General features: G+C 69.8%; 53 protein-coding genes and 1 tRNA gene (2 of these 54 only partly in view). 16 read left to right on the top strand and 38 right to left on the bottom strand.

The features are described from left to right. Positions 1 to 740, bottom strand: partial view of an undecaprenyl-diphosphate phosphatase gene (locus ABZU72_RS01600; RefSeq protein WP_355017160.1) — the 5' portion only. 85 nt of this gene lie to the left of the window's left edge; the window shows 740 of its 825 coding nt (coding positions 1-740); its start codon is at positions 738 to 740; the stop codon falls past the left edge of the window. Between the two features lie 121 nt (positions 741 to 861). Here ABZU72_RS01600 and ABZU72_RS01595 point away from each other — a divergent pair, with 121 nt between their 5' ends. After that, positions 862 to 1,812 (top strand): aldo/keto reductase, encoded by a 951-nt coding sequence (locus ABZU72_RS01595; RefSeq protein WP_355017159.1) that lies wholly within the window; start codon positions 862 to 864, stop codon positions 1,810 to 1,812. Between the two features lie 32 nt (positions 1,813 to 1,844). Here ABZU72_RS01595 and ABZU72_RS01590 read toward each other — a convergent pair whose 3' ends face one another. Further along, the gene (locus ABZU72_RS01590; RefSeq protein ID WP_355017158.1) at positions 1,845 to 2,975 is read right to left on the bottom strand and encodes a helix-turn-helix domain-containing protein; all 1,131 of its coding nucleotides are present in this window, start codon (positions 2,973 to 2,975) and stop codon (positions 1,845 to 1,847) included. Positions 2,976 to 3,127: 152 nt separating this feature from the next. On the opposite strand from ABZU72_RS01590, the gene ABZU72_RS01585 reads away from it, so the two are divergent. The 6 genes from ABZU72_RS01585 (at position 3,128) to ABZU72_RS01560 (ending at position 8,531) form a co-directional block, all read left to right on the top strand. Then, positions 3,128 to 4,534: an NAD(P)-binding domain-containing protein gene (locus ABZU72_RS01585; RefSeq protein WP_355017157.1), complete on the top strand. Its 1,407-nt coding sequence runs from the start codon at positions 3,128 to 3,130 to the stop codon at positions 4,532 to 4,534. Then, the gene (locus ABZU72_RS01580) at positions 4,531 to 5,364 is read left to right on the top strand and encodes an SDR family NAD(P)-dependent oxidoreductase (protein WP_355017156.1); all 834 of its coding nucleotides are present in this window, start codon (positions 4,531 to 4,533) and stop codon (positions 5,362 to 5,364) included. The genes ABZU72_RS01585 and ABZU72_RS01580 overlap by 4 nt, the downstream gene beginning before the upstream one ends. Further along, on the top strand, positions 5,361 to 6,692 hold the full coding sequence (locus ABZU72_RS01575) for an MFS transporter (RefSeq protein ID WP_355017155.1): 1,332 nt from the start codon (positions 5,361 to 5,363) through the stop codon (positions 6,690 to 6,692). The genes ABZU72_RS01580 and ABZU72_RS01575 overlap by 4 nt, the downstream gene beginning before the upstream one ends. A 66-nt stretch (positions 6,693 to 6,758) precedes the next feature. Beyond that, on the top strand, positions 6,759 to 6,977 hold the full coding sequence (locus ABZU72_RS01570) for a DUF5703 family protein (protein ID WP_355017154.1): 219 nt from the start codon (positions 6,759 to 6,761) through the stop codon (positions 6,975 to 6,977). A gap of 46 nt (positions 6,978 to 7,023) precedes the next feature. Continuing rightward, positions 7,024 to 7,581 (top strand): histidine phosphatase family protein, encoded by a 558-nt coding sequence (locus ABZU72_RS01565; RefSeq protein WP_355017153.1) that lies wholly within the window; start codon positions 7,024 to 7,026, stop codon positions 7,579 to 7,581. 107 nt (positions 7,582 to 7,688) lie between these two features. Further along, on the top strand, positions 7,689 to 8,531 hold the full coding sequence (locus ABZU72_RS01560; RefSeq protein ID WP_355017152.1) for an aminoglycoside phosphotransferase family protein: 843 nt from the start codon (positions 7,689 to 7,691) through the stop codon (positions 8,529 to 8,531). 51 nt (positions 8,532 to 8,582) lie between these two features. Here the strand turns inward: ABZU72_RS01560 and ABZU72_RS01555 are convergent, their stop codons facing one another. Next, positions 8,583 to 9,896 carry a M20/M25/M40 family metallo-hydrolase gene (locus ABZU72_RS01555; protein WP_355017151.1) on the bottom strand — a complete coding sequence of 438 codons (1,314 nt, stop codon included), beginning with the start codon at positions 9,894 to 9,896 and terminating at the stop codon, positions 8,583 to 8,585. A gap of 103 nt (positions 9,897 to 9,999) precedes the next feature. Between ABZU72_RS01555 and ABZU72_RS01550 the strand changes: the two genes are divergently transcribed. Further along, complete coding sequence (locus ABZU72_RS01550; protein ID WP_355017150.1) at positions 10,000 to 10,767, top strand: glycerophosphodiester phosphodiesterase; 768 nt, start codon at positions 10,000 to 10,002, stop codon at positions 10,765 to 10,767. A gap of 72 nt (positions 10,768 to 10,839) precedes the next feature. Further along, positions 10,840 to 10,925: transfer RNA gene (locus ABZU72_RS01545), tRNA-Leu, on the top strand. A 165-nt stretch (positions 10,926 to 11,090) separates the two neighbouring features. On the opposite strand, the gene ABZU72_RS01540 is transcribed toward ABZU72_RS01545, so the two are convergent. The 8 genes from ABZU72_RS01540 to ABZU72_RS01505 form a co-directional block, all read right to left on the bottom strand. Next, positions 11,091 to 12,389 carry a multidrug effflux MFS transporter gene (locus tag ABZU72_RS01540; protein ID WP_355017149.1) on the bottom strand — a complete coding sequence of 433 codons (1,299 nt, stop codon included), beginning with the start codon at positions 12,387 to 12,389 and terminating at the stop codon, positions 11,091 to 11,093. A gap of 192 nt (positions 12,390 to 12,581) precedes the next feature. Then, complete coding sequence (locus ABZU72_RS01535) at positions 12,582 to 12,959, bottom strand: cyclophilin-like fold protein (RefSeq protein ID WP_355017148.1); 378 nt, start codon at positions 12,957 to 12,959, stop codon at positions 12,582 to 12,584. Between the two features lie 248 nt (positions 12,960 to 13,207). Beyond that, positions 13,208 to 13,873, bottom strand: a complete 666-nt coding sequence (locus tag ABZU72_RS01530) for an SDR family NAD(P)-dependent oxidoreductase (protein ID WP_355017147.1) — start codon at positions 13,871 to 13,873, stop codon at positions 13,208 to 13,210. 35 nt (positions 13,874 to 13,908) lie between these two features. Next, the gene (locus ABZU72_RS01525) at positions 13,909 to 16,116 is read right to left on the bottom strand and encodes a xanthine dehydrogenase family protein molybdopterin-binding subunit (RefSeq protein WP_355017146.1); all 2,208 of its coding nucleotides are present in this window, start codon (positions 16,114 to 16,116) and stop codon (positions 13,909 to 13,911) included. Beyond that, the gene (locus ABZU72_RS01520) at positions 16,113 to 17,093 is read right to left on the bottom strand and encodes a xanthine dehydrogenase family protein subunit M (protein WP_355017145.1); all 981 of its coding nucleotides are present in this window, start codon (positions 17,091 to 17,093) and stop codon (positions 16,113 to 16,115) included. Before ABZU72_RS01520 ends, ABZU72_RS01525 begins: the two co-directional genes overlap by 4 nt. 4 nt (positions 17,094 to 17,097) lie before the next feature. Next, complete coding sequence (locus ABZU72_RS01515; protein WP_355017144.1) at positions 17,098 to 17,715, bottom strand: (2Fe-2S)-binding protein; 618 nt, start codon at positions 17,713 to 17,715, stop codon at positions 17,098 to 17,100. 77 nt (positions 17,716 to 17,792) lie between these two features. Next, positions 17,793 to 18,200, bottom strand: coding sequence for a cupin domain-containing protein (locus ABZU72_RS01510; protein ID WP_355017143.1), 408 nt, complete (start codon positions 18,198 to 18,200; stop codon positions 17,793 to 17,795). A 25-nt stretch (positions 18,201 to 18,225) separates the two neighbouring features. After that, entirely contained in the window at positions 18,226 to 19,254 is a 1,029-nt protein-coding gene (locus tag ABZU72_RS01505) for a zinc-dependent alcohol dehydrogenase family protein (RefSeq protein ID WP_355017142.1), read from the bottom strand. A 140-nt stretch (positions 19,255 to 19,394) separates the two neighbouring features. Here ABZU72_RS01505 and ABZU72_RS01500 point away from each other — a divergent pair, with 140 nt between their 5' ends. Further along, the gene (locus tag ABZU72_RS01500) at positions 19,395 to 20,279 is read left to right on the top strand and encodes a helix-turn-helix transcriptional regulator (RefSeq protein WP_355017141.1); all 885 of its coding nucleotides are present in this window, start codon (positions 19,395 to 19,397) and stop codon (positions 20,277 to 20,279) included. A 1,077-nt stretch (positions 20,280 to 21,356) separates the two neighbouring features. Next, positions 21,357 to 24,749, top strand: coding sequence for a glycosyl hydrolase (locus ABZU72_RS01495; RefSeq protein WP_355017140.1), 3,393 nt, complete (start codon positions 21,357 to 21,359; stop codon positions 24,747 to 24,749). On the opposite strand, the gene ABZU72_RS01490 is transcribed toward ABZU72_RS01495, so the two are convergent. After that, positions 24,718 to 25,308 (bottom strand): TetR/AcrR family transcriptional regulator, encoded by a 591-nt coding sequence (locus tag ABZU72_RS01490; RefSeq protein WP_355017139.1) that lies wholly within the window; start codon positions 25,306 to 25,308, stop codon positions 24,718 to 24,720. The two genes, ABZU72_RS01495 and ABZU72_RS01490, sit on opposite strands and share 32 nt — an antisense overlap. A gap of 162 nt (positions 25,309 to 25,470) precedes the next feature. Here ABZU72_RS01490 and ABZU72_RS01485 point away from each other — a divergent pair, with 162 nt between their 5' ends. Next, on the top strand, positions 25,471 to 27,162 hold the full coding sequence (locus tag ABZU72_RS01485; RefSeq protein WP_355017138.1) for an ABC transporter ATP-binding protein: 1,692 nt from the start codon (positions 25,471 to 25,473) through the stop codon (positions 27,160 to 27,162). Further along, positions 27,159 to 28,901 carry an ABC transporter ATP-binding protein gene (locus ABZU72_RS01480; protein WP_355017137.1) on the top strand — a complete coding sequence of 581 codons (1,743 nt, stop codon included), beginning with the start codon at positions 27,159 to 27,161 and terminating at the stop codon, positions 28,899 to 28,901. Before ABZU72_RS01485 ends, ABZU72_RS01480 begins: the two co-directional genes overlap by 4 nt. Positions 28,902 to 28,930: 29 nt before the next feature. Here ABZU72_RS01480 and ABZU72_RS01475 read toward each other — a convergent pair whose 3' ends face one another. Next, a complete protein-coding gene (locus tag ABZU72_RS01475) occupies positions 28,931 to 29,401 on the bottom strand; it encodes a helix-turn-helix domain-containing protein (RefSeq protein WP_355017136.1) in 471 nt (156 codons plus the stop codon). A 102-nt stretch (positions 29,402 to 29,503) separates the two neighbouring features. On the opposite strand from ABZU72_RS01475, the gene ABZU72_RS01470 reads away from it, so the two are divergent. Together ABZU72_RS01470 and ABZU72_RS01465 are read left to right on the top strand one after the other, a co-directional pair. Continuing rightward, entirely contained in the window at positions 29,504 to 30,319 is an 816-nt protein-coding gene (locus tag ABZU72_RS01470) for an oxidoreductase (protein ID WP_355017135.1), read from the top strand. 58 nt (positions 30,320 to 30,377) lie between these two features. After that, entirely contained in the window at positions 30,378 to 30,887 is a 510-nt protein-coding gene (locus ABZU72_RS01465) for a nuclear transport factor 2 family protein (RefSeq protein ID WP_355017134.1), read from the top strand. Between the two features lie 16 nt (positions 30,888 to 30,903). On the opposite strand, the gene ABZU72_RS01460 is transcribed toward ABZU72_RS01465, so the two are convergent. From ABZU72_RS01460 to ABZU72_RS01340, 25 genes are all read right to left on the bottom strand, one after another. Continuing rightward, positions 30,904 to 31,689 (bottom strand): DUF1295 domain-containing protein, encoded by a 786-nt coding sequence (locus ABZU72_RS01460; RefSeq protein ID WP_355017133.1) that lies wholly within the window; start codon positions 31,687 to 31,689, stop codon positions 30,904 to 30,906. Positions 31,690 to 31,771: 82 nt separating this feature from the next. Further along, on the bottom strand, positions 31,772 to 32,854 hold the full coding sequence (locus ABZU72_RS01455; protein ID WP_355017132.1) for a sulfite oxidase: 1,083 nt from the start codon (positions 32,852 to 32,854) through the stop codon (positions 31,772 to 31,774). Positions 32,855 to 32,890: 36 nt separating this feature from the next. Next, complete coding sequence (locus tag ABZU72_RS01450) at positions 32,891 to 33,751, bottom strand: enoyl-CoA hydratase/isomerase family protein (RefSeq protein ID WP_355017131.1); 861 nt, start codon at positions 33,749 to 33,751, stop codon at positions 32,891 to 32,893. Further along, the gene (locus ABZU72_RS01445; protein ID WP_355017130.1) at positions 33,748 to 35,109 is read right to left on the bottom strand and encodes a Dyp-type peroxidase; all 1,362 of its coding nucleotides are present in this window, start codon (positions 35,107 to 35,109) and stop codon (positions 33,748 to 33,750) included. Before ABZU72_RS01445 ends, ABZU72_RS01450 begins: the two co-directional genes overlap by 4 nt. A 1-nt stretch (position 35,110) precedes the next feature. Further along, the gene (locus tag ABZU72_RS01440; protein ID WP_355017129.1) at positions 35,111 to 36,259 is read right to left on the bottom strand and encodes a DUF4331 family protein; all 1,149 of its coding nucleotides are present in this window, start codon (positions 36,257 to 36,259) and stop codon (positions 35,111 to 35,113) included. Positions 36,260 to 36,286: 27 nt separating this feature from the next. Further along, positions 36,287 to 36,835: a hypothetical protein gene (locus ABZU72_RS01435; RefSeq protein WP_355017128.1), complete on the bottom strand. Its 549-nt coding sequence runs from the start codon at positions 36,833 to 36,835 to the stop codon at positions 36,287 to 36,289. Between the two features lie 112 nt (positions 36,836 to 36,947). Further along, positions 36,948 to 39,506 (bottom strand): LuxR C-terminal-related transcriptional regulator, encoded by a 2,559-nt coding sequence (locus ABZU72_RS01430; RefSeq protein ID WP_355017127.1) that lies wholly within the window; start codon positions 39,504 to 39,506, stop codon positions 36,948 to 36,950. Positions 39,507 to 39,732: 226 nt separating this feature from the next. Further along, positions 39,733 to 40,263: a hypothetical protein gene (locus tag ABZU72_RS01425; protein ID WP_355017126.1), complete on the bottom strand. Its 531-nt coding sequence runs from the start codon at positions 40,261 to 40,263 to the stop codon at positions 39,733 to 39,735. Further along, positions 40,260 to 40,484 (bottom strand): hypothetical protein, encoded by a 225-nt coding sequence (locus tag ABZU72_RS01420; RefSeq protein ID WP_355017125.1) that lies wholly within the window; start codon positions 40,482 to 40,484, stop codon positions 40,260 to 40,262. The genes ABZU72_RS01425 and ABZU72_RS01420 overlap by 4 nt, the downstream gene beginning before the upstream one ends. Beyond that, positions 40,481 to 40,762: a hypothetical protein gene (locus tag ABZU72_RS01415; RefSeq protein WP_355017124.1), complete on the bottom strand. Its 282-nt coding sequence runs from the start codon at positions 40,760 to 40,762 to the stop codon at positions 40,481 to 40,483. Before ABZU72_RS01415 ends, ABZU72_RS01420 begins: the two co-directional genes overlap by 4 nt. A gap of 120 nt (positions 40,763 to 40,882) precedes the next feature. Beyond that, the gene (locus tag ABZU72_RS01410; RefSeq protein ID WP_355017123.1) at positions 40,883 to 41,653 is read right to left on the bottom strand and encodes a hypothetical protein; all 771 of its coding nucleotides are present in this window, start codon (positions 41,651 to 41,653) and stop codon (positions 40,883 to 40,885) included. A gap of 99 nt (positions 41,654 to 41,752) precedes the next feature. Further along, positions 41,753 to 42,130, bottom strand: a complete 378-nt coding sequence (locus ABZU72_RS01405) for an SHOCT domain-containing protein (protein WP_355017122.1) — start codon at positions 42,128 to 42,130, stop codon at positions 41,753 to 41,755. Positions 42,131 to 42,329: 199 nt separating this feature from the next. Further along, positions 42,330 to 43,793: an aspartate ammonia-lyase gene (locus tag ABZU72_RS01400; protein ID WP_355017121.1), complete on the bottom strand. Its 1,464-nt coding sequence runs from the start codon at positions 43,791 to 43,793 to the stop codon at positions 42,330 to 42,332. After that, on the bottom strand, positions 43,790 to 44,794 hold the full coding sequence (locus ABZU72_RS01395; protein WP_355017120.1) for an asparaginase: 1,005 nt from the start codon (positions 44,792 to 44,794) through the stop codon (positions 43,790 to 43,792). The genes ABZU72_RS01400 and ABZU72_RS01395 overlap by 4 nt, the downstream gene beginning before the upstream one ends. Beyond that, positions 44,791 to 46,221 (bottom strand): amino acid permease, encoded by a 1,431-nt coding sequence (locus tag ABZU72_RS01390; protein ID WP_355017119.1) that lies wholly within the window; start codon positions 46,219 to 46,221, stop codon positions 44,791 to 44,793. Before ABZU72_RS01390 ends, ABZU72_RS01395 begins: the two co-directional genes overlap by 4 nt. After that, a complete protein-coding gene (locus ABZU72_RS01385; protein ID WP_355017118.1) occupies positions 46,218 to 46,940 on the bottom strand; it encodes a FadR/GntR family transcriptional regulator in 723 nt (240 codons plus the stop codon). Before ABZU72_RS01385 ends, ABZU72_RS01390 begins: the two co-directional genes overlap by 4 nt. Before the next feature lie 57 nt (positions 46,941 to 46,997). Further along, the gene (locus ABZU72_RS01380) at positions 46,998 to 48,083 is read right to left on the bottom strand and encodes an MSMEG_0565 family glycosyltransferase (RefSeq protein ID WP_355017117.1); all 1,086 of its coding nucleotides are present in this window, start codon (positions 48,081 to 48,083) and stop codon (positions 46,998 to 47,000) included. Beyond that, the gene (locus tag ABZU72_RS01375) at positions 48,080 to 48,934 is read right to left on the bottom strand and encodes a carbon-nitrogen hydrolase family protein (RefSeq protein ID WP_355017116.1); all 855 of its coding nucleotides are present in this window, start codon (positions 48,932 to 48,934) and stop codon (positions 48,080 to 48,082) included. The genes ABZU72_RS01380 and ABZU72_RS01375 overlap by 4 nt, the downstream gene beginning before the upstream one ends. 42 nt (positions 48,935 to 48,976) lie before the next feature. After that, positions 48,977 to 50,299 carry an MSMEG_0569 family flavin-dependent oxidoreductase gene (locus ABZU72_RS01370; protein WP_355017115.1) on the bottom strand — a complete coding sequence of 441 codons (1,323 nt, stop codon included), beginning with the start codon at positions 50,297 to 50,299 and terminating at the stop codon, positions 48,977 to 48,979. After that, entirely contained in the window at positions 50,296 to 50,613 is a 318-nt protein-coding gene (locus ABZU72_RS01365; RefSeq protein WP_355017114.1) for an MSMEG_0570 family nitrogen starvation response protein, read from the bottom strand. Before ABZU72_RS01365 ends, ABZU72_RS01370 begins: the two co-directional genes overlap by 4 nt. After that, positions 50,606 to 51,517, bottom strand: coding sequence for a carbon-nitrogen hydrolase family protein (locus ABZU72_RS01360; protein ID WP_355017113.1), 912 nt, complete (start codon positions 51,515 to 51,517; stop codon positions 50,606 to 50,608). Before ABZU72_RS01360 ends, ABZU72_RS01365 begins: the two co-directional genes overlap by 8 nt. Next, a complete protein-coding gene (locus tag ABZU72_RS01355; protein WP_355017112.1) occupies positions 51,514 to 52,932 on the bottom strand; it encodes an MSMEG_0567/sll0787 family protein in 1,419 nt (472 codons plus the stop codon). Before ABZU72_RS01355 ends, ABZU72_RS01360 begins: the two co-directional genes overlap by 4 nt. Next, positions 52,929 to 54,008 (bottom strand): MSMEG_0568 family radical SAM protein, encoded by a 1,080-nt coding sequence (locus ABZU72_RS01350; protein WP_355017111.1) that lies wholly within the window; start codon positions 54,006 to 54,008, stop codon positions 52,929 to 52,931. The genes ABZU72_RS01355 and ABZU72_RS01350 overlap by 4 nt, the downstream gene beginning before the upstream one ends. A gap of 10 nt (positions 54,009 to 54,018) precedes the next feature. Next, positions 54,019 to 54,555: an MSMEG_0572/Sll0783 family nitrogen starvation response protein gene (locus tag ABZU72_RS01345; protein ID WP_201451036.1), complete on the bottom strand. Its 537-nt coding sequence runs from the start codon at positions 54,553 to 54,555 to the stop codon at positions 54,019 to 54,021. Between the two features lie 88 nt (positions 54,556 to 54,643). Beyond that, the gene (locus tag ABZU72_RS01340; RefSeq protein ID WP_355017110.1) at positions 54,644 to 55,468 is read right to left on the bottom strand and encodes an amidohydrolase family protein; all 825 of its coding nucleotides are present in this window, start codon (positions 55,466 to 55,468) and stop codon (positions 54,644 to 54,646) included. A gap of 136 nt (positions 55,469 to 55,604) precedes the next feature. Between ABZU72_RS01340 and ABZU72_RS01335 the strand changes: the two genes are divergently transcribed. After that, a protein-coding gene (locus ABZU72_RS01335; RefSeq protein WP_355017109.1) for a SulP family inorganic anion transporter crosses the window boundary here: on the top strand, positions 55,605 to 55,969 show its 5' portion. Its footprint extends 1,411 nt past the window's final position; only the first 365 of its 1,776 coding nucleotides appear in the window; it begins with the start codon at positions 55,605 to 55,607; its stop codon lies off the right edge, out of view.

Raw genomic sequence — 55,969 nt, 5'->3', positions numbered from 1 at the left:
GTGTTGTGCGAGAGGTACTTCAGCAGCCACGCGATCACGGCGTAGCCGAGGACGAAGGAGACGATCGTGGCGACGATCGTCGGGCCCCAGCCGTAGAGGTTGGCACCGTGGGCGATCTCGCCCATCTCGAACAGACCAGCGCCGAAGACCGCCGGCAGCGCCAGCAGGAAGGCGTAGCGGGTCACGGTGGCCCGCTCGTAGCCGAGCGCGCGGCCCATCGAGATCGTCGCCCCCGAGCGGGAGACGCCGGGGATCAGCGCGCAGGCCTGGGCGCAGCCCATCAGGATCGCGTCACGCCAGGACAGGTCGTCGAACTGCTTGCGGTTCGCACCGAGCCGGTCGGCGATCCCGAGGACGATGCCCATGACCACGAGCATGGTGCCGACGACGTACAGGCTGCGCAGGTCGTGCTCGATGATGTCCTTCATCACGAAGCCGATCACCACGATCGGGATCGAGCCGACGATGATGAACCAGCCCATCCGGGCATCGGTGTGGCTGCGCAGCTCGGCGTTGAAGAGGCTCCGGAACCAGGTCACGATGATGTCGCGGATGTTGCGCCACATGTAGACCACCACGGCCAGCTCGGTGCCGATCTGGATCACGGCGGTGAACGCCGCGCCGGGGTCTCCCCAGCCGAGCAGCTCGGGGAAGATGCGCAGGTGCGCGCTGGATGAGATGGGCAGGAACTCGGTGAGTGCCTGAAGAATGCCCAGTGCGATCGCCTGCAGATAATCCACGGGCGGAAACTCTAAGGGGCATGTACGCCGCACCCGACCGCTGCCTCCCCGTCGGTGTGTCCGCCGTCACTGCCAGCGTGTCCGGCCGGGACCCTGCCGGGGGCACGGATAGATTGGTCTCATGCAGAGCCGACTCCTCGGAGCCACTGGGCTGCGAGTCTCGTCTCTCGCCCTGGGCACCATGACCTGGGGCAGCGTGACCGACGAGCATGAGGCCCGCGAGCAGCTGGCCGGTTTCACCGAGGCCGGCGGCACGCTGGTCGACACCGCCGCCGGCTACGGCGACGGGGCTTCGGAGGCGCTGCTCGGCTCGCTCCTGGAAGAACGTGTCGTGGCTCGTGACGACGTCGTCCTGGCGACCAAGGGCGGCATCACCTGGCGCGGCGGCAACCGAGGCGTGAACACATCTCGCGGTGGCCTGCTGACCGGCCTCGACGCCTCGCTGAAGCGGCTCGGCGTCGACCATGTCGACCTGTGGCAGGTGCACGTCTGGTCTCCCGAGGTGCCGCTCGAGGAGACCCTCACGGCGCTCGACATGGCGCTGAGCAGCGGCCGGGCCGCCTACGTCGGTGTCTCCAACTACAGCGGGTGGCAGACCGCCCAGGCCGCGACCTGGCAGCGGGCCGTCCCGGGACGGGCGACGCTCGCCTCGACGCAGGTGGAGTACTCCCTGCTGGCCCGCGACATCGAGTACGAGGTGCTGCCGGCGACCGAGGCCCTGGGGATGGGCCTGCTGGCCTGGTCGCCGCTTGCGGGTGGCGTGCTGACTGGGAAGTACCGCACCGGCATCCCGTCCCACTCCCGAGGCGCCGACCCGAACTTCTCCGCCCGGGTGGACGCCTTCGACGACGAGCGCTCCCGCGGGATCGTCACCGCCGTCGCCAAGGCCGCCGAGGGCTTGGAGTGGACGCCGCTGCAGGTCTCGCTGGCCTGGGTGCGCGATCGGCCCGGCGTCACCGCGCCGATCATGGGCGCGCGCACGGCCGCGCAGCTCAAGGAGGCCCTCCAGGTCGCCGACCTGACCCTGCCGCCCGAGATCGCACTCGCCCTCGACGACGTCTCCGCGGTCTGACCCCTGCCGCTGGTCGAGTCGGTCGAGACCGCTCAGGAATCAGCGGTCCAGGCCTGGCACAACCACCACGCCGAGATGGCCCCGAACGTACGGTGCGGGTCGATCCCGGTGACCGTGGCGAACCGCTGAACCCGATTGCGGACAGTGTTCTCGTGAACGAAGAGGATCCGGGCCACAGCGGCGGCGTCGCGATCCGCCTCGAGCCAGGCGCGTACGGTCCGAGCCACCGCCTCAGCCGCGGCCCCGAGCTCGAGGTGCGCCGTTCGATGCCGCAGCGCGAGGGCCTCGGCGAGATCAGGGCGGGAGATCAGCGCAGCTGCGGGAGCGACGTCGCCGATGTGAACCGCTCCGGACAGGCCGGTCGCCTCGGCGGCCGGGACGGCGGCCACCGCCAGGCGATGGGCGACGCCGAGCTCCTCCGCAGCCACCGGGCCGGCGATCCCGACCACCGGCCTGGTCCCACCGGGACGGAACACCGGCGGCCCAGGCACCACCGCGACCAGGGTGTCGCCCACGGCCGCAGCGAGGCTGACGCCGCTGCCATCCGTCAGCCGCCGCACCGCGGCGGTGGACACCGTATCGCCGGGTCGAGTGACCAGCACCCAGAGCCCGGCGCCGGCGGCGAAGCCCCGCTCGGCGGCGGTGAGGGCGGCCACGGAGCCGCCCTCGAGAAGCCGCCGCATCGACTCCGCGTCGCGATCCCAAGCGTCGTGGGTTCGTGGAGCGTCACGGTGAGCGCGGATCAGTCGGGTGCGCACGGCGTCGGCCCAATCGTCATAGAGCTCGCGGGCATCCAGCAGGCTGTCGGCCGTGATCCCGGCCGCCTGGGCCAGCTCGCGGGTGCGTGCCCAGATCGCGCGCTCCGAGATCCGCACCGAGCCGAGCACCACGTCGATGGGGATGCCCTGGCGCGACCGGTTGACGGCGAGCTGCTCGACGACGGTCAGCTCCGCCTCGGTGGGCGCACGCCGGCCGGCCACGGCTCGACCGGCGGCGGTGAGGAGGACCCGGGTGTGGCCGGTGATGTCGGAGACGGGCAGGGTGGCCGACTCCTCGACATGGCTGCGAACGGCGGCGACGACTGCAGGGAGCAGGTCGTCGTCGGCCAGCACCCGTTCGATGAGGTCGACGATCGCCTCCCAGTCACGTTGTCCGGTCTTCACCCGCCGATCATGGCGCGCGATTGTTGTCCGCCACAATCCCGGCTCTCAGATCGGTGGCCAGGGCCAGGCATCTCAATGCCGATGCGCCCTAATGTTGTGGCGATCACCACCGTGGGGGTTTCATCGCCGGTCCGGACCAGGAGAACGTAGACATGAGGAAGTCCGCCCGCGTCGCCGTCATCGGCGCCGGCGCAGCCGGCCTGGCCACCACCAAGGCACTGCTCGACGTCGGGTCCGACGTCGTGACGTACGAGAAGGGTGATCGGCCGGGCGGACTGTGGAGCCAGCACAACAGCAGCGGCCTCTCAGCCGCCTACGACTCGCTCCACCTCAACACCAGCAAGGGCCGCACCGAGTTCGCCGACCACCCGATGCCGGCGAACTGGGTGGACTACCCCTCCGCCGAACTGGTCGCCGTCTACCTCACCGACTATGCCAACACCTTCGGGGTGACCGAGCGGATCCGTTTCGGCGCCACGGTCGTCGGCGTCGAGCGCGAGGAGTCCGGCAGCCACCGCGCCACCTGGTCAGTCACGTGCGAGGACGGTACGACTGAGCGGTACGACGCGGTGGTCGTCGCCAACGGACACAACTGGGACCCCCGCCGGCCCGAGCCCGGCTACCCCGGAACGTTCTCCGGCTTACAGATGCACGCCCACGACTACCGCGACGCGGAGGTCTTCCGCGATCGCCGCGTGCTCGTCGTCGGGATGGGAAACTCGGCGATGGACATCGCCGTCGACGCCTCCTACGTCGCCGCCTCCCCGGTACTGCTCTCGGCCCGTCACGGCGTCCACATCGTCCCGAAGTACCTCTTCGGCCGACCGGCCGATGCCACCGGTGGCGCGATCGCAGGTTTGCCGTGGCGAATGCGTCAACGCCTGGCAGAGACGATGCTGCGCGCCGCGGTGGGCCGTCCCGAGGCCTACGGCCTGCCTGCCCCGGCCGGCGGGCTGTTCCAGAACCACCCGACCATCAGCGACACGATCCTGCATCGCCTCACCCACGGGGAGGTCGCCCCCCGTCCCGGAATCGAGCGGCTCCACGGCGACCATGTGGTCTTCACCGACGGGCGCAGCGACAAGGTCGACACGATCGTGTGGGCCACCGGCTACCGCGTGAGCATCCCGTTCCTCTCCGAGCGTTGGCTGGGAACGGACCCCGAGAAGATGCAGCTGCACCACCGCGTCTTCCACCTCGACGACCCGAGCCTGGCCTTCGTCGGCCTCATGCAGTCGACCGGTGCCGCGCTGCCCATCGTCGAAGCCCAGGCCAAGCTCGTCGCGGCCCATCTGAGCGGGACGTACGCCCTCCCGGTGGAGTCCGAACGCCGCCGCATCGCCGATCGGGCGCTGCGCGAGGCGCGGGCCCGCTGGGGTGAGAAGCGGCCGGCGATGCGCATCGACTTCGACGCGTACCTCGCCTCGGTGCCGGGCGAGCTCAGAGCCGGCCGAAAGCGCCTCGATGCCGGCGCTTCCCCCTTCGTGTCGCGGCTGGTCCCCCTGCAGCCGCGGCCCGCAACCACCTCCACCGCAACCACCGATGAGGTCACCACATGAGCAGCCTGCGCGATGCCGCTGGTCTTCGCGTCCTGATCACCGGTGCCTCCGGCACGTTCGGCCGGGCCCTGGCCCGGGAGCTGTCCGCACGAGGAGCTGCGGTGGTCGGGCTCGACGTCGCGCCCCGCGACGACGACCCTGTCCCCGTCGTCGCGTGTGACCTGACCGACGACGACGCGGTCCCCGCCGCCGTCGCGACGGCGCTCGGGCACCTCGGAGGCCTCGACCTGCTGATCAACAACGCCGGCATCGGCGGCCCGGCACCGGCCGAGCTGGCGCCGGGCGCGGAGGTGCGCCGCCAGCTCGACATCAACCTGCTCGGGACCTGGCGGGTCAGCGCCGCCTGCGTACCGGCCCTGGTCGCCTCGCGCGGCCGGGTGGTGATGGTGGCCTCTCGGATGGCCGTCATGCAGCTGCCGCTCGCCGCGGCGTACGGCGCCTCCAAGCGCGCCATGGTCGCCTATGCCGACGCGCTCCGCCTCGAGCTCGGCACGCACGTCGGTGTCACCTGCGTCTATCCCTCAGCCGTACGCAGTCCGATACACGACACCACCGCGGCGGCCGGCCTCTCGCTGGAGGGGATGAGCTCCTACGAGCCGCTCGAGGGCGTCGTCGACACGGTGCTTCGCGCCGGCCTGTCCCGCCGGGCTCGACGCGACGTCCCGACCACACGTCGGGGCGCGGTGGAGCTCTTCCTCGCCCGCCACCTGCCCGCACTCACCGACCGCATCGTGGCGCGCACCTTCTCAGCCCGGATCCGGTCCGGCGCGTTCGGCACTGCCGAGCTCGCCGCCCCCGCGGTGGAGCGCCATGCCGAGGCCGACGCGTGATCACTACGGAGCAGGAGACGGCGCGCGCCGGAAACCTACCACTGGTCCAGTACGCTGCAGGCTCGCTCGGGATGGGCGCGTGGGTGACCGTCCCCGGGCTGCTCCTCCTCTACTTCCTGACAAACACGCTCGGCGTCACACCGCTGGTCGCGGGTCTGGCGCTGCTGGCGCCGAAGGTCATCGACGCGGTCGTCCATCCGGTGTTCGGGACGCTCTCGGACCGGGACGCCCGCCGCCACGGTCACCGTCGCGGCACGATGCGCTGGGGCCTCCTGCTCGGGCTCGCGATGGTCGCGATGTTCACCGTCCCCGGTGGCCTCCACGGCACTCCGGCGGCGCTGTGGGTCGCCGCCTGGTACGTCGTCGGCAACATCTGCTTCGCGGCTTTCCAGGTCCCCTATCTGACGACTCCCTCGGACCTGCGGGTCGGCTACCACGAGCGAACCCGTGTGTTCATGGTCCGAATGGTGCTGCTCACTGTGGGTCTGCTCGCCGCGGGCGTCGTGGCGCCGATTCTGGTCGCTGATGAGCAGCGCGACAGCTACACCCGGATGGCGCTGGTCTTCGCCGTCGTGATGGCGCTCACCGCCCTGGTCGCGATCCGCGGCGTACGCCGGCTGAACGCCACCTGTGGGTTCCGCGAGCCGGCGGCGCACTCGCAGTCCGTCCTCGCCGACCTGAGGCTGGCGTGGGCCGACCGCGACTTCCGGCTGCTGGTGCTCTCCTATCTGTTCACCGGCGCGACCACCCATCTGGTGCTGGCCGCGGTCCCGTTCTACGCCGAGCACGTACTCGGCCGGTCGGGCCTGACCGCCGTGCTGATGGGTGCCTTCCTCGGCCCGGCGATGGTCACCTCGCCGTTGTGGCTACGCCTCTCCCGGCGGATCGGCAAGCAGAGGGGCCTGCTGATGGCTCAGGCGCTCTTCGTCCTCGGCACCGCGACCCTGGTCGCCGGAGACCGGATGCCCACCGCGCTGACCGTCGCGGTCGTCGCCCTGCTCGGTACGTCCTTCGCGGGCCTGCAGCTGCTGGCCTTCTCGATGGTGCCCGACGCCGTGGCCGCCGCGGCGCGGCGTCGACCGGCCCGGGCCGGTGCCTACACGGGTGTGTGGACCGCTACCGAGGCGGTCGGAACCGCGCTCGGGCCCTACGTCTACGCCGCGGTCCTCGCCATCGGCGGTTTCGCAGCGGCGGTGGACGGCGAAGGCGTGCCGCAGACCGCGGGCGCGGTCGATGCCGTGCTGGTCGGTTTCACCGTCGTACCTGCGGTCCTGATGTCCATCGCCTGGCTCATCCAGCGACGCTGCGCCCTCGATCGGCCTACGTAAATCGACGCGCGGGAACACCTGGTTGGGCACACTGGTTCTCCAGGCAGTCCAGAGAAGGAGACGTGCATGGCTCGAGCCGAACGCCGCCCGCCCCGCCCGGGAGTGATGTGGGAGTACGACAAGGTGATCTTCTCGCGTGAGTTCTCCCGCAACATCGTCACCAAGCTCCTCGTCGAGCGCGCCGAGCACGGCGGCTGGGAGCTCGACCGCGTCCGGATCACCGCCGACGGCACCCGCCGGGTGACGCTTCGGCGCAAGATCATCCGGCAGCGGCTGACGGTCTGAGCGCGTCTCCGCGCTCCTCGCGCGTCCAGATAATAGGGTCCTGCGAGTGATCCATCTCGTACGCCACGGCGAAGCCGCCGGCGGGGACACTGTCGACCCCGGCCTCTCCGACCTCGGCCGACGCCAGGTCCAGGCGCTCGCCACCCGACTCGCGTTCCGTCCTGTCCGGCAGGTCCTGCACGGCCCGAGCCGGCGTACGTCCGAGACGGCCCGCATCCTCACCGAGAACCTCGGCGCGGGGCCGGTGCCCTCCGACCTTCTCGCCGACCGCACCCCGGTGCCGTCGGCGGAGCGTCGTGGCGACTACCCGACCCACCGCTGGGAGTGGTTCGACGATGTACCGGAGGCCGAGCGCGACCTCGACGGCACCGAGCTGACCGCCGCCTGGCACAAGCTCTGGTTCGAGCACCACGACGAGGAGATCGTGCTGGTCACCCACGCGTTCGTGGTCGCCTGGTTCGTACGCAACGTGCTCAACGCCCCGCCGGCGACCTGGATGCGGATCGGCCCGATCGGGAACGCGACCCTGACCAGCATCGGACCCAACCTCGCCGGTGAGCCCGTCGTCGAGACGTTCAACGCCGAGGTCATCCTCCCGATCTGATCTATCTGGGCCGATCTGGATAACCGGCGCCCACAAGGTGCCAACAACATGGACATCACCCCGCGACACGGCACCTGGGGCCTGCCCAACGCTGGCAGGATCCGCCCGTGATCTCGGCACTCGACACCCTGACCCCCGCCCAGCACGACCTCCTCGACCAGTGGCTCCCCGGAGCCGAGGTGGTTGCCGACCGCAGCGCACTGCACCGCGCCGGCACCTCCGCCCTCGTGCTCTCCACCGGTGACGACCGGTACCTGGTGAAGACCACGGCAGAAGGCGTACGCCACATCGACCGTGAGCTCGCGGCCCACCGCAGCTGGCTGGCCCCCTGGACCGACGCCGGCCGCGCGCCGAGCCTCGTCGAGGCCGACCTCGACGCCCGCATCATCGTGATGACCCACCTCGACGGCGAGCCGGCGAGCACCTCGGCCGCCATCCATGACCCCGAGATCTACCGCCAGGCGGGCGAGCTGCTGGCGTCGTTCCACGGCCAGGCCAGCGTCGAGGACGAGGACTACGAGCCGGAGCTCGACGAGCGCGCCCTCGCCTCGCTGGACACGGCGGGCCTGGGGGCCGACCTCACCGAGCGTCTCCGCACCGAGATCACCTCGTGGCCGACCCCGACGACGGTGCTCGTCCCCACCCACGGCGACTGGCAGCCGACCAGCTGGGTCGTCGACGCGGGCACCCTGCGCGTGATCGACTCCGGCCGCTTCGGCTTCCGCCCCGCCCTCTACGACCTCTCCCGGCTCTCCGCGCAGGACTTCGCCCGCAACGACACCTTCGAGAAGGCGTTCCTCGAGGGCTACGGCTCCGACCCCCGCGAGCCCGATGCCTGGCACCGCCTCCAGATCCGCGACGCCATCTCGGTCGCCGCCTGGGCCCACCGCACCGGCCACGCCGAGGTGGCCACTCTGAGCGTGGACACTCTCACCGCCCTGGTCCCCTGAACCGACGCCGAGTCGGCTCGTCAGGACGAGCCGACTCGGGCGCTGGCGGTGTCACACCTGGTCGAGGAAGCGGTCCATGACCCGCGCGCCGAACTGGAGCGCGTCGACGGGCACCCGCTCGTCCACGCCGTGGAAGAGCGCGGTGAAGTCGAGCTCCTCGGGCAGCCGCAGCGGCGCGAAGCCGTACGTCCTCATCCCGAGCCGCTTGAAGTGCTTGGCGTCGGTGCCGGCGGACATGAGGTAGGGGGCGACGAGGGCGTCGGGGTCCTCGGCGATCAGCGAGCGCTCCATGGCAGCGACGAGGGCGCCGTCGTACGGGGTCTCCCAGGGCATCTGGTTCTGGTCGAACTCGATGTCGATCCCCTCGCCGCACAGCTTGCGCAGCGTCTCGAAGAAGTCGTCCTCGAAGCCGGGCAGGAAGCGGCCGTCGACGTGGGCGGTGGCCTCGGTGGGGATGACGTTGACCTTGTAGCCGGCGCTGGTCATCGTCGGGTTGGTGACGTTGCGCAGGGTGGCGCCGATCATCCGGGCGGCCGGGCCGAACTCCTCCACGAGCCGCTCGGCGTTCTCCGGGGTCGGCTCCTCCCCCGCGATCTCACCGACCGCGGCGAGCAGCGTCTGCATCGTCGGGGTCAGCTGCACCGGCCATTCGTGGGCGCCGATGCGGGCGATCGCGCCGGAGAGCCGGGTGATCGGGTTGTCGCGGTTGATCATCGAACCGTGCCCGGCGGTGCCACGGGCCGTCAGCTTCATCCAGGCCATGCCCTTCTCGGCCGCCTCGATGAGATAGAGACGGCGTCCCTTCACCGTCGTCGAGAAGCCACCGACCTCTCCGACCGCCTCGGTGCAGTGGGCGAGCAGGTCGGGGTGGTCTTCGACGAGCACGTGGGCTCCCTTCATCCCGCCGGCCTCCTCGTCGGCGGTGAAGGCGAGCGTGATCGGGCGCTCGGGAATCCGCCCGGTGCGCTGGCGCTCACGGACGACCGCGAGCAGCATCGCGTCGAAGTCCTTCATGTCGACAGCACCTCGCCCCCAGACGTACCCATCTTGGATCTCGCCGGAGAAGGGGTCGATCTGCCAGTCCTCCGCGGCAGCGGGGACGACGTCGAGGTGACCGTGCAGGAGCAGCCCGTCCTGCCGATCGGTGGTCGAGCCTGTCGAGACCCCGCCCCACTGCGCGACGACCGAAGCCCGCCCTGACTCGGACTCGTAGATCTCGGAGGAGATGCCGACCTCGTCGAGCTGCGCCGCGACGTACTCGGCCGCCTTCCGCTCCCCCGGGCCCGGGTCGTTTCCATAGTTGCTGGTGTCGATGCGGATCAGGTCACGGCAGAGGTCGACGACCTCGGTCTCGGCGCTGGTCATACCGCCACCGTATCGACCGCGTGCGACAAACCGCCCCCTGACGTCCACCTATGCGCAACCTGAGGATTTCAGTGCGGTTGGATGCGTGGGTTTCCATGGGCGCATGCAGAAGCGTGCCCTCCTCTCCGCTCACCGCGCCGCGGCGCGTCAGTCGGGGCACCGTGACAACTCCTGGGAGTCGCTTCTGGAGGCCGTCCGGATGGAGGTCGACTACGTCGAGTTCGACGTGCACCGCACCCGCGACGGCGAGTTCGTCCTCCACCACGACGGCCACATCCGCGACCGCATCGGCCGCAGGGTCAAGATCGCGGACAGGACGTACGCAGCGCTGTCGAGGCTCGCGCCGTTCCGTCTGGTGCGCTACCGGGAGGCGCTCGAGCTGCTCGCCACCCACGGCAAGCACGCCCACATCGACCTCAAGTTCGCCTCGCCGTCGAACCACCTCGGGCTCCCGCACGAGGTCGACGCCGCCGAGATCGCCCTCGAGGTGATGAACGAGAGCTTCATCGTGACCACGATGGTCGACGAGTCCGTACGCGTCCTGCGCAACTGGGCCGACCTCCGTGCTCCCGAGACCCTCGTCGGTCTCTCTCTCGGTGGCGTCGACTTCCGCCACCACCCGCTCAAGCTCGTCCATCTCAAGCTCTCGGAGTTCTTCCCCGAGGGCCGCATCCGCCGCTCCCGCTCCAACCTGGTCGTCGTCGAGCAGCGCCTCGCCGATGTCTGGCTGCTGCGCTGGGCCCACCGCCGCAACATCAAGGTCCTCGTCTGGACCGTCGACAACCCCGGCCGTCTGCGCCGTTTCGTGCACGACAAGCGCGTCTGGATGGTCACCAGCAACCACCCCGCCCGCGCCCTCCTCCCGGCCTGACCTGGGCGTGTACCCGCAGGGCCATCCCGATTCGGCACGGGGACGGCCTCCTGATAATGTTCTTCTTGTTGCGCGCGGGTGGCGGAATAGGCAGACGCGCTAGCTTGAGGTGCTAGTCCACGTATTAGTGGGTGGGGGTTCAAGTCCCCCCTCGCGCACAGAGAGAAACCCCAGGGAGACCTGGGGTTTCTCGCATTTCACGAGGCGGCCTCATGGCCAAGTAGGCAAGTAGTGCGGCCGTAGGGCAATCGGCGCACAGACCCGCTGTTCGTCCTACAGCGAGGACTGCGAAGTCGACCGCCGAAACTACGACTCCTAGGTCATCAGCAGACGGGGAGACCGGCCGGCTCACGCTCCACCGCCGGGGCCAGGACACCGGTCGGATCGACGTGGCCCGCATTGTGCTCACTGGCTGTGGTGGTGCGCCGGACCAGCGCTACGTGGGCGACCGCGGCAAGCGTGACCGACGCGACGGTCACGATGCCCAGCGGCAGGACAGCCTCTGCACCCCCGAGTCCGACCAGCGGCGCGGAGATGCCGCCGAAACCGAATCGGGCCATGCCGAGCACGGAGGATGCGGTTCCGGCGAGCTCGGGATAGTCGGCGAGTGCTAGCGAGGTGGTCGGCGGCGCCGCGACGGCGGTGCCGGAAGCCAGGACGAACAGAGAGACGAGGACGACAGGCAGGGCAAGATCGAACAGGCCGGTGGCGAGCAGGCCGAGGGAGCCGCCAGCAGACATGACGATGCCGACGGCGAGCGTGCCGCGCTCGGACCAGCGCTCGGCGGCTCGGCCGCCGAGCCAGCCGAAGACCATGAACCCCAGCGAGTTGGCGCCGAACGCGATCGAGTAGCCCTGTGGGGATAGGCCGTAGGTGCCCTGAAGGATGTACGTCGCACCGCTGAGGTAGGCGAACAGGGCCGCGTAGGTGAGACCACAGATCAGCACGGATCCGACGAACAGCCGGTCCGAGAGCAGCGTACGGAAGTCACGACCGGTCTGACGCAGCCCACCGCCGGTGCGCTGCTCGACAGGAAGGGTCTCGCCGAACAACGCGAAAGCGACGACGAGGAGAACGACGCCGATCGCGGCGAGGAAGAGGAAGAGCCCACGCCAGTCGGTGAAGTTGGCCAGCTGACCACCGACGACGGGTCCGACGATGGCCGCGAAACCGCCGATGACGGTGAGTCGTCCGTAGAAGCGAATCAGCGCGCCACCCTCGTACACATCGCGTCCCGCGGCTTGAGCGATGACGATGCCCACGGCTCCGGCGAGGCCTTGGACCAGGCGCGCCAGGACGAGGGTCTCGATGGTGGGGCTGAACGCGCACAGGGCCGAGGCGACCACGTACGCGGAGATCCCGGCCAGCAGCGGAAGTCGACGTCCGAACCGGTCGGAGAGCGGCCCCGCGATCAGCTGTCCGACGGCGAGGCCGACGAGGCAGGCGGTCAGGGTGAACTGGGCGGCGGATGTGGCAGCACCGAGGTCGTCGGTGAGCGCCGGAAGGACCGGGAGGTAGAGGTCCATCGAGATCGGCCCGAACACGGTGAGCAGCATGAGCAGCGTGGCGAGCACAAGACCGACCCTGCGGGTGGCGGGACGGTCGGAGGGTGTGGATTGCACAGGAGCCTTCCTGGGATTGACGTCGTCTTCTCGTACGCCACTACGACACCACCGTTCCGGCGCCCGCGAGAGACCCGCCTGATGGGTGTACTCGCAGGGTGTCCCTCACGCGCGGCATCGCCAGGGAGCAGCCGGGCGGGGGGCAGCGGTCGTCGCCAGGATTCATCGTGTCGTGGTCGAGGTCATCAGTCCTCAGTCGGCGATCGTGACGGTGACGTCGCCTTCCTCGAGCGCCTCGAGCTGCTCGCGAGACGCGTCGAAGACGCCCAGGTGGACGATGTCGGCAGAGGGTGCGCCACGCTCGCCCTCGTAGAAGAAGGCGATGTCGCCCCACGGGACGTAGATGGCCAGGTCGCCGGCGCCGGCACTCGACGGCGGAGAACCAGCTGTCCGAATATCCCGCGGCGGATAGGCGATCTTCTCCGCACCATTGAAGTCCTCGAACGTGAGCGTGAGCGGCAGCATGGTCAGCAGGTCACGTACGGCGGAGTTGTCCTGGTCGATGCGCACGTCGATCGCGCCGCCGGAGGCGGCGAAACGGATTACCGTACCGATCACGTCGTCGTTCATTGAAGTCCCCTCGGTTGGGCTCGGCTCGTTCGTGGGCGTGGTCTGAGTCGGCGTAGGCGACGCAATGGGCGGCGATGGAACGCTGCCGGTCTCGAGACCATCCCCGGAGGGTGCACCGCATGCGGCGAGGACCAGCGCAAGTGCGACAGCTGCTCCGAGGCCGACGACGGGCCTGAACGGTGTCATCGAACCATCGAGGATTCGGCTGGAGTCGCGCTCGCTGAGCAGCGCGGCGACGGGCGGGATTCTCATTCCGCCCATTCGCCGACGAAGGATCGGAACGCGCCACGGTCGCGGTGGAGGGACCAGATGCGATCGGCGAGAGCGTCAGGCTCGTGGTCGGGATCGCCGCCGCCGATGCCGCGGGGGATGATCAGTTGCGCGACATGGATTCTCTCGGGCGCGAGGGCGTCGTGCAGCATCTGGCCGTAGGCACTCTCCCCGGCGAAGGCGACCGAGGTGCCGGCCACACCGCCGCTCGGGCGGACAGCGCTGCCGCCGTTGATGAACAGGATCGTGCCACGGCCCAGCTCCCGCAGCCCCGGCAGGACATGCTGCACCGCGGTGACCGGTCCGTACACCGACTGCTCGACGGGTCCGACCAGATCCTCCGCCGTCGTCTCGAGCACCGGCTTCATGAACTCGCGGGCAGGGACCGGGCTGTACTGCAGGACTTCGATCGGGCCGAGGTCCGCCGCCGCGGCGTCGAGGGCTCTGCGTAGCCCCTGCGGATCGCGGGCGTTCGCCGCGTACCCGCGCGCGGTCACGCCGTCTTCGGTCAGTTCGGCGGCGAGGGCGTCGACGTTGGCCTGCGCGCGGGAGATCAGCGCGATGGAGAACCCCTCACGCCCGAAACGGCGCGCCGCGGATTGGCCGAGGCCGGGCCCGGCGCCGATGATGGCAACTGTCGTCATGATGTTCCTCTCGTCCTGAGATCCCAGTCCCGGGATCACAGAAGGCTGTCGATGGTGATCGGCAGATCCCGCACCCGACGCCCGGTCGCGTGGAAGACCGCGTTGGCGATGGCCGGTGCGACGCCGCAGATGACGACCTCGCCGAGTCCCTTGACGCCGATCGGGTCGGGGTAGTCGTCGCGGCCGCCGAGATAGATCGCCTTCAGGTCCGGTACGTCCGCGTTGACGGGCACCAGGTAGTCGGCGAGGTTCGCGTTGACGATGCGCCCGTCGCGGTGGTCGGTGACGGTGTGCTCGAGCAGTGCCTTGCCGATGCCGCCGACCATGCCGCCGAGTGCCTGGCTCTCGGCCAGCCGCGGGTTGATGATGCGTGCGGCGTCGTAGACGCCGAGCATGCGGCGTACCCGCACCAGGCCGAGCTGGGCGTCGACGCCGACCTCGGCGAAGACGGCACCGTAGGCCCAGGCCGACTTCGTCGCCTCCTCGCGCGGGGAGAAGAGGCCCGTGGCCTGGATCCGGGTCCGGCCGTTACGCGCCATGAGCGCACGGTAGGTCTCGCCACGGCCGGCATCGTTGCGCAGTTGCAGCCGCCCCCGGCGTACGACGATGTCGGCCGGGTCGGCGCCGCGCAGCGGTGAGACGGGGTCGTTGACCGCGAGGTCGATCGCCTCGCGGCGTACCTTGTCGGCGCCGTTCTGGACCGCTGAGCCGACACTGGCCATGGTCATCGAACCACCATGCGGCGGGGTCGCGGGCATGACGGAGTCACCGAGCCGGAAGTCGACGTCGTCGAGCGTGAGGCCGAGGGCGTCGGCCGCAATCTGGGTCATCGAGGTGTACGTCCCCGGACCCATGTCACTGGTGGCCGACTCGACGAGCGCGGTGCCGTCGATCCGGAGCCTGACGCGCGCACGGGCCGGCGCGACCGAGGTGTGGTAGAGGGCACTGGCCATACCGATGCCGACCTGCCAGTCGCCGTCACGGGTCGAGGCCGGCTCAGGGTTGCGCCGCGACCAGCCGAACTCGCGCGCACCGACGTCGTAGCACTCCAGCAGCCGGCGGGTCGAGAACGGCAGACCGGACGACTCGTCCTCGGTCGGCTCGTTGCGGCGGCGCAGCTCGATCGGGTCGATGCCCACCTCGTAGGCGAGCTCATCCATCGCGGTCTCGATCACGTGGTCACCGGTCGCTGCCCCGGGGCCACGCATCCAGATCGGGGTGTTCACGTCCAGCGGAACGGTGCGGTAGTCCTGGCGTACGTTGGGCGTGCTGTATTTCATCTGGCCTGCCGAGAGCACCGCCTCGGAGAAGGTCTCATAGCTCGACGTCTCCGCGCGTACGACGTGGTCGGTCGCCAGCAGACGGCCATCACGGTCCGCGCCCACCGTCAGCTGGTAGCGGTAGGCGGGCCGGAAGCCGGTGTTGAAGTACATCTGTCGCCGGGCCAGCACCAGCTTGACCGGGCGGTCCACCTCTCGTGCGGCGACCGCGGCGATGACCGTGTTCGGCCAGGTGCGCAGGCCGCTGCCGAACGCCCCGCCGACGTAGGGCGACAGCACGCGGACGTCGTCCTGAGCCAGGCCGAAGACCGCTGCCAGCTCGACCTGGGTGCCGTCGCCGACCCACTGGGTCTTGTCCCACACGGTGAGCTTGTCGCCCTCCCAGCGGGCGATGGTGGCGTGCGGCTCCATCGGGTTGTGGTGGTTGCGCGAGAGGTTGTAGGTCAGGTCGAGCCGGACCGGTGCGTCGGCCATGGCGGCCTCCACGTCGCCCCGCGAGTAGTTGGTCGGCTCGTCGGGGGTGCCGTCCTCCAGGTCGGTGGTCGGCGACTCCTCGTCGTAGGTCACCTCCACGAGCCGGGCACCGTGCTGTGCGGCCTCGAGGGTCTCGGCGACGACGACGGCGATCGGGTGGCCGAAGAAGAGCACCCGGTCGTTCTGGAAGACGCGGATCCGCTCACCGGGAAGGTTGTTGGAGCCCGCGTTCTCCCGGTAGGGCAGCTTCGGCGCGTTCTCGTGGCTGACCACTCCCAGAACGCCCTCATGTGCTTCGGCTGCTGAGGTGTCAATCCCGGTGATGCGGCCGCGACCGATGGTGGCGTCCACGATCGCGGCGTACGCCATGTTCTCGATGCCGTGCTCGTGGCCGTGGTCGGCTGCGTACGGTGCCTTGCCGGTGACCTTCAGGCGCCCGTCGATGCGGACCTTCGGCTCGCCGACGACTACCTCGGGCTGGCTGCTCATCGGCGTCCTCCTACCACTCGCAGCTGACGCTCGACCGTGCGCTGGAGCAGGTCGACCTTGAACTCGTTGTCAGAGAGCGGCTCGGCGTCCTCGGCGGCATGTGCCGCCGCCGTACGCCACAACTCATCGCTCGGACGGCGTCCGACGAGCGCCTTCTCGACGCCGCGGAGTCGCCAGGGCACGGTCCCCACTCCCCCGGCAGCGACCTTCACAGACTCGATCACCCCGCCGCGTACGCTCAGCGCGACCGCCGCCGAGGTCAGCGCGAACTCATAGCTCTGCCGGTCGCGGACCTTCAGATAGCCCGAGCGCAGCGGCCCCGGCTGGGCCGGGATCTCGATGCCGGTGATGAGCTCGTCCTCGCCCAGCTCGTGCTCCCGCTCGGGGTGCCGCCCGGGGCGGAGCAGGAAGTCCTCCAGCGTCACGACCCGACGTCCGCGCGAGCCCTTCAGGTGCACGATGGCGTCCAGCGCAACCAGGGCGACGGCGAGGTCGGACGGGTGCGTGGCCACGCAGGAGGACGACCCGCCCAGGATGGCGTGGGTGCGGTTGTGGCCTTCGATGGCGGCACAGCCCGAACCCGGATCGCGCTTGTTACAGGCCGCGGAGACGTCGCGGAAGTAGGTGCAGCGGGTGCGCTGCATGATGTTGCCACCGATGGTGGCCATGTTGCGCAGCTGCGCCGACGCGCTCAGCTCCAGGGCCTCGGAGACGACCGGGATCTCGTTGCGGACGCGGCGGTCGGCCGCGGCCTCCGACATGGTCACCAGCGCGCCGATCAACAGACCGCCGCTCGGCGTCGGCCTGATCCGCTTCAGCGGCAACGATGAGATGTCGACCAGCGTCTCCGGCCGCTCGACCTCTTCACGCATCAGGTCGACAAGGGTCGTGCCGCCGGCGATGAACCGGCCGCCGCTCCGGGCGGCCGTGATTGCCTCACGCGGACTCTCGGCCCGCAGATACTCGAACGGATACATCGGTTCACGCCCCCTTGGCTGCGGCCTGCTGCACCGCGTCGACGATCTTCACGTAGCAGCCGCAGCGGCAGATGTTGCCGCTCATCCACTCCCGGATCTCGTTCTCGGAGCCGGTGTGGCCCTCCCGGATGCACCCAACGCCCGACATGATCTGGCCCGGCGTGCAGAAGCCGCACTGCAGGGCGTCGTTGTCGATGAACGCCTGTTGCAGCGGGTGCAGCTCGTAGCCGTCGGTCAGCCCCTCGATCGTGGTGACCTCAACGCCATCCATACGGACCGCGAGCGTCAGACAGGCATTGACCCGCCGCCCGCCCACCAGCACTGTGCACGCTCCACACGCACCGGCATCACAGCCCTTCTTCGAACCGGGCAGGTCCAGGTGTTCACGCAGCAGATCCAGCAACGAGGTGCGGTTGTCGACGTCGACGACATGCCGCCGACCGTTGACCCGCAGCGTCACGGTGCTGCTCGGTCCGTCGGCCGCCGCCGAGTCCGCCGCGACGGACACCCCCGCGGAGACCGCTACCGCACCCGCGGTCGTGGCGCCCGAGGCAGCGATGAACGTACGCCGCGACAGACCTCCTCGACCTGCTTGCTCTTCGGCGGTGGGTTCTGTCGACATGCATGCTCCTTCACGAGTTTCGGGCAAGGGGTGATCACTGTGGCGGCGGGCCGCGAAAGCCAGCCGAAACGGCGGGATCAGACGGGTGGTGCGGCGGCGTACTCCGCATCGGTCACAGGCGTCAGCCAGTGCACGACCGGGTGGTCGTCGTCGCCCTCGTTGATGGCGACGTGCACCATCAGCCGGTTGGGGGCGGCACCGTGCCAGTGCTCCTCGTCGGCCTCGAAGAGCACGCGATCGCCCGGACGGATGACCTCGATGGGACCGCCGCGGCGCTGGCACAGACCCACGCCCTCGGTGACGAAGACGGTCTGGCTCAGCGGGTGTCGGTGCCAGTGGGTCCGGGCGCCGGGCATGAAGTGCACCAGACCGGCAGTGAGCCGTGAAGGTGCCGGGGCGGCGGCGACCTGGTCGACGTACACGTCGCCGGTGAACCAGTCGGCCGGGCCCTTGAAGGTGTCGATGGAGCTTCGGGTGATCTGCATCTGCTTCGTTCTCTCTCAGGCTTTCTCAGGCGCCGGTGGTGAGCAGGACCTTGGTGGCCTGGCGCTGGTCCATGGCGGCGTAGGCCTCAGCGGCCGACTCGAGCGGGAGCGTCAGGTCGAAGACCTCACCCGGATTGATCTGATCGCTCATGATCAGCTCGACCAGATCGGGCAGGAAGCGGCGTACGGGCGCCGGGCCGCCGTGCAGGTGGATTCCGGAGAAGAACAGCTCCAGGCCGTCGAGCGAGACGTCGTGGGATACCCCGACGTAGCCGACGTGGCCACCGGGGCGGGTGGCGCGGATCGCCTGGTTCATCGACTCCTGGGTGCCGACCGCCTCGATGACCGAGTGCGCCCCGAGCCCACCGGTGAGCGCCTTGATCTTCTCCACTCCGGCGTCCCCGCGCTCCTCGACGATGTCGGTCGCGCCGAACTTCCGGGCAAGGGCCTGGCGGTCGGCGTGCCGGCTCATCGCGATGACCCGCTCGGCACCGAGCCGCTTGGCGGCCAGGATCCCGAGGAGACCGACCGCGCCGTCGCCGACCACGGCGACGGTCTTGCCGGGGCCGGCCTCGGCGGCGACGGCCGCGAACCAGCCGGTGCCGAGGACGTCGGAGGCGGCCAGCAGGCTCTTGACATGCTCCTCGGTCGGCTCTCCGGGAACGACCACGAGGGTCCCGTCGGCCAGCGGGATGCGCGCCTTCTCGGCCTGGGTGCCGATGCCGCCGTGAACGAACTCGGCGTGCACGCACCGCGACTGGTAGCCGGCCTGGCAGATCTCACAGGTGTTGTCCGAGATCACGAACGACCCGACGACGAAGTCGCCCGGCTTCAACGTGGTGATCTCGGCGCCGACCTCCTCGACCACACCGACGTACTCATGCCCCATCAGCAGACCCTCGGCAGGCTCCTGGCCGCGGTAAGGCCACAGGTCCGAGCCGCAGACGCACGCCGCGGTCACCCGGATGACCGCATCGGTCGGGGTCTCGATCCTCGGGTCTTCCCGGTCCACGACGCGTACGTCGCCCGGGCCGTGCATCACTACTCCACGCATGCTGACTCCTTCGTCCAAGTTGTCGTGAGACTCCTCCCACGAGACAAGTCAACGCACCTTCAGACAAACACGGGAGTCACTGTCGAGGGGTGCACCAGAAGGGCACCCCTCATCGGCAAAGTGCCGCTTATCCTGGGGGAATGGACAACCGAGCAGAGGTACGCGAGTTCCTCATCACCCGCCGGGCCAAGGTGACTCCGCAGGACGCCGGGCTCCCACCCGGGCCCAACCGACGGGTGCCCGGGCTGCGCCGCTCCGAGGTGGCCCTGCTCGCCGGCGTCAGCGTGGAGTACTACGCCCGCCTCGAGCGCGGCGCGATCGGCGGCGCCTCCGCCTCCGTGCTCGACGCCATCTCCAACGCGCTCCGGCTCAGCGACACCGAACGGGCCCACCTGCTCGACCTCGCCCGCGCCGCCGACGGCATCCCCACCTCAGCCCGCGCCCGGCGGAGGCCCTCGAAGCCCGCTCCCCCGCGGCCGTCCCTGCAATGGGCGCTCGACTCGATCACAGAGGGCGTCGCGTTCGTCCGCGACACCCACCAGAACCTGCTCGCCACCAACCCGCTCGGACGGGCCTTCTACTCGCCCCTGATCGGCGACGGCGGCCGCACCCCCAACCTCGCCCGGTTCCAGTTCCTCGACCCCGCATCGCGCGACTTCTACCCCGATTGGGACCTCTTCGCCGAGATGTGCGTCACGATCATGCGCGCCGAGGCCGCCCGCGACCCCCACGACCGGATCTTCCAGGACCTCGTCGGCGAGCTGTCCACCCGCAGCGAGACCTTCCGCCGCCTCTGGGGCGCCCACGACGTACGCCAGCACGGCGCTGGCACCAAACGCTTCCACCACCCCGAGGTCGGCGAGGTCACCCTCGCCTACGAAGAGCTCGCGGTCACCGCCGAGCCCGGCCAGGTCCTGATGGTCTACACCGCCGAGCCAGGCTCGCCCTCAGCCGACCGCCTCAAGCTGCTCGCCTCCTGGGGCGCCGAGCTGCCGGCGTACGCAGCCGGAACGACCCCTGCCTGAGAGTCAGGCCAACCACGTTCGCAGAAGTTCGAGCAGCTTCGAAGGTCACGCAGACGGCTCGACATGACCTTGGCATTCAGGCATTAGTTTCACAATATCTGGTCGCACCGGAGGAAGGCCCATGCCAGAACGCCTCGCAAGCCAGCTTCGCCGCGGCGCACATCGATACCTCCCGGCCGACTGCGCCATCCTCCTCCTAGAGACCGGCTGACAGAGGCTTGCCAGTCGGTGGACGCCGTCGCACACCTCGCGGGAGTTGAGCCATCGGAGATTGTTCAACCCGCCTAGCGTCAGAAGACTATAGGCCCAGACGACTGGCGACCTTGGGTACTGGCGGAACCGACGCAGACTGCGTCGTCAAGCCGGGCACGCGGCTGACCACCCTTGCCCGACGCAGGGCGGCCAGTGCTTGGTGTCGGTCGGCGCGCTCGGCTTCAGTTCGCGGGCCCTGTCCAAGCGGGAGATCGCTGGTAATCCTTTAGCGATCTCGGTAGGCCCCGACGGTAGCGACTGAGTTCAGCCAGTCGCGTCGTGTCGCCGGAGCGGTCGGCAGGTCTCCGAGGCGACGGAGCCAGGCTGGGCGAGCGAGGATGGCGGCACATCACCGGTGAGAACCGGAGGTAACGGTGCGCAGCCGGATTCACGCCTGAAGCGCCAGAACCAGGGCCTGACCTGGGGCGTTCAGACCGGTTCAAGTCCCCCCTCGCGCACAGAGAGAAACCCCAGGGAGACCTGGGGTTTCTCGCATTTTACGAGTCCCTCGGGCCCATCGCGGCACGGAGGGCACCAGCGTCCGTGAGGCGCCCCGGCGGAGCATGCTGAGCCAAATCAACCGCGCCCAGAGGTACACCACCCAGAGGCTTGGACGACTGCGTGCTCATCGGCGACGGGTTCACGCTCCGGGTCGCCAGCGGCGGGTCCGAAGACGGGCGAACAGGCCGCCTCATCAGGCGATCGCTACAGCAGACGACAACACTGGTCAATTAGAAACTCGCCGTATCCTATTGACCCCCATGGCACACCCGCCTACTGTGAGCACGGTCACTTTGAAACCTTTCACTCACATCGAGGTCCGTCATGGTTCAGTCTCCGTCGACCCAGCCATTCGTGCGTCGCCTCGCCGCGTTTGCCGTACCGGCCACATTGGCCATCGCCATCGCGGCGCCACTCAGCCCAGCCTCCTTGGCGGCGGAGGCCCAGTCGTCAACTGGAGCGTCGACGCTCGCACAGGGCCGTCAGAGCCATGAGCAGACTCGGACACTGACCGCTGAAACGTTCGCAAACCCGCCGACCAGTGTGCGTCCGATGTACCGGTGGTGGATGCCGCTGGCGTACACCGACGATGACGTGCTCAGGGAGGAGCTGCGCGACATCGCGGCCTCTGGCGGCGGCGGTGTCGAGGTGGTTCCGTTTGCGGTGCCTGGAGCCGGCCACCAGGACAACTCCTTCCTCGCTGAGTACGGCTGGGGCACGCCCAGGTGGGCGCACAAGATGGAGGTGATCACCGCCGAAGCGGCCGATCTCGGCCTGGTGGTCGACCAGAACCTCGGCCCGCACTACCCCGCGACCGTTCCCAGCCTCAACAACTTCAACCAGCCCGAGGCCGAGCAGCAGCTGATCTACGGCAGAGAGTTCGGCCAGCCGGGCAGCACGCGAACCGGTCCCCTGCCCTCTCCGACCACATCTCCGCCGTCGGTGACCACGCAGCTGTGTGCACCCGCAGCCATCGGCGACACGGTGTTGCGGGTGAAGAGCCTCGGCGGACTTGCTGCCGGCGACACGATCACGGTGGGCACGGGCGCGACCGCGGAAAAGGCAACGGTGATCAAGCTCGGCGACCGGACGTCGACCTGCACCGACCTGACGACCTCCGGCGTCGGCAAGCCCCACCTGGAAGCCGAGTCCGTCGTGGACGTCGCTCGCACCACCCGAATCCGGACCCTCGTCGCTCAGTGCGCCACCGATTGCGGACCGCAGACTGCCAAGCCGGTCGCGCTGGTTCCGTCGTCGGTCAGGGACGTGACCGACGAGGTCGTCGATGGCCGCCTGAGCCACACCTTCGGGAACGGCAATGGCAACCCGTGGGCGCTCATCGATCTTCAGCAGACCGCCTCTGGCCTCGTCGCCCAGCGCGGCGGCTACACCGCGACCCAGCCCAACTACGTCCCCGATCACCTCAGCCGAGGCGGGGTCGAGATCCAGGCCGACTACTGGGACGAGCACATCCTCACCGACGCCGTCCGAGCCAACCTCGACCGCATCGGCCACGGGGCGGTCTTCGAAGACTCCCTGGAGATGGGCACCACACAGAAGTGGACCTGGAAGCTCCTCAAGGCGTTCCAGCAGCGTCACGGCTACGACCCGGCGCTGCTGCTGCCCGCGCTCCTCGGCTCCGGCCAGCAGGCCAACGAGGCGCCGGCGTTCGAGCTGCCCGGCATCGGCGCGAAGGTCAGGGCGGACTACCGCGAGACCCTCAGTGACCTCTACACCGACCAGTACGTCGCACCGATGCAGGAGTGGGCCAGTGGCCACGGACTGGACTTCCGGGTGCAGCCCTACGGCCTCCCGATCGCGGGCGGTGTCGCGTCCGCGGCCGCCGGCGTCACGGAGGGCGAGTCGCTCGGGATGGGGAACTTTCTCGGCACAGTCGGACCCGAGCAGGGCTTCCGCGCCCTCGCCTCCGGTGCCCACGTCGCCGGCCGCAACGTGGTGTCCAGCGAGTGCTGCGCGGTGTTCCTCGGCAACTACCGCTCCAGCGTCGCCGGCCCACAACTGCCCGGCATGTACGGCGAAGGCGGCGACGGCTCCCAGGTGGGCGGCAAGTACTCCAACGGGGTGCTGGACAGCGTGTACAAGGGGTACGCCGGCGGCGTGAACCAGGTGGTCTGGCACGGCTATCCCTACCGCGACGCCCCGGCCGGAGTCGGCACCAGCGGACGCGACGGTTCGTGGCCCGGATACCACCCATGGGACATCTTCGGCGCCCTCAACGTCAACGACGAGTTCGGTCCGCGGCAGCCGAACTGGCCCGACTACAAGAACCTCAACGACAATCTCGCGCGCACCCAGCTGGTCCTGCGCCAGGGCCGGAGCTCCGTCGACCTCGGGATCTACTACGACGACATCGGCAACGCCGACCACGTCGTTCCTGGCATCGCCCAGCACCTGCTCGGAAACGACTCGGCCACATCATCGGCTGGGTACACCTACGACTACTTGGCACCGGCGTTCCTCGAGAAGCCGCACGTCACCGTCTCTGACGACGGCAGCTTCAGGGCAGGCGCAGCCAAGGAGAAGGCATTGGTCCTCAACGACCAGAAGTCGATGTCGGTCGCGAGTGCGAAGCGGCTGCTGAAGCTCGCGAAGGACGGTATGCGGATCTTCGTCATCGGCAGCGCCCCGAGCGCGACCCCTGGCGCAGCACCTGACGAGGGCCAGCTCGCCGAGGTGGTCGCTGATCTGCTGGCCCAGCCGTCAGTCCACGAAGTCAGGACCGAGACCCAGCTCCCGGCAGCGCTGCGGGCAGCGGGGATCCGTCCCCACGTCACCCCAGAGACGCCGACCGCGGCGCTCGGACTCGTACGGCGTCAGGGACGCGGGATCAGCTACGACTTCATCTACAACCGTTCCGCCCAGCCCGTCGAGCAGCAGTTGACCCTGGCCGGGTCGGGCCGGCCGTACCGACTGAACACCTGGACCGGCAAGATCGAGCCCATCGCGGAGTACACCTCCGAAGGGCGCAGCGTCACGGTGCCGATCCGGATCGCGCCGTACGACAACGTGGTCATCGCGCTCGCCGGCAACGGCAGCGCACTGGTTCCGACGCCGGGCGTGCACGCGGTCGCCAGCACGGGCGAGGTGCTCGCCACCGGTCGTAAGACACTCTCACTGAGGGCGTCGGCGAACGGCGACTACACGACCACGCTCAGCAACGGCAAGCGGGTCGACACAGAGATCGACGGCCTGGCGCAGCCGCGCGAGCTGGCGGACTGGACGCTGCGCCCGCAGACCTGGACACCAGGAGCGAACCAGTACACCAGCGTCAAGACCGACCAACCGGAGATCCCTCTGAGGTCAGGCCCGAACGGCCTTCCCTCGTGGCGGGACATCACCGCGCCGGTCGACCTCAGCACCGCGTCCGGGGTGGCCACGTACCGCACAACAATCACCCTTCCCGGGAACTGGCGCCCCGAGGACGGGGCTCACCTCGACCTCGGCAAGGTCCTGGACACCGCCTCTGTCACGGTCAACGGCACCAACGTCGTGGTGAACCAGGCAGACCGCAGCAGGATCGACCTCGGCGCGACACTGAGGCCCGGTGCCAACACGATCACCGTGACGGTCGCGACCACGATGTTCAACGCGGTCCGCGCTTCCGGCGACAGCAACTACCAGCTGCCCGACTGGCAGCGCGCCGGGTTGATCGGCCCGATCCGGCTCACACCGTACCGGGACGTGCCGATCCGATGAGCGCGGGCAACCAGACCGTATCGACCAGCGCCACCAGCCCCTCGTCGGGCGGCGGCGAGGCAGTGTGGAGGAACTCGGACATCACGATCGCATGACCGAGGTTCGCCGTGAGCGGGTCCGGATCGCCGGGCAGATCGCCCCGGGCCCGCGCACGGCCGATGATCTCATCGACGCGAGTGACGACCACCGAGCCCGCGAACAGGCTCTGTTGCGTCGACGGGTCACCTTCGCTGATGACTCCCCGCACCGCCTCCCCGAACGGACCGCGAAGCAACTCCGACATGTCGCGTACGAACCGGAGCAAGTCCTCACGCAGGCCGGCGCCGGTGGCGTAGTCCGACATGTACATCCGGTTGGCACGCTGCTGCAGCACCTGCTGGGCAAGCTGCACCCGGTTGTCCCAACGGCGATAGAGCACCGTCTTCGCCGTGCCGGCGCGGACGGCAACCCCCTCGATCGAGAAACGACCCCAGCCACGTTCAGCGAGTTCGTCCCAGGCGGCGTCCAGAATCGCCTTCTCCAACGTGGCGCCTCGGCGACGTGTCTGTCTGACGGACATGTCCCCAGCATGCCGGGCTCACGTAAGGAATCCCGCCGGGCGGCCCCCGCGAGTCGGCCAAAGCGCTACAGCTCGTCCCCTTCGACGAGGCGCCGTTCCCACCCAGACACACCCAAGTTAGGCTGTCCTAACCCAACCGCTTCGGACTTCTGGAGGACCCCGGTGTCCACACCCCGTACGCCGGGTGCGCTGATGCGGCGGTCGCTGCGCCGTCAGCGGCGCGCCGTGCTCGCCTCGTCGGCCCTGATCACGCTGTGGCAGGTGTGCGAGGCGATGGTCACGGTGCTGATCGGCGTGATGATCGACCGGGCGGTGACGACCGGCGACCTGCGCGAGCTGGTGCTGTGGGCGGTGGTCCTGTGCCTGCACTTCCTGGTGCTGAGCCTGTCCTACCGGTTCGGCGCCCGGATCGCCAACCGTGCCGTCCACATCGAGAGCCACCGGTTGCGCACCGAGGTCTCCGGGCACGTGCTCGACCCGCGTGGCGCACGGACCGACCGGCTCTCCGGGGACCTGCTGGCGCTGGCCACCGGCGACGCGGACCTGGTGGGCGAGGTCATCCGGCAAGTGGCGCTGGCGGCCGCCGGCACGATCGGGCTGGTGGTGAGTGGCGTGGTGCTCGCCGTCATCGACCCGTGGCTCGCCCTGATCGTCCTGGTCGGCGTACCCCTCGTCCTCGGCGCCACCCACCTGGTCGCGCCGGGCCTCGCCCACCGCAGTGCGCGACGGCAGGAGGCGCTGGGACGTACGACGGGGATCGCCAGCGACCTGATCCGCGGGATCCGGCCGCTCAAGGGCATCGGCGGCGTGGAGGTCGCGCTGGAGCGCTATCGCCGCGAGAGTCGTACGGCCGCCCACACCAGCGTCGCCGCGGCCGGCTGGGCCGGCCTGCTGACCGGCATCACGTCCGCCGGGAGCGGTGTCTTCCTGGCGGTGATCGCGATCGTCGCCGGTCTGCGGACCCTCTCCGGCGACCTGAGCATCGGCGAGCTCGTGGCGGTCGTCGGGCTGGCACAGTTCGTGGCCGAGCCCATGCGGATGCTCAGCGCCCTGGTCGCCCGGGTGGCGCAGTCTCGCGCCTCGGCGGCAAGGATCGTCGGGTTCCTCTCGACGCCTGCGCTGGTCGTCGAGGGCGAGCGACGCGCGCACGGCCACGATCTGGAGCTCGACCATGTCGCCGCCGGCCCGGTCGCCGAGCTGTCGCTCGCGGTGCCGCCGGGGCGGCTGGTGGCGGTGGTCGCCGACGAACCGGCGGTGCCGACCACTCTCCTGTCCCTGCTCCACGGGGAGTCGCTGCCCGAGCGCGGGACCGTAAGGCTAGGCGGCGAGCCCCTCACCGAGCTCGCGCTCCCCGACGTACGCGACCGGCTGCTCGTCACCGACCACCACGTCGACCTCTTCGAGGGCACGCTGCGGAACAACGTCGACCCGCTCGACCGCCTCGACGACGACCAGGTCACGGCCGTTCTGGCGGCCGCTTCGGCCACCGAGCTGGTGGCGATCGCGGCCGACGGCCTGGCCACGCACGTGGCAGTCGACGGGCAGAGCCTCTCCGGTGGCCAACGCCAGCGGCTGGGTCTCGCCCGGGCCCTCGCGGCGGAGGCGCCGGTGCTCGTCCTGCACGACCCCACGACGGCGATCGACGCCGTCACCGAGCAGTACGTCGCCGAAGAGCTACGCCGCCTCCGGCACGGCCCCGGCTCCGACCGCGCCACCCTGCTGTTCACCAGCAGCCCGCTGCTCCTGGCTGCCGCGGACGAGGTCGTCTGGATCCGAGCCGGCCGGGTGGAGTCCCGCGGCACCCACGACGAGCTGGCCGCCCACACCGACTACTGCGCGGCGGTGCTGCGATGACCACCCAGGGCCCGACCCTTACACAGCTTCCCGTCTCCACACCACGAGAGGCGGCCGGCCTCGCGCGGCGGTTGCTCACCCGCCGTCCGCTCCTGCTGGCGGCATGCCTGGCCGTCTTCGCCCTCGAGGGGCTGGCCGGTCTGGTGGCGCCCTGGATGCTCGGCCGGATGGTCGACCTGGTCGGCGCCGGCGCCCCGGGATCCGACATCATCACCGCCGGCACCTGGATCCTCGGGGCCGCGCTCGTCGCCGGCGCGGCCGGGGCGGTCTCGATCCACCTGCTCGCCCGGGTGGCCGAGCCGGCGCTGGCGGAGCTCCGCGAGGAGGTTCTCGACCGGGCCCTGCACCTCGACACCCAGCGGCTCGAGGAGAGCGGCAGCGGCGACCTGGTGTCCCGGGTCGGCGACGACGTACGCCTCATCGGCGGCTCCATGGCCGACGTCGTCCCGCTCATGCTCAACTCGGTGATCGCGATCGTCTTCACGACCGCCGGCCTGATGGCGCTCGACTGGCGCCTCGGGCTCGCCGGCCTGTTCGCGGCGCCGTTCTACGTGATGGCGCTGCGCTGGTACCTCCCCCGCTCGGGTCCCTACTACCGCCGCGAGCGCGAGGCCAACGGCGTGCGCGCCGAGGCGTTCCTGACCGGCGTCCACGGCAACCGGACCCTGCGGGCGTACGGCATCGCCGCGCAGCACCAGGAGAAGGTCCGCGCCGCCTCGTGGACCTCGGCGTCGATCTCGGTCGAGGTGTTCGCCATGCTGATGCGCTTCCTGGGCCGCAACAACCGGGCCGAGCTGATGGGCCTGCTGGCCATCCTCGGCACCGGCTTCTTCCTCGTCCGCGCGGATGCCGCCAGCGTCGGCGCCGTCACCGCTGCCGCCCTCTACTTCCACCGGCTCTTCAACCCGATCGGCGCGGTCATCGCTCTCTTCGACGACGTGCAGTCGGTCGGCGCCTCGCTCGTACGCCTCGCCGGGCTCGCTCTCCTCGAGCGCCCGGCCCCGGCAGCCGCCGGCGAGCCGGACGGTTCCGGCATCGTGGTCACCGGCCTGCATCACGAGTACGTGCCGGGCCGGCCGGCTCTCGACCGCGTCGACCTCACTCTTGCCGACGGGGAGCTGGTCGCGGTGGTCGGGGCCTCGGGCGCGGGCAAGTCGACGCTCGGCGCGGCGGTGGCCGGCCAGCTCACCCCGAGCGCCGGCGACGTGATGGTGGGCGGGCTCCCGGTCCGCGACGGCCGGAGCCAGGCAGCCCTGGTCACCCAGGAGGTACACACCTTCACCGGCAGCGTCCGCGACAACCTCACGCTGGCCGCACCCGACGCGAACGATGCGGTGCTGGAGAAGGCGCTGCGCGAGGTCGAGGCCTGGGCCGAGGTGGCCGCGCTCCCGGACGGGCTCGAGACCCTCGTCGGTGACGGCGCCCACCAGCTGACCCCCGCGCTCGTCCAGAAGCTCGCCCTGGCGCGCGTTCTCCTCGCCGACCCAGTCGCCGTCGTCCTCGACGAGGCGACCGCCGAGGCGGGCTCGAGCGGCGCGCGCGACCTCGAGCGGGCCGCCCTGGCGGTCACCTCCGGACGTACGTCGCTGGTGATCGCCCACCGACTCACCCAGGCCGAGTCCGCCGACCGGATCGTCGTCATGGAGCACGGCCGGATCGTCGAGACCGGCACCCACGACGAGCTCGTCGCGGGCGATGGCCGCTACGCCCAGCTGTGGTCGGCCTGGCGCGGGCTCTGACGTCTCGTCCCTCGAGTCCTTAGCCCCGTTCAGGCGTTGGCAGGTTCGGCGTGAATGGTGTCGCGGGTGACCGGCTCGCCACAGTGGTGGCAGACCAGATCGACCTGGACCGGCTGACCACACGAGTGCCGGCGGCTCAGTGCCGGCGCGTCGACGGCCCACTTGTCGCCCCACTGGGACAGCGCGAGCATGACCGGGAACAACTCCCTGCCAGCCTCGGTGAAGTGGTACTCATGGCGGGGCGGGTGTTCGCTGTACAGCCGACGTTCGACGACGCCCGCCGCCTCCAGCTTGCGCAGTCGGTCGGCCAGGATGTCGCGCGAGGCCCCGGTATAGCCGGCGATGCGGGCGAAGCGGTGAACCCCGTAGCCGATCTCGCGCAGGGCCAGGAGCGACCAACGCTCACCCAGCACCTCGAGGGCCCCGGCGAGCGAGCACGGGCGGACCTCCAGGGGCTGCTCGGCCATGCGGATCCCGGGGCGCATGTCGGAATCGGTCATCTCCCCACCATAGGCCGGTGTGTTGTCTTTTCCAACTCACTGGTCTAGGTTGGCCAGGTCAGTTGGAAATCACAACACACTCCTAGGATCAGGAAACTCACGATGACAACAGCTCGCCCCGTGGCACTCGTAACAGGTGCCTCCTCCGGCATCGGCAAGGCGGCGGCGCTCGCGCTGGCAAAGGCAGGGTTCGAGGTCATCGGAACCAGCCGCGACACCTCGCGTGCCACTCCGCCGGAGGGAGTGACGTTCCTCGACCTCGACGTCACCGACGACGCCTCAGCCGCCACCGTGGTCAAGCAAGTGATCCAGCGATTCGGGCAGATCGACGTCCTCGTCAACAACGCCGGCATCGGCTCGGTCGGCGCGGCCGAGGAAGGTTCCGTCACCCAGGCCCAGGAGATCTTCGACATCAACGTCTTCGGAGTCATGCGCATGGTGAAGGCGGTGCTGCCGCACATGCGAGAGCAGAGAAGTGGCCGCATCATCAACCTCTCCTCCGTGCAGGGATTCATCCCGGCGCCTTACATGGCGGTCTACGGCGCCTCGAAGCACGCGATCGAGGGCTACTCCCAATCCCTCGACCATGAGATCCGCGAGCACGGCATCCGGTCGCTGCTCGTCGACCCCGCCTACACCAAGACCGGATTCGAGGCCAAGCGCATCCAGCCTGAGGCGCCCCTTCAGGTCTACGCACAGCAGCGAGACACCTTCGATCGCGTGATGGCTGAAGCTTTCAAGGTCGGCGACGACCCCGCTGTCGTCGCCGACGTCATCGTCACGGCCGCGACGGATCCGACGCCGAAACTGCGCTACACCGCCGGCACCCTGGCCGGACGCGCAGGCGTCCTGCGCCGCTTCGCACCCGCCCGGATCTTCGACAGCCAGATCCGCAAGATGAACCACCTCCCTGGCTGACGGCCAACGACCCGCCACCCCTCCCCCAAGTCCATTTCGTCGATGTCAGGAGACATCCATGCCAGACACGCCAGACCTCGACACCACGGTTGCACGCTGGCGTGCCGCCGCCGAAAGCGGTGACGTCGACGCCGCCGTCACCTGCCTGAGCCCCACCATCGTCCTCAGCTCGCCGCTCACCGACCAGTTCCGCCTCGAGGGAACCACCCAGCTACGAGACTTCCTGACCGAGGCGTTCAAGGCCGTCGAGGACATCCGATTCCACACGCAGACCGGACAGGAAGACACGTACGCGCTCGTCTACCGGGCACACGTGGCCGGCCAACCGTTCGAGGAGGCTCAGCTGTTGCGCTTCGACGACGAGGCGCGCATCAGCGAGATCACGCTCTTCGGGCGTCCGATGCCAGCCCTCACCGCCCTGATGACCACCCTAGGGCCAGCCCTCGCCCGCCAGCAGGGCCGCCGCGGCCTCGCCACGCTCCTGCGGGTCAGCGCCGCACCGATTCACGCGATGGTCACCTCCGGGGACCGCAGCGTGGTTCCCCGGACCCAGCCCCGGAAGCGCTGAGCAGGGGAAGCGTCAATCAGAGGACAAAGGGGATCACCCACCGTGAGCGCGCCTTGTAGGCCGCCCACTCGGGGTATCGGCTCATGCTCGCCTCCTTGGCCAGCATGTTCGCCGTGAAGACACCACCCCACACCCAGGCCAGCACCAGGAACGGCAACCAGTGCCAGACCATCAACGCGAATCCGAGGTAGATCATCATCTCGCCGGTGTAGTTCGGGTGCCGTACGAAGCTGAACATCCCGTCGGTGATGAGACCGCGCTCGACGCGCAGCGTGAAGAACTTCTGCGCGTCGGCCGCGATCATCACCACCGAACCCAGCACGACGAGAGTGATGCACACCGCGAACCAAGGGTTGTCATCGATCGGATAGTCCCCTCCGCGACCGGAGATCAGCAGCCAGCCGAACAGCCAGTACCAACCGAGGACGGCGAGAATGGCGTTCACGGCGCCCGGCACAGTGAGCCGATGCTGCCACCCGGGATCCGGGAACGTCTTGTCCTTGAGGTACCAGACCAGTCCGTACGATCCGTGCAGGGCCAGATAGATCCATGCCGCAGTACTCGAGGCAGCCGGCGTGTGGTCGTTGTAGAGCCACATGAGTGCGCCCAGGTAGGCGAACATCAGGCACTTCTGGAAGTTGATCACAGTCGCGAAGCTGATGATCCGCGGTCCGCCGGGCATGTCGATGACCAACCGCTGCTGCAAGCCGCGAACGAATCGTGCATAGCGCGGCACCGGTCGTACGCCCGCCTCGGCAAGCGCGTGGCGGCTGGATGCAGGTGGCTCCGTCGTAGCTGACATGCTCGAAACGTACGAATGGCGAGCCGCATACCGCGAGGGATGCCGAGCCCATGTCGGTGTGCGCGCAGCACACCCTGGAGGGCTAACGTCGGTCGACGTAGATGACTTCGATGGCGTTGTTCCCGTAGCCGAGGCGGTTCCACGGCGGTACGTCGGGCTGCACGTTCCCGGCAGCGTCGGTCGCTCTGGCTCGAAGAGTGTGCCGGCCGACGCCGATCCCGTCCCAGGTGAACCTCCAGTCCTGCCAGCCGAAGTCGCCCGGGGTGGCCGGGTCCAGCTCCGCCGGCTGCCAGTCGCCCTCCCCCGTGAGGCTGACCTCGACCTTCGTCACCGGACCGGTGCCTGACCAGGCCTTTCCGCGGACGATGCAGGTCTCCTGGGTGAGGACCGAGCCCGGGGCGGGCTCGGTGATGCGGGCGCGGACCCGCATGAGGGTGACGGGCTCGTGGGGCCGGTCGAGCCATTCGTAGATGTAGTGACCGGTCTGGAACTCTCCGGTGTACGGCTCGGTGAGGACATCGAGACGTTCGAGCCACTTCACGGACGCGACGGCGTACCAGTGCGGGACGATCAGCCGGAACGGGGCGCCGTGGTCGCGCCCGAGGGGCTGGCCGTTCATCTCGTAGGCGATGAGGATTCCGGACTCGGGGTCGGTGGCCTGTGACAGTGGCAGCGCGCGGGTGAAGGTGAGGTTGTCCTGGTCGGTCTCGGGGAGGATCGCCTGCAGGTGGTACGGCCCGTGGTCGGCGCCGGTGGCGAGGAGCTCGACCCCGTCCGTCGCCGGCTCGACCTGCGCGAGAACGTCATGGAGCAGCGCTCCGGTCCACCGTGCCGTGGAGACGGCGAAGTCTCCCCAGGGCTCGCCGGTCGGTAGCGGCCTCATCTCCAGGCGGCCGTTGCCGGCGCACTCGAGGGTGACCGTGCGGTCGTGCGCGGGCATCGTCCGCAGGTCCTCGAGCGTCAGGGTCGTGGGCTTGCCGACCGCGCCGCCGATCTCCAGGGTGCCGTCGTGATCGGGCACCGCGAAGTTGCTGCGTACGTAGTGGAGCTCGGTCGGCGTGACGTCGGCGGCGAGGGCGCCCGGTGGTGCTTCGGCGTTGTACGGCGCTGGGTTGATCATCACCAGGGCGGCGCGGGCTGCCTCGAGCTCATCGGCAACGGTCATGTTGGTTCAGCCTCCTTGGGGCGGATCACGTGTGGGTCAGAAGTCGGAGTCGGCGAAGGTGGGTTCGCGGCCGTCGTTGAAGGCGCCGATGCCCTCGACGCGGTCGGGGTGGACCGCGGAGCGCCAGTGGGCGTCCATCATGATCGCGACCGCCTCCTCGATCGGCTGCCCCTCCCCCAGGTGCACGGCCCGCTTCACCGCCTGGACCGCGGTCGGCGAGTTGCCGGCGATCTTGTCCGCGATCCCCAGTGCCGCTGAGACGAGGTCACCGGGTTCGTGCAGCTCATTGACCATGCCCAGCCGGTATGCCTCCGCCGAAGGGATCGGGTCGCCGGTCATCAGCATCTGCAGCGCCTTGCCACGCGGCAGCAGGCGAGGCAGCAGCGCCGGCGAGCCGCCCCCGGCAGCCAGGCCGAGCATCGCCTCGGGCTGACCGAACGTCGCGGCGGTCGAGGCGATGATGAAGTCGGTGCTCTGAGCCAGCTCGCAACCGCCGCCGTACGCGATGCCGTTGACGGCGGCGAAGATCGGCTTGCGCAGCTGGCGCACGGTGTACAAAGTCCGGTCGAAGGCCTGGCGCTGGCGCAGCCAGTCCTCCTTGGTCATCGCCTTGCGCTGGCGCAGGTCACTGCCGACCGAGAACGCCCGCTCACCGGCACCCGTCAGGATGACGACCCGTACGCGGGTTCGCACCGCGATCTCCTCGACGGCCTCGGTCAGCAGCGCGCCCATCTCGGTCGAGATCGCATTGTCGGCGTGCGGGCGGTTGAGCGTGATCCGGGCGACGCTGCCGTCGGACAGGTAGTCGAGGAGGACCGACGGTTCGGTCTCCTCGACGTCGGGGTCCGGTGGCGCGAAGTCGAGTGCGGCCCAGCGGTCGGTGCTCGAGGTGCTCATCTGCTTCCTCTCTCGGTGGCGGGGTCGTCGGGTTCCAGGTCCGCGAGCCAGCGCAGCGCGCCCAGGCTCGGGGCGAAGCAGTACTCGCCGCCGCGGGTGACCACGAACGGCGGCAGGTCCTGGAGCCGGCGCCGGATCGGTCGTTGCGGGATCGTGAACGTGCCGGCCTCGCCGTGCGGACCGACGAGAGGGTCAGCCTCGAGCGGGGCGCCGATGAAGATCCCGTCGTTGAGCCACTGGGTCTTCACGAACTCGAACTGCCGTTTCAGGTGCGCACCGGCGAAGACGAACATGATGCCGCGCTCGGCCCCGTCGTCCTCGAGCACGCCGTCGGGCAGTGGCGGGCCGTAGCTGGTGCCGCGCCGGATCATCCGGTGCAGCCGCACGTCGACGCTGCCCTCGTGGTCCAAGGCGTCGCGAGGGTTGGCGCGGCGCGCATGGGCACCGACCGGGCACTTGAAGCCGCGCGGGTCGTCCCCGTAGGCGAAGTCGTTGTTGCGGACCGGGTCGCTCCCGAGCTCCGGGTCGTCGCGTTCCGGAGCGAGCGCGAGCGGGGCGCCGCTCTGCCAGCGGCCGACCATCTTCGCCCCGAGAAGCTCCTCCTCGGCGCGCGACTTCGCCCGCGCCCGCAGATAGGACCGGTACGCCGCCACCTTGGTGTGCAGCTTGCGGAACACGACGTACGTGCCGTTGCGTCCCAGCACCTCAGGGGACGGCATCGCAGCGAGCTCGCCCGTCTCGTCGGGGTAGCCGAGAATGATCTCTCCGGCTTTGAGCGGGGGCTCGCGCGAGTCGGTGGCAGGACGGCCGCTTCCTTCGACAGCCGGTTGGCCGATGCCGTCCTTGAAGCCGAACGACGTCCGTCCCGTCGCGAGCTGGTAGCAGTCCTGGCGCCAGATGAGCTCGATCCCGGGCAGCTCGGTATGGGCTCGGCGGGCCCTCTCAGCGACGGCCCGAAGCCGGTCCTCGTCGGGAGCGAGCACCGATATGGCGACGTGGACGTCGGCACTTCCGAGGGGCTTCTCCCAATGGTCGGGACCACTCTCACCGACGTCACCCAGGATCTCGGCCCGGGCCGCCATGCCCTGCCGAAACTCGGGGGCGAAGCTTTCGAGGGACGCCTTCGGCACGCCGAGCGCCTTCAGTCCCTGGTAGGTGAACGCGACCGTCAGCGAGGTCTTGCCTGCCTCGCTGGCCTCGCCGGCGGCGGTGAGGAGCCGGTGCAGCCGCCGGACCAGCTCACGGCCGTCCTGGCCATCGCGGATGCTGAGCAGCAGGTAGACACCCACGTACGGCGAGGGGCGCTCGAACAGCGCACCGGACTGGATGTCGTCCAGCTCGAGGGATACCTCGTCCATGTCAGTGATGCTCCGGAGGTTCTGGCGGGTCCGGGTTCGCCGCGACCAGATACGGGAACGTGACGGTGGCCGGACGACTGGCGGAGTCGACGCCGTCGCGGATCGTGGGGCCGTGGCCTGCGTTGACGAGCTGGGTGAAGAGCGCGTCCATCACGTCGTCGTTCAGGGCTCGGCCTCCGCAGGTCTGATGCGGCTCGCCACGTCGGGCGGCGAGCTCGATCTCGAGGAAGGACCCCTGCTCGGCGTACGGGAGGGTGGGGTCGACGACCAGATAGTCGGCGAGGACGAGGTCGGTGAGCGGGTGGCTCCCGTCCTCTCCGAGAGGCCAGTCCTGCTTGCCGTCGAGGCAGTCCCAGAACGCGAGGTTGGCATCCAGTCGCGCCCGGAATGCCCCGTAGTACGACTCGCCGAGGTGGAAGGCGTCCTCCATGTTGTAGAGGTCGCGGATCTCCAGATCGCGGTTGACCTGGTCGAAGTCCTTCGGCGCCAGCATCATGTTCTTCACCTCGGGCCGGCCGACCCGTTCGATGCGTACGTTGAACTCGCCCCGGGTCAGGGTCTCGGCGACCACACCCATGAGCATCCCGCGTGGCAGAAGACCCGAGTCGATCTCGACCACAATGCTCAGTACGTTCTTGCCGTCCAGGAAGATCGACCCGTCCTCGGTGAACGCGAGCTTCCGCGTCGCGATCGTGGCCAGCGCGGCGCGGGCGTCCATGATGAACGGGTCCCAACGCACCCCGGCGAAGACACGTACTCCCCCGCCAGCACCTCCGGACTCGTCGTTGACGCGGAAGGTGACCTCTTCGCCGCCCGGCGCGACGCAGCTGCCGTGCTGCTCGTGGTCCGGCCGACCGGTTTCCGGGTCCGTCACATGCTCCGGTGAGTCGAAGACGCAGTCGAGGACCACTTCCTCCTCACCCGGGACGAACACCCCGCTGGTCGAGCCCGCGGCAGGAGCGCTCAGCGGGCGCAGCCGGAAGCGGTAGAGCAACCCCGCCGAGAACAAGTCGGTGGGCTTGGCCATCGGCAGCGTGTTCATCACGAGAACGAGGCGGCCCGGGGAGTCGGGGCTCGGGAACGCGTAGAAGTCGGTGATGTCCGCGATCGGATCGGCCAGGGCACGCGGTCCTGAGATGTGATCAGACACTGCTGCTCCTCGCCCCGCTCGCGCGGGCTAGTCGCCGGCCTCGTCGAGCAGCGGCTGCATCGCGGGATGCTCGAGGATCTCGGCGGCCTGCGGGTGGTCGAGGACCTGCTGGAAGGCGCTGTTCACACGCTGCGCCTTGCGGATCTCCTTGACTGTCCCGCCGTAGTTGCGGGCGTACGCCGCGGCGCTCTGCTCGGCTCCCAAGACGAACGAGCGCACGGCCGCCACGTCCGGCAGTCCGTCGTACCCCTCGACATGGCTGAAGATCAGGTCGAAGAGTGCCAGCGTCGGACCCGAGGTGAAGAAGTCCTCCATGTAGGCGTCCCACGGACCGTCGAAGCTGGTGATGAACGCCAGCCGGGTGTCGTCGTCGAACAGCACGAATCGCGCCTCGTGGATGGTCTGGATCGCCATCCCGTAGTCGCCCGGCCGGTAGCCGGGGGTGTCCTGGAGCGCCTGCAATGCGTTGCGCAGGGACACCGACTCACCGGGTTTGACCCGGAAGAACAGGCTGAACTCGCTCGTCGGCCCGACACTCAGCCCGGGCTGCGGGGCGCTCACGTCTGGTGCGGTCACGGCTTCCTCCAGGTCTCCGGCTGGCGGGACTCCAGCCGTCTGACCGTAGAACGATGTCCGCGCCGATGACTTCATCCTCTGTGGATGAACCGAAGCGGCTCGAAGCCACTGCTCACTGCGGTAGGAGCCCCAGCTCGCGCGCACGCCTGACGGCAGCGTTGCGGCGACTGACACCCAGCTTCCGAAGGATGTTGCGTACGTGGGTGCGGATCGTGTTGACGGAGATGTACATGACGCCTGCGATCTCCTCGGTGGTGAGGAGGTTCGCCAGGTGCCCCAAGACCTCCATCTCCTTCTCCGTGAGCTCCTCGAACACGGGTGCGGGAGGGCCCGCCGGGGCCGAAGTCAGCGCGCCCTTCTGGACGGACAACCGCCGTGAAGGCGCCGTCGAGATCTCGAAGAGCCATTCGTGCTCAGCGCTCAGCTGCTTGTCCCGCACGAGCAGCTGCCGCACCACCGAGGGCGCCTCGTGGAACGGGCGTCGCACTCCTTCCTGCGAAGCCAGTGTGAGGGCCCGGTGGAGCGCCGCGTGTGCCCGCACTGATGGTCCGTCGTGGAGCCGACGCGCACACTCCACCAGCCAGCCGGAGACCTGGACCGGCACAGCAGCCCGCTTGGACAGGACCGTGGACATCGCGGCGTCGGCAGCGTCCGGATCACCCAGCTGCAGCTGCGCAAGCCCGACGACGAGGGCAGCCTCGGGCTGGTCGTCGAAGCACGCGACCTCAGCCATCGCCTCCGGCTCACCAGCCGCGACTCGAACGTGGGCGAGCTCGATGCGTAGCTGCTGACCGAGCCACCCCTTCTCGTCCATGACTCCGGCGGCCGCCTGCTCGAGCCTGCCGACTGCGCCCAGCCGGTCACCGTGCGCCACCTGGAGGCGCGCCCTGATCAGGGCCAGGAAAGCATGGGGAATCGGATCACGCAACGGCAGGTCCAGTCGTTCGACCGCCTGAACGTGATCGGCAGCCGCGCGCAGGTCGTACCGATCCATCTCCACCCAGCCGCGTGCTATCCGGGCGGCGGCCGACCGGTCTGCTGCGTTGGCACCGATGCGCTCGGCCGCACCGATCGCTCGATCCCCGAGCTTCGCGGCCCTGGAGAGCTTGCCTCGGCAGCAGGCGATGACGGCCTGGTAGCCCAGACACTCCACGAGTACGGCCTCGGACCCGGCGCTCACGGCCGCGGCGACGCCAGACTTGAACATCGCATCTGCCGTCGCCAGCCTTCCCTGGCGCAGGGCCGCGATGCCCTTGCTGACAAGGACGAGAGAGATCAGCTCGGGGCGGGAGTTCCCCTTCGGTCCGCGAGCCGGCGCTTCCAATGCCTGTTCGGCCGCCGTGGCGAGGGACATCGCTTCACCCGGGTCCTCCGACGCCTGCGCCCCCACGGCTTCCAGCACCCTGACCGCGACGTTCGTGGCCCAGGGATGAGAGCCTGATGGCTCCCCCGGCTCGGTCCGCACCTGAGCCAGTTCGTTCGTGAACCCGGTGGTGTCGCCGGCTCCTAACGCGAGGGTCGCTCTCACGACGGTGGACGCGGGGTCCTCCAGCTCGGACGGGATCGACCGCAGCGACCGGGTCAAGGCGCTCGTGCTGTCATCGAGCAGCAACTGGCCGACTGCCAGATCGTCGACAACCTCTGCGGCCGCCTCTTCCCAGGCCTCGATCGCCACGAAGTGACCGACGGACGCAGTGACCTGACCGTCGTGGGCGTACCACTCAGCCGCCGTTCGTTGCAGGCGCCTCATCTCATCAGGCGATTCATAGGCGAGCACAGCGCGAAGGAGGTCCCGGAAGAGCGGGTGGTAGCGGTAGCACCCAGGACACCCCGATACGGGCTCGATGAGCACGTTGTCCCGGGTCAGAAGGTTCAGCGTACGTTCGGCCGTGGGACCGGCGAGCGCCTCGGCCAGTCCCGGTTGGATCGTGTCGGGAACGCTCGTCGCCAGGAGCAGGGCTCGTACGTCTGGGCTCTGGGCGGCCAGCACTTCGCCCACGAGGTACTCCGCGATGTTCCCGGTGTCGCCGACGATCTCCGCGACCGCGTGATCCGGCTCCGGTCGCAGCCGCAGGAGCTGTGCGCCGAACCGCAGCCCGGCCGCCCATCCCTTCGTCCGAAGGTTGAGCGCGTGCACCGAGTCCGGTGTCAGGGTCAGTCCCGCCCGCAGGGTCAGCTCACCGGCTTCCTCATCGGTGAAGGCGAGGTCCGACATCCGCACTTCGACGACCGTGTCATCGAGCCGGTATCGATACAGCGGAAGCACCGGATCGGACCGCGTCGCCATCACCAGCCGGAGACGGTCACCGGTGTGTCGCAACAGGAAGTCCAGATCTTCCGCCACGTCCGCAGAGAGCAGGTCGTATCCATCCACCACGACCGTCAGTCGGGCCGGGTGGCCGCAGACCGCCTCCGCAACCGTCCGGCGAACCTGGCGGTCGAGCGCGCCCTCATTCCTTCGGACCGTATCGGGTGAGACCGCTACGCCCAGGCTCTCGAGGCACCCGAAGAGACCGGGCCAGAACGCGGCATCCGTCCCCTCGAAGGTGATCCACGCTGTGCTGTCCTGCTCCCCGCCCGCCGCGACCCATTCCGCCACCAGGGCGGTCTTCCCGGTCCCAGCCGGCGCGCTGACCAGCACGAACGAGCAGTCGTCACTGCGATCGAGCATCTGCAAGAGGCTAGGCCGCGGCACATGTCCCGAGGGAACCGTCGGGATGCCGAACCAGCCGTCGCCCGGGTGAGGTCCCATCTCGTCGACGTGCCTCCTAGATCGAACCAAAGCGCACACGTGCGCCCAACGGATTGAACAGGGGGAACGTCAGTCCCGAGCGACTCTTTACGCTAGTACTACGTCCTGATGCCGTATATAGCCCGTATGCGTCAGCTCGCGTGGGTCAGTGCAGCAGGACCTTCATCCAGGTCAGCCCCAGGCCGAGCAGCCCGCACGCCCCGGACGCGACCAAGGACCCAACCCACGAGCGGCCCGTCCGACGGAGCCAGAACAGCGGGATGAGAACCAGGAGCACGACGCCGGACCACATGGACCAGGCGATGGCACGTCCGTCATCGACCCACCCGATCGCTCCGAGGAACAGGATGAGCAGCGGGATGAACACACCCTCCACGATTCCGATCTCGTGACGTACGCCCGCGACGAGGACGCTGCGCCACGGCGCGAGCTCCGACCCCGATTCGGCCAGGATCGACGCGTAGACGTGCACGGTCCAGATCACGAAGCTGGAGACTACGGCGAAGGCGAAGACTCGGCCGGCAGAGTCGTCGAAGTGTGAGGCTCCGGCGATGATGGCGATGATCGAGACGAGGCCGTAGACGGCGCCGGACACCGCGCCGGGCCCGCGACCGAACCGCGTGTCCTGTCCACCGTGCGGCTCGCTGACCTCGCGGCCCAGATCCTCGCTGTTCATCTGAGGCCGGCCACCCGGATGCTCTCCACCGTCAGCCCCTCCGCATCCAGCAGTCCCACGAGGTCGGCGACGCCGAGACCCGCGCCGGCAGTGGCTCGGAAGACGGTGCACGGCTGCCGCTCCACGGCATCCGGTTGCAGCGCACAACGGAGCACCGGACCCAGCTCGCCTTCGACGGTCAGCTCGAACACGACCTCCTCGTCGGGCCCAACCTCACTCATGCGTCGCCCCCGCTCGACTCCTCGTCCGCCGCCCCGGTGATGAGCCGTCGGACCTCCACGACCTCGAGACCGAAGGTCCGAAGTCTCGCGAGAAACCCGTGGAGCTCGGCTTGGTCCCGACACCGGCGGATCAACACGGTTCTCGTCTCTCGCGACGAGGTTTCGACGTCGACGAGCTGCACCAGGACCTGCTGCGGGACCAGCCCGGCAACCCGAATCTCGAAGGCCTGGGCATCTGTGGCACCGGCGGCTACCGGCTCCCGCGGGTTCTGATCCATGATCTCAACTCGACTTTCCCGCGCTCGGTGCCTGGCCGCTACAGCTGAAGCAATCCTGCTGCGGAAGCAGCGACGAGGCGTCGTCCGTGGCGGATGAGGACCACGGACTCGCCGGTGCGGCTACGCGGCCAGCTCACTTGCGAAGTACGCGAGCGCTGTTGTGGTCTTGGTCTGCTGGTCGCCCGAGATCTCCAGCCCTCGCTTGACCAGGAACGCCTTGAGCTCGGCGGCGACCTGGAAGGCGTTCATGGGCGCGCATCTGGAGGAGAGCTCGAGGATTCGCGAGCCATCCGGGTAGAGCCACAGCTCGGCGACCAGCCGGCCGGCGTACTCCTCTGGTCTCAGCCTCTGCTTCAGGACGGTGATCGGACCAAGGCGCACCAGATCATCGAGATCGAGGTCCGAGGGAGCGTTGGCCCGGAAGAAGCTCTGCTGCTCCTTCGTGTAGAGCTTGTGGATCGCGCGCGTGCCCGCGGCGACCTCCTTGACGTCGGTGCGGCCGAGGGTCGCCTTCATCGAGGCCGAGCAGACGAAGCCTCCTGGCATCGCGTCGACCTCTACGGACAGGTTCTTCGACTTGCGCGCCGCCGAGACCTCTGTCGGGTTGACGGGCCGCACCTTCACGACGGAGTCGTCGTTCCGTCCCCGGATCCGGCGCGCGCGGACGACGACCCCGCGTCGGTTGAGTGCGAGGTCAGCGGTGTCGAAGAAGTACACCTGCCGGATCTGGGCATCCAGCGGATCCAGCCCCAGTGCTGTCACCGCCAGAGGTCGTTCGGCGTTCGGCACCGTCATCTTGAGCTCGACGCTGTCGGCCTGCTTGGTCAGCTCGAGCAGCTCACCGAGCTGTTCGGCGGAGAGCAGTCCCGGTGGCTGGGCGCTTGTGGACATGGTCGGTCACGTTGCCACCCCGAGAAGGCCGGGGCATCACCCCGGCCGGACGACTGGCACCGGGCAGCGCGATGACGATTGCGCTGGCGCGGAGGCCGGTCAGGTGGCCATGGCCTTCGCCTTGAGGGCGGCGAACTCCTCCGGGGTGATCGTCCCGGCATCGAGCAGCTGCTGAGCCTTCGCGATCTCCTCGGCGGGAGATGAGCTGGCGACCGAGCGGATGTATTCGTCCTGTGCCGCCCGGACGTGCTGGACCGCCTCGTTCTGGCGCTCCGCCATCCCCTTACCCCGGACGATCAGGTAGATCACGGCGATGAGGAACGGAAAGAAGACGAGACCGATCATCCAGACGGCCTTCATTCCACCAGAGACCGATTTGTCCCGGAAGAGGTCGGTGACGATGTTGAACAGGATCATCAGGTACGCCACGAAGGCGAAGGACACGATGATGAACCAGATGATGTCCCAGAAGCTCATGTGAGAAGTTCTCCTTCAATCGGGATGACGCAGAGAATGCTGGCCGGCACCCGAGGTCAGCTCAGCAACATGGACCCATGGTTGGCGCTGCAGCATGAGTTCCGTTCACCCGCAACGGGTGAACGTTGGCTCCATTCGGCCTGCAGGAACCGACCTACCCCGCACCAGGCGCTCCTCGGCAGCGATCGAGGAACAAGCGCTACGCGCCTGGTTCGGTACCCCCGACGTCCGAACCGATCAACTCGGGCATGCCGGGCTCCTCGGCGGTGCCGGGGTGCGCAAGGTGCTCGGGCCGAAGCAGATGGGCGAGCCGTTCGGGTGAGATCAGGCCATGCTCGAGGATCAGCTCGGCGACGCCACGACCGCTGTTGAGCGCCTCGCGGGCGATCTCGGTCGCGGCTACGTACCCGATCTCGGGGTTGAGCGCGGTGACGAGCCCGATGGAGCGCTCGACCTGGGCGCGGGTCAGATCGCTGTTGACCGTGATGCCCCGGACGCAGCGTTCGGCGAGCACGCGGCAGGCGGCGGCCAGGTGGGTGATGCTGCCGACCAATGAGTGCAGGATGACCGGCTCGAACGCGTTGAGCTGGAGCTGGCCCGCCTCGGCGGCCATGGTGACGGTGACGTCGTTGCCGATGACCTCGAACGCGACCTGGTTGACGACCTCCGGGATGACCGGGTTGACCTTGCCCGGCATGATCGAGGAGCCGGCCTGGACCGGCGGCAGGTTGATCTCACCGAGCCCGGCTCGCGGCCCGGAGGAGAGCAGTCGTAGGTCGTTGCAGGTCTTGGACACCTTGACCGCGACCCGCTTGAGCACGCCCGACAGGTGGACGAACGCCCCGCAGTCCTGAGTCGCCTCGATCAGGTCCGGTGCGGTGACCAGCGGCAGACCGGTGATCTCGACCAGGTGACGACGGGCGATCTCGGCATATCCCGCGGGCGCGTTGAGCCCGGTGCCGATCGCCGTCGCGCCCAGGTTGATCTCGTGCAGAAGCGTGACGGCCTCCTGCAGCCGGAGCCGGTCCTCGCCCAGCATCACCGCGTAGGTGCGGAACTCCTGGCCGACCGTCATCGGCACGGCGTCCTGGAGCTGCGTACGTCCCATCTTGAGGATGCCGCCGAACTCCTCGGCCTTCGCGGCGAACGCGTCCTCGAGGACCCGCATGGCGTCGGCCAGCGCACCGACCGCGATGATGGTCGCGATGTTGACGGCGGTGGGGTAGGCGTCGTTGGTCGACTGGCTGAGGTTGACGTGCTCGTTGGGGTGGAGCTTGTCGTAGCTGCCCTTGTCGTGACCGAGCAGCTCGAGAGCACGATTGGCGATGACCTCGTTGGCGTTCATGTTGGTCGACGTACCCGCGCCACCCTGGATGACGTCGACGACGAACTGATCGTGCAGCTCGCCGGTGCGGATCTCCCGGCACGCGGACGCGATGGCCCGAGCACGCTCGGGGTCGAGGAGGCCGAGCTCGAGGTTGGCGAGCGCGGCGGCCTCCTTGACGGCGGTCAGGGCGTTCACCAGGTGGGGATAGGTGCCGATCGTGGTGCCGGTGATGGCGAAGTTGGCGCGGGCGCGGGCGGTGTGAACACCCCAGTACGCCCCTGCGGGGACGTCGAGATCGCCGAGGAGGTCGTGCTCGCGGCGGGTCGGTCGGGTCATGGCTTCTCCCTCAGGTCGGGGTGGGTCTGGATGAGCGCGCCGGAGGGGCGCAGGCCGGTCGGAGCGAACGGAGCCAGGACGTCGGGTGCGACCCCGCTGTCGACCAGCAGGGCGAGCAGCGCGGGGAGGCGGGCCCGATCGGCGCCGTCGGCGACCTTGAACGCGAGGCTGCTGCCGTCGGGCAGGGCGGCTACCTGGACCCCTTCGAACCCGTCTTTCGCCAGCAGTCCGGGAACTGCCCGCATCAGGGTGGTGACGTCACGGCGGCTGCCGGCGACCATCTCGGGGTGGCGCCGCATCGCCGCCGCGACCCGCTGCTCGGGGCTGTCGTCTGGCGCGAGCACGAGGCGCTGGACGGCGCGCGCGAGCCCGTGCAGCGAGATCCCGAAGAGCGGGGTGCCGCAGCCGTCTGCGGTTACCGTCGCGGCCCGTTGCCCGGTGAGGTCCTCGATGGTGGCGCGGACGGCGACCTGAAGCGGGTGCATGGGATCGAGGTAGCGATCGTGCGCCCAGCCCACGGCCGCGCAGGTCACGACCATCGCGGCGTGCTTCCCCGAGCAGTTGTGCGCGAGCTGGCTGGGCAGCCGGTCGAAACGCAGCCATGCCTCGCGCTCGACCGGGTCGTACGGCAGCTCCGACGGGTTCCGCAGCGCGTCCGCATCGAGGCCCGCGGTGGCCAGCAGCCGGGTGGCGGCCGCGAGGTGGAGCGGTTCGCCGGAGTGGCTGGACGCGGCAAGCGCCAGCAGATCGTCGCTGACGTCGAGCCCGGCGCGCACCATCGCCACCGCCTGCATCGGTTTGGCCGCCGACCGCGGGTAGAACGCCGCCTCGATGTCGCCGACCGCCAGGCGTACCCGACCGTCGGGATCGAGGAGGACGGCCGAGCCATGGTGGACGCCCTCGACCATCTCGCCGCGCCAGACCTCGACCAGCGGCTCGTGGGCCGGCACCCGCATCGGAGCCGCGTCGGCGACCGGTGGCATGAGGTAGGACTGACTCATCGCGCATCCAACGTGGAGGTGTCGATCCGGTCGCGGACCAGGAACCATCCGCCGACCAGCGCCACCAGCAGCACCGGCATCGCGAGCAGCGTGATCCGACCGACGTGGTCGAAGAACATCAGGATCAGGACCAGGGCGAGGAACGCCAGCGCGATGAACTGCGGCACCGGCGACCGCGGCACCCGGAAGGCGGGACGCTCGACCTCGCCGGTGCGACTGCGGCGCACGAAGATCGTGTGACTGATCAGGATGATTGCCCAGGTGGCGATGATGCCGACCGACGCCAGGTTGAGGACGATCTCGAACGCCTGGGCGGGCACGACGTAGTTGAGCCCGACACCGAGGACGCAGACGCCGGCGGTCATCAGGATGCCGCCGTAGGGCACCTTGTGCCGGTTCATCGCGGCGGCGAAGCGAGGAGCCGTGCCCGCAGCGGCGAGCGAGCGCAGGATCCGGCCCGTGGAGTAGAGCCCGGAGTTGAGGCTCGACATCGCGGCGGTGAGGACCACCAGGTTCATCACGTCACCCGCTCCCGGCACGCCGACCCGGGACAGCACGGTCACGAACGGGCTCTCGTCAGCGGAGTAGGCCGACCAGGGCAGCAGCATCGCGAGCAGCACGACCGAGCCGACGTAGAAGATGCCGATGCGCCAGATGATCGTGTTGATCGCCCGGGGCATGACGCGGCGCGGGTCCGCGGTCTCACCCGCGGCTACGCCGACCAGCTCGATGGAGGCGTAGGCGAAGACGACGCCCTGGATGACCAGAACCATCGGGAGCATGCCGGCGGGGAACATCCCACCGTGCTCGGTGATCAGCTGGGGTCCGGGGGTGGTGCCGTCGATCGGGTGCCGGGTCACGATGAGCACGATCGCGATCGCCATGAAGACCACCAACGTAGCCACCTTGACCAGTGCGAACCAGAACTCCATCTCGCCGAACAGTCGCACCGAGAGCAGGTTGAGCGTCAGCACGATCACCAGGGCACCCAGGGCGAGCACCCATTGTGGGACCGGCGCGAAGAACGACCAGTAGTGCGCGTAGAGCGCGATCGCGGTGATGTCGGCGATGCCGGTGGTCGACCAGTTCAGGAAGTACATCCAACCGGCGGTGTAGGCGCCCTTCTCGCCGAGGAACTCGCGGGCGTAGGAGACGAAGGCACCGGAGGAAGGGCGGTAGAGGATCAGCTCACCAAGGCAGCGCACGACGATGAACGCGACGAGGCCGCACGCGGCGTACGCGATCGCCAGCGACGGCCCGGCACTGGCCAGGCGTCCGCCAGCGCCGAGGAACAGGCCGGTCCCGATGGCGCCGCCGATCGCGATCATCGTGATGTGGCGTGGCGTCAGGGACTTGCCGTAGCCCTCGTCGCCCGCGTCGGCGGGCTGGGGCAGGGCTTCGGTCCCGGTGGAGGTTGGCAGGGTCATCGGTCGGTGTTCCTGTCGGTGGTGGGGTCACGGACGATGTCCTCGAGCGCGCCGTCGACGTGCTCGAGGTGGGCGCGCATCGCCGCCTCGGCGGTGTCCGAGGACCCGGAGGCGATGGCGTCGACGATCAGGCGGTGCTCGGCGTCGGAGGCCGTACGCCGCGTCTCGTCGAGCTTGTTGAGCAGGGCGGACTGGGTGGCGAGGGCCTCGCGGATCTCTTCGATCACCTTGCCGAAGACCGGGTTGGCAGACGCGCGGGCGATGGCGATGTGGAACAGGGAGTCGAGTGCGACCCAGACCGCTCCGTCCTCCTCGCGCTCCATCCGTTCGAGCAGGCTGCGCATCTCGTCGAGGTCGTCACCGCTGTGCCGAGCCGCGGCGTACCCGGCGGCCGGCACCTCGACATGTCGACGTGCCTCCACCAGGTCGCGTGCGGAGTAGCTGCCGAATGTCGGGTTGTCGGCGGCACGGTCGGAGACCACGAACGTGCCCCGCCCCGTCTGCGACTCCGTCATGCCGAGCGCCTGCAACGCCCGCAGCGCCTCGCGGACGACCGGGCGGCTGACCCCCAGATCGCGGACCAGGGTCGCCTCGGAAGGCAGCCGGGTGCCGACGGGGAAGGTGCCGGACTCGATCTCCGAGCGCAGCTCGGCGAGGACGAGCTCCATGGCGTTGGCACGCCGGATCGGTTTGACTGTTTGCCTGTCTGACAGGTTCATGGCGATGAGTGTGATGGGCGTCACCGGCGACTGTCAACCCGGCAAGGCTCTGGAACCTCAGATGCGGCTGTAGAACTCGCGGTGGGCGTGGGCCGCGCGAGCCCAGGTGTAGCCGGCGGCGAGGTCCCGCCCGCCGGTCGGGTCCGGCCGCGTGTCCAGGATCTTGCCCAGCGCCAGGGAGATCTCCGCCGGCGTCGTGGCGTAGGCGACGGTCTCGCCGAAGACCTCGCGCAGCACGGGCAGGTCGCGGGCGACGACGGGTACGCCCGCGGCCAGGGCCTCCAGGGCCGCGAGCCCGAAACCCTCCTTGGTCGACACCATCGCGAGGGCGCCGGCCTCGGCGACCAGCGATGGGAGCTCGTCCTCCTCGAGCACTCCGGTGATGACGACGGGTACGTCCAGCTCGCGGGCCCGGGCGTCGAACGCCGCCCGGTAGTCGCGGTAGTCGAAGAGGGTCTCCCCGCCGCCGAAGACCAGCTTCAGGTCGGCCTGACTGGGATCGGAGGCGCGCAGCGCGGCGTACGCCTCGAGCAGGTCGAGCGATCCCTTGCGCGGCTCGATCCCACCGAGGGCGAGCACGTAGCGGCCGAACCGCTCTCGCCAGGCCTCGCGCCCGGCGGCGTCGCCGGCTCCGGCCGCGAACCGGGCGGCGTCGACGCCGTTGGGGATGACCGTGGGCGCGTACCCCCATCCGGCCGCGACCTCGTCCGCGACCGACTGCGAGACGCAGATCCGGGCGTACGCATCGACGACCGCCTTCTCGTGGCAGGCGGCGAGCTGCGGGGTGGTGAAGTGGTCGAGGTGGTGGATGGTGCGGATGCAGGGCAGGGCGGCGTTGGCGCTGATGCAGTCCTGGGCGTGCACGATGTCGTAGCGGTCACGCTGCTGCGCGAAGGCGGCTCGCAGCACGTCGATGGAACGTACGATCCGCTCCCCCACCGACTCATCGTCGCGGGCCTGGAACGGCACCGCGTGGACCGTGACTGCGGAGTCGACCGGCCGGAAGAACGCGGTGTCGCCGTGGCGGCCGAGGGTCCAGATATGGACGTCCTCACCGAGCGCCGCCAGTGCCTCGGCCAGCGCCAGCGTGTGCACGACCCCGCCGCGGGGCCGGGTGGAGTACGTCAGCAGCGCGATCCTCATCGCGAGGTCCCCGGGAACGTGTAGGCCGTCGGGGTCAGCTCCTTGAGGTGGTGGAGGACGCGCCGGGACCTGGCGATCTCCGCCTCGACGTCGATCTCCGCGACGGCCAGGCCGCCCTTGGAGGTCGTCCGGGCCAGGATCTCGCCACCGGGACCGACCACCTTGGCCTGTCCCAGGAACCGCAGCCCGCCCATGACGCCGGTCTGGTTGGACGAGACCCAGACGACCTGGTTCTCGGCGGCCCGGGCCTGGTCGTAGAGGTCGAAGAGCCGCGACTGGCGGTCCTGCGGGAGCCGCGAGGCGCGGTCGGTGACCGAGGCCGGCCAGGCCGAGAGGCAGGCGATCACCGAGGCTCCGTCGAGGGCGAGGGTGCGGGCCGCCTCCGGGAAGGTCTTGTCGTAGTCGATGAGCATCCCGAGCCGCCCGACCGGGGTGTCGAAGGCCGCGAACCCCTCCCCCGCCGCGTAGACCAGCGACTCGCCGGCCGGCTGGTGCACCTTGCGGTGCCGTCCGAGCACGCCGTCACCGCTGAGACAGACGGCGGAGTTGTAGAGCCGCGCCTGGCCGTCGACGACGACCTCCTCGGCGTAGCCGAGGCAGACCACCATCTCGCCGGCCATCGCGATCATCCGGCCGATCTCGAAGGAGTCCTCGCTCAGGGCCGGCGGCAACGCGTGCGGGTCGGGGTGGCGCAGGTCGGAGAGGTAGCCACCGAGGGTCGCGTCGGGCAGCACCAGCAGGCGTACGTCGTTGCGCCGGGCGTCCTCGACGATCCCCTCGAGCTTGGCGACCGCGCGCGGCAGATCGCGTCCGAAGTGGGCCGCGACCGCCCCGATGCGTACCTTCGACATGCTCCTCAACCTATCCGTCCTCGATCGTGGGTGGACGATGCCTCAGGCGACCGCCGCCGAGGTGTCCAGCGGGCCGGGTGAGCGGCGCCGGGCCAGCTCGGCGGCGGGCTCGATGGTCCGGAGGCTGTTGCCGGTGATGGTGCCGGCGATGTGCTCCGCGTCGGCGGCGATGCCGAGGTAGCGCCCCGAGCCCCAGGTGTGCAGCCAGGGCAGGCCGAGGAAGGAGAGCCCTGGGACGGCGGTGACGCCACGGGTGTGGGTCGGTCGTCCGGTGCCGTCGAAGACACCCACCCGGACCCACCGGTAGTCGGGCCGGTAGCCGATCGCCCAGATCACCGTCGAGACTCCCGCCGCGGCGAGGTCGAGGGCGGTCGGGTCCGACTCTGGCGCCCAGACCGGGCGATAGGGCTCCGCCGGTGGGACGTCGAGGTCGTGGGAGGCGATGTGGGCGTCGATGTCGCGGCAGATCGAGCGGTAGACGTCGTCGGCGGAGCCGAGCGCCTCCCGCAGCGTCGGCTCGATCACGAGGTCGGTGCCTGCCCCGGAGGCGAGCCGGCCGTAGAGCCGCATGCCCTCGGCCGCGAACTGACGCAGGTCGATGTCGCGTCCGCCGTCGCGGCCGGTGACGTAGTGGTTGGTCTTCTCCCGCGCGGCCGGGCCGCCCGGGTAGCTCGGGACCGGGGTGTCGTAGAGGCCCATCTCGGCCAGCCAGGTCATGCAGTCGCGGCCGCGGTGGAACCGCGCGACCCGTGGCGCGTCGCCGATCGCGAGATGCACCTGGCGTCCCTCCAGGTGCAGGTCTTCGGCGATCTGTGCCCCGGACTGGCCCGAGCCGACCACCAGCACCGCGCCCGGGCGAAGCCGCGAGGCGCTCTTGTAGTCGGCCGAGTGCAGCTGGTCGATGGCGGGGTCGAGCGCGGGCGCCCAGGCCGGGACGACCGGTACGTGGTAGCCGCCGGTGGCGACCACGACGTGCTCGACCTCCCAGGTCTCGGCGCCATCGGGGCCTTCGGCCTCGACCAGGAACCCGCCTCCCGCGCGTTGGGTCAGCGAGGTCACCCGGGTGTGCTCGCGCAGCGGCGGGCCGAAGGTCGGCGCGTAGCCGGCGAGCCAGGCCACCACCTCGTCGCGAGTCATGAAGCCGTCCGGGTCGGGGCCGGCGTATTCGTAGCCGGGCAGGCGGCAGTGCCAGTTGGGCGTCACGAGGGTGAAGTTGTCCCAGCGGGTGTCGGCCCACTCATGGCCGGCGGTGCCTGCCTCGAGGACGACATGGTCCACCCCGTCACGGACGAGGAACCAGCTTGCGGCCAGGCCGGCCTGCCCGCCGCCGACGATCGCGACGGTGGCGCGGTGGTGCGTGGTCATCGGGGCTCCTGCGGATTCGGGGTGGCGGGTAGGGGCGGATGCATGGCGAGGACGGTGACGCGCTGATCGGACGTGTACGCCGCTGCCGAGGCCCGCAGCTGGTCGGAGGTTGCCATCGCGCTGGTGCAGGCGAAGCCGAACTTCGCCCGCACCCGCTCCGAGGCGGTGGCCAGGGCGGTGAGGCTGCGGTCGAGGAAGTCCTCGACGGCGTACGTACGGCCGGTCACCAGATGGTCGTGCACCACCAGCGAGGGTGAGTAGCAGTCCTCGACCCTGCCGTCGGGCCAGCGCACGGTGAAGGTCATCTCAGGCATGACCCTCACCCACCGGGGAGAGCGGATCGGCGGTCGCCAGCGCGGAGGGGTATGCCTCGGGCCGGCGGTCACGGAGGTGGAACATCGCCCGGCGCGCCGTCGTCAGAGCGCTGGGCACGTCGAGCTCGGCCACGGCCATGCCGGCCTCGACGCCGGTGGTCGCCAGGATGTCGCCACCCGGGCCGACCACCTTCGCGTTGGCGACGAAGCGGAGCTTGCCGAAGGTCCCGTGCTGGTTGGAGGCCAGCCAGACCACCTGGTTCTCGAGCGCCCGGGCGGCGTCGAAGAGGTTGAACCGCTTCGTCCACCGGTCGTCCTCGATCGAGGCGCTGGTGGCGGTGCGTGAGGCCGGCCAGGCGGAGATGCAGGCGATGATCTCGGCGCCGTCGACGGCCAGCGCCCGCGCGCCCTCGGGGAACGCCTTGTCGTAGCAGATCATGGTGCCGATCCGGCCGGCCGGCGTGTCCACGCAGCCGAACCCGTCCCCGGCCGCGTAGTAGAGGTTCTCTCCGAGCGGCTGGTGCACCTTGCGGTGGGCGCCGAGCACGCCGTCGCCGGTGACGACGGCGGCGGTGTTGTAGCGGTCCGCACCGTCCGATTCGCACAGACCCACGACCACGGTCATGTCTCCGGCCAGCTCGGCGACGCGCCGGAGCTCGGGGCCGTCGATGTCCATGACGGGCGGGAGGTCCTCGGGCGTCTCGTCGTGGCTGCCGTCGCGGCCGGCGCCGAGCACGGAGAGGTAGCCGCCGAGGCAGGCTTCGGGGAGGGCGAGCAGACCGACGCCGGCCTGTCGGGCGTCCTCGATGAGGCCGCCGATCTGGGCGAGGTTCTGGTCCACGTCCCGGCCGAAGCCGGCGCAGACGGCGGCCACGGCGGTGCCGGGCTGAGTGCTGGTGGTCATGTCGCTGGTCCTAGTCCGGTGACGGTGTGGTCGATGGCATCGGTGACGGTGCCGTCCGGCCAGCGCAGGCCGACGCCTGTGCCGGGGACGAGCTCGCCGCAGACGGCGGAGGAGACGAAGCCAGGCAGCTCGGGTCGCACCTCGGTGCGGCCGGGCGCCTGCGCGGTGAGCATCGCGAAGCCCGGGAAGCAGGTGAGCCAGTCCGCGGTCGATGCGGTGCGCGGGGTGGGGACGGCGCCGACGTCGATGATCGCGCGGCAGCCGCTGGCCTCGGCCAGCATCCCGGCGGTGCCGACCGTTCCGGCCATGCTGACGTCCTTGGCCGCAGTCGGCGCCAGCGAGGGCACGACTCCGGACAGCGCCCGCAGCTCGGCCGAGGTGCGGTGCGAGGACGAGTCCCACTGACGGCCGCGGTAGCCGGGCCGCCATCCTCCGCCCAGGTCCGCGCTCAGCCTCAGGAGATCACCGGGCGCTCCCCCACCGCCCGGGACCGGCCGCTCGGTGCGTCCCAGAGCGGTCACCGAGAGCGCGGCCGGGACGCCGAGCTGGGTGTGCCCACCGAGGACCGGTACGCCCCACGCCCGCGCGGCCTCGGCCAGACCGCGCACGATCCGGCGGGCGAAGGAGGCGTCGCGGGCTCCGATGGCGTCGAGCAGACCGACCGGCGCCGCGCCCATCGCGGAGAGGTCGTTGACGTTGACGAGGACCGCGCACCACCCGGCCCACTCCGGGTCGCGCTCGACCATCGAGGGAAGGATCGCGTCGCAGGCCGCGACCAGGTCGCTGCCCGGGACCGGAGCCGCGTCGTCACCCCGGAATCCCGGAGTCGACTGCCCCACCAGGGCACCGACCAGATCGCCCAGCGGCGCCTTGGTGGCCTCTGACAGCTGCCGGATGCGTCGGACCGGCCACTCCATCACGACATGGGTCATGTCGTGGAGGTGGACCCGCTCGCGCGGGATCCAGCCGAGCCTGCGGAACAGCCCCTCGTTCCGGGACTGGACGGTGGCGTCGAAGCGGAGCGCACCGGCCTGCTCGGCGGCGGCGCAGGCCGCTCGGACCAGCGCCGCGCCGACACCGAGAAGCTGGCGTGCGTCCTGCTTGACCGCCAGCCGGCTCCCCCGCCACCAGCCCACATCGCGGCCATCCGGCTGCGCCGGGTGAAGGCGTACGCCGCCCAGGACCTCACCGTCGTCCGAGCGGGCGAGCAGGACGATCCGGCGTGGGTCGTCGTCGACGTCGTCGAGATCGGAGCCCGCGAAGAGACCCTGCTCGGTGACGAAGACCTCCCGGCGCAGCCGGAGGTACGCCTCCAGGTCCGCCGCGGTCTCGGCCCGGAACACGGTGTAGCCCTCGAGGCTCGGCGAGCGGCGTACGGCACCAGCGAGGATGACGTCGTCGAGGAGCTCGGTCATGCCGACTCCTCGCCACAGGCACCGAGTGCGGAGCAGGCGCCGCACGAGGCGCAACCGGCGGCCTGGTCAGCGCCGGCCATGCCGGCTCGGCGCAGGAGCGCGGCGACCCGGGAGGTCACCCGGTAGACGTCGGCGTGCGGCGGCGCCTCGACGCCGTCGACGTCCTTGGCGAGGGTCCCCCCCAGCGGGCGGTAGGGCACGACGAAGGGATAGACGCCCATCGCGATGAGCTCCTCGCAGCCGGCGACGAGCTCATCGGGATCCTCGCCGAGACCGACCAGGAGGTAGGTCGAGACCTGGTTCCAGCCGAACACCCGGACCGCCTCGGCCCAAGCTGCCCGGTATTCGCTCATCGGCACCGCGCCCTTGCCCGGCATCCAGCGAAGCCGGGCCGACTCGTCGAGCGACTCGACATGGATGCCGATCGAACGGGCACCGGCGTCGTACAGCTCCTGGATCGAGGCGAGGTCACCAGGCGGCTCGCACTGCACCTGGATCGGGAGGTCGGGCACGGCCTCGCGCACCGCGCGAACGCAGCGCGCCAGATGGGTCGCCCCACGGTCACGGCCCCGGGAGGTGCCGGTGGTCATCACCATCTGGGTCACCCCGTCGAGCTCGACCGCGGCCTTGGCCACCTCGGCGAGCTGGGCGGGCTGCTTGACCGCGATCGTCGAGCCCTGGCGCAGCGACTCCTCGATCGCGCAGAACCGGCAGCGCTCCTCCACGGCGTAGCGCGCACAGGTCTGCACGACGGTGGTGGCGAGCACGTTGGCCGAGTGCAGGCGAGCGATCTTGTCGTAGCCGACACCGTCGGCGGTCACCAGATCGTAGAAGCGGGGCCGGGCGACGGCTTCGACTCCGAGACCGGTGTCGGCTCCGTCGAGGAGCAGCTTGCCGCCGCGTACCGAATAGGGGCTTCGGGGGTTGAGCGGGATGGCCGCGCCGACCCCGTCCAGGAGGACGTGCCCGTCGTCGCTCGGCCCCGCGCCCGAGCGGCGGGCGACCGGGGCGTCGAGCAGGCGGATCCCCTGGATGGCGACGTCGACGCGGGTGCTGGACGAGATCGGCGAGGTCATGGCCGGACCCTCAGAGGTTGTAGGTCGAGTTGATGATGGCGCCCTTGCGGGCGTAGTGGATCAGCGCGTCCTGGACGTCGAGCGGGTGCGAGGGCACGACGCCCTCGATCAGGTCCTCCTCGCGCAGGCCGTGGAGTCCCATCCCGAAGCGGCAGCAGAAGACGGTGCCGCCCTCCTTGATGAACGTCTCGATCGCGCCGTTGGTGTTGAGCTCTCCGGGGAATCCGGCGTCGCCCATCGTCGGGAAGCCACGGGAGGCCATGCACGCCAGCGTCCCGGGACCGTAGAAGTAGATGGCTGACTCGAAGCCCTTGCGCAGTGCTCGAGTCGCCTGCAGGACGGCGACGAAGCTGACGGAGGACTCGTGCGGGATGCCGTGCACGAGGGTGAAGTACGTCTCCCCGTCCTCGGCCTGGTAGTCGGGGAAGATCTTGGTCGAGCCGTAGATGTTGGTGCCCGGCTGCTGCGAGGGGTGCGGGATCTCGCCGAGCGACTTGGCCATGTTCTCGGCGATCTGGGCGTCGATGTCAGCGGTGTCAGTGGTCACTGGGGTCTCCAAAGAGGTGGGATGGGCGATGCGGGGTGGGGGCGAGCTCGTCGTCCTTGACGAGTGGCCGGCAGTCGAGCTGCCGGTCTCAGCCGTAGAGGGCTGAGAAGTTGTGGTGGAAGAAGGCTTCGGCGAGCTCGCCGTCACCGGCCGCGGCGGTCAGCCGGGCATGCTCGCCGGCGAAGTCGCCCCAGGGCGCGTCGGTGGCGAAGAGGATGCGGTCGTGGCCGACGCCGCGGCGCTCGATCTCCTGGACCAGCCAGGCCGGCGCGAAGCCGATCGCCCAGCTGGTGTCGGTGTAGACCTGCATCCCGGCCTCGATCCAGTCGAAGAGCCGGCCACCGATGAGCTTCATGTGGCCGCTCATCCCGCCGCCGAGATGCACGAGATGAAGACGTACGTCCCGGGCATAGCGCTCCACGAGCGTGCCGATCTGGTCGACGTCGGAGGCGGCGCCGGGCGAGGTGTGCACGTGCACGGTCAGGTCGTGATCACGGGCTGCGGCGAAGACCTTGTCGAGCTGCTCGAGGCACTCCGGGTCGCTGGGATGGCCGCCGAGCAGGAAGCTCGTCTTGAGCGCGGCCACGCCTTCCTCGCCGGCGAGGGCGAGGGCCGCGTCGTTGCGGGCCGAGTCGGTGGCCTTGGGTGAGACCCACAGGCCGCACCGGATCCGGTCGTCGCTCTGGGCCGCCTCGATGGCCAGGGAGTTGAGGTCGAAGGCCGCGTCCGGGTCGGGCACGCCGTAGTTCGGCAGCACCAGCGCCCGCTCGATCCGATCGGCGTCGAGATCGGCGACCAGCTCCTTCACGGTGCCGCGCGCGGTGACGTCGGCGGTGATCGCCGGGCCTCCGTAGAACGGGTACGCCGGCAGCCGGCCGATGTGGCGGTGGGCGTCGTGGAGGGGCTTGGTCATGGCATCAAGCCTTCGGCCCTGCCGTTTCGGACTGGTTACGCCTGGAATACGAAGCCCGTTTCGGCTCGTAAGTTCGACGTAACGCGCCTCACCCGAGTCAGGTGAGGCGGCGCCGCGCCGGCGGCGATGCGATGGTGTGGTGCTGACCTGGCTGCGCGAGCGGATACATCTGCCTCGCCACCTCTTCGATCGGCGCACGGCCCGGCGCGATGCCGCTGCCGGCGCCGTGCTCGGCATCGAGTCGGTCCCGGACGGGCTCGCCAGCGGTCTCCTCGCCGGGGTGAACCCGGTCGCGGGGCTCTACGGCTACCTGTTCGGGCTCGCCGGCGGAGCGCTGTTCACCGGGACCGCCGCGATGGCGATCCAGGGCACCGGGGCGATGGCCATCATCGTCGCCGACGTCGACCTCGACGCCTACGACGACCCGGTGCGGGCGCTCGCCACCCTCTCGATCCTCACCGGCGTCGTCATGATCGTCGCCGGCGCGCTCCGCCTGGGCCG

Origin of the sequence: Nocardioides sp. NPDC004968 (assembly GCF_040608935.1) — a bacterium.
Classification (GTDB): domain Bacteria; phylum Actinomycetota; class Actinomycetes; order Propionibacteriales; family Nocardioidaceae; genus Nocardioides.
This window is presented reverse-complemented; position numbering and strand designations above follow the sequence as displayed.

Bases quoted from the DNA above. Each gene is read 5' to 3' on its own strand.
- ABZU72_RS01450 (WP_355017131.1), bottom strand. From the start codon at position 33,751: ATGAGCACCTCGAGCACCGACCGCTGGGCCGCACTCGACTTCGCGCCA.
- ABZU72_RS01510 (WP_355017143.1), bottom strand. From the start codon at position 18,200: ATGCAGATCACCCGAAGCTCCATCGACACCTTCAAGGGCCCGGCCGAC.
- ABZU72_RS01555 (WP_355017151.1), bottom strand. From the start codon at position 9,896: ATGACCAGCGCCGAGACCGAGGTCGTCGACCTCTGCCGTGACCTGATC.
- ABZU72_RS01465 (WP_355017134.1), top strand. From the start codon at position 30,378: ATGCCAGACACGCCAGACCTCGACACCACGGTTGCACGCTGGCGTGCC.
- ABZU72_RS01495 (WP_355017140.1), top strand. From the start codon at position 21,357: ATGGTTCAGTCTCCGTCGACCCAGCCATTCGTGCGTCGCCTCGCCGCG.
- ABZU72_RS01340 (WP_355017110.1), bottom strand. From the start codon at position 55,468: ATGACCAAGCCCCTCCACGACGCCCACCGCCACATCGGCCGGCTGCCG.
- ABZU72_RS01475 (WP_355017136.1), bottom strand. From the start codon at position 29,401: ATGACCGATTCCGACATGCGCCCCGGGATCCGCATGGCCGAGCAGCCC.
- ABZU72_RS01535 (WP_355017148.1), bottom strand. From the start codon at position 12,959: ATGAACGACGACGTGATCGGTACGGTAATCCGTTTCGCCGCCTCCGGC.
- ABZU72_RS01405 (WP_355017122.1), bottom strand. From the start codon at position 42,130: ATGAGCTTCTGGGACATCATCTGGTTCATCATCGTGTCCTTCGCCTTC.
- ABZU72_RS01420 (WP_355017125.1), bottom strand. From the start codon at position 40,484: ATGAGTGAGGTTGGGCCCGACGAGGAGGTCGTGTTCGAGCTGACCGTC.
- ABZU72_RS01365 (WP_355017114.1), bottom strand. From the start codon at position 50,613: ATGCCTGAGATGACCTTCACCGTGCGCTGGCCCGACGGCAGGGTCGAG.
- ABZU72_RS01415 (WP_355017124.1), bottom strand. From the start codon at position 40,762: ATGGATCAGAACCCGCGGGAGCCGGTAGCCGCCGGTGCCACAGATGCC.
- ABZU72_RS01360 (WP_355017113.1), bottom strand. From the start codon at position 51,517: ATGACCACCAGCACTCAGCCCGGCACCGCCGTGGCCGCCGTCTGCGCC.
- ABZU72_RS01380 (WP_355017117.1), bottom strand. From the start codon at position 48,083: ATGAGGATCGCGCTGCTGACGTACTCCACCCGGCCCCGCGGCGGGGTC.
- ABZU72_RS01390 (WP_355017119.1), bottom strand. From the start codon at position 46,221: ATGACCCTGCCAACCTCCACCGGGACCGAAGCCCTGCCCCAGCCCGCC.
- ABZU72_RS01515 (WP_355017144.1), bottom strand. From the start codon at position 17,715: ATGTCGACAGAACCCACCGCCGAAGAGCAAGCAGGTCGAGGAGGTCTG.
- ABZU72_RS01525 (WP_355017146.1), bottom strand. From the start codon at position 16,116: ATGAGCAGCCAGCCCGAGGTAGTCGTCGGCGAGCCGAAGGTCCGCATC.
- ABZU72_RS01490 (WP_355017139.1), bottom strand. From the start codon at position 25,308: ATGTCCGTCAGACAGACACGTCGCCGAGGCGCCACGTTGGAGAAGGCG.
- ABZU72_RS01585 (WP_355017157.1), top strand. From the start codon at position 3,128: ATGAGGAAGTCCGCCCGCGTCGCCGTCATCGGCGCCGGCGCAGCCGGC.
- ABZU72_RS01370 (WP_355017115.1), bottom strand. From the start codon at position 50,299: ATGACCACGCACCACCGCGCCACCGTCGCGATCGTCGGCGGCGGGCAG.
- ABZU72_RS01580 (WP_355017156.1), top strand. From the start codon at position 4,531: ATGAGCAGCCTGCGCGATGCCGCTGGTCTTCGCGTCCTGATCACCGGT.
- ABZU72_RS01500 (WP_355017141.1), top strand. From the start codon at position 19,395: ATGGACAACCGAGCAGAGGTACGCGAGTTCCTCATCACCCGCCGGGCC.
- ABZU72_RS01460 (WP_355017133.1), bottom strand. From the start codon at position 31,689: ATGTCAGCTACGACGGAGCCACCTGCATCCAGCCGCCACGCGCTTGCC.
- ABZU72_RS01530 (WP_355017147.1), bottom strand. From the start codon at position 13,873: ATGACGACAGTTGCCATCATCGGCGCCGGGCCCGGCCTCGGCCAATCC.
- ABZU72_RS01505 (WP_355017142.1), bottom strand. From the start codon at position 19,254: ATGCGTGGAGTAGTGATGCACGGCCCGGGCGACGTACGCGTCGTGGAC.
- ABZU72_RS01445 (WP_355017130.1), bottom strand. From the start codon at position 35,109: ATGGACGAGGTATCCCTCGAGCTGGACGACATCCAGTCCGGTGCGCTG.
- ABZU72_RS01470 (WP_355017135.1), top strand. From the start codon at position 29,504: ATGACAACAGCTCGCCCCGTGGCACTCGTAACAGGTGCCTCCTCCGGC.
- ABZU72_RS01455 (WP_355017132.1), bottom strand. From the start codon at position 32,854: ATGACCGTTGCCGATGAGCTCGAGGCAGCCCGCGCCGCCCTGGTGATG.
- ABZU72_RS01385 (WP_355017118.1), bottom strand. From the start codon at position 46,940: ATGAACCTGTCAGACAGGCAAACAGTCAAACCGATCCGGCGTGCCAAC.
- ABZU72_RS01395 (WP_355017120.1), bottom strand. From the start codon at position 44,794: ATGAGTCAGTCCTACCTCATGCCACCGGTCGCCGACGCGGCTCCGATG.
- ABZU72_RS01410 (WP_355017123.1), bottom strand. From the start codon at position 41,653: ATGTCCACAAGCGCCCAGCCACCGGGACTGCTCTCCGCCGAACAGCTC.
- ABZU72_RS01550 (WP_355017150.1), top strand. From the start codon at position 10,000: ATGCAGAAGCGTGCCCTCCTCTCCGCTCACCGCGCCGCGGCGCGTCAG.
- ABZU72_RS01350 (WP_355017111.1), bottom strand. From the start codon at position 54,008: ATGACCTCGCCGATCTCGTCCAGCACCCGCGTCGACGTCGCCATCCAG.
- ABZU72_RS01355 (WP_355017112.1), bottom strand. From the start codon at position 52,932: ATGACCGAGCTCCTCGACGACGTCATCCTCGCTGGTGCCGTACGCCGC.
- ABZU72_RS01480 (WP_355017137.1), top strand. From the start codon at position 27,159: ATGACCACCCAGGGCCCGACCCTTACACAGCTTCCCGTCTCCACACCA.
- ABZU72_RS01570 (WP_355017154.1), top strand. From the start codon at position 6,759: ATGGCTCGAGCCGAACGCCGCCCGCCCCGCCCGGGAGTGATGTGGGAG.
- ABZU72_RS01400 (WP_355017121.1), bottom strand. From the start codon at position 43,793: ATGACCCGACCGACCCGCCGCGAGCACGACCTCCTCGGCGATCTCGAC.
- ABZU72_RS01425 (WP_355017126.1), bottom strand. From the start codon at position 40,263: ATGAACAGCGAGGATCTGGGCCGCGAGGTCAGCGAGCCGCACGGTGGA.
- ABZU72_RS01430 (WP_355017127.1), bottom strand. From the start codon at position 39,506: ATGCTCGATCGCAGTGACGACTGCTCGTTCGTGCTGGTCAGCGCGCCG.
- ABZU72_RS01520 (WP_355017145.1), bottom strand. From the start codon at position 17,093: ATGTATCCGTTCGAGTATCTGCGGGCCGAGAGTCCGCGTGAGGCAATC.
- ABZU72_RS01375 (WP_355017116.1), bottom strand. From the start codon at position 48,934: ATGTCGAAGGTACGCATCGGGGCGGTCGCGGCCCACTTCGGACGCGAT.
- ABZU72_RS01595 (WP_355017159.1), top strand. From the start codon at position 862: ATGCAGAGCCGACTCCTCGGAGCCACTGGGCTGCGAGTCTCGTCTCTC.